The sequence below is a fragment of the Rathayibacter agropyri genome (genome assembly GCF_013249015.1).
GTDB lineage: Bacteria > Actinomycetota > Actinomycetes > Actinomycetales > Microbacteriaceae > Rathayibacter > Rathayibacter agropyri.
The window spans coordinates 341,998-399,287 of record NZ_JABRPL010000001.1; the positions used below are offsets into that span (position 1 = coordinate 341,998).

Sequence of the window (57,290 nt, forward strand, 5' to 3'; positions counted from 1 at the left end):
GCCGGTACCATGGTCGCTCGTGACCTTCGAGACTCCCGCCCGGACGCTGACCACCGACCGGCTTCGAGAGACGCCCTCTGCCGTGCTCCCGGCCGCCGTCCTCTGGGACATGGACGGCACACTCGTCGACACAGAGCCCTACTGGATGGCGTCCGAGCATGCACTCGTCGCCTCGTTCGACGGCGAGTGGACGCACGAGGACGCGATGAGCCTCGTGGGGTCGAGCCTGCCGAACGCGGCACGCATTCTGCAGGGCAAGGGCGTCGACCTGTCCGTCGACGCAATCGTCGACCGGATGACCGACGAAGTGATCGCGCGCCTCGCCGAGAACACCCCGTGGCGCCCCGGAGCCGTCGAGCTTCTGAAGGCTGTGCGCGACGCCGGCGTCCCACAGGCTCTCGTCACCATGTCGATCGGTCGGATGGCCGCGGCGGTCATCGAGCGCCTCCCCTTCCCCGCCTTCGCTGCGGTGGTGAGCGGCGACATGGTCGAGCACGGTAAGCCTGATCCCGAGGCGTACCTTGTGGCCGCGAGCATGCTCGGCGTCGAGATCACCGCCTGCGTCGCGATCGAGGACTCCTATGCCGGTCTGGGCGCGGCCGTCGCCTCCGGCGCAGCGGTGATCGGAGTCCCGCACCAACTCGAACTCGATCCGGCCGCTCCCTACGCCCTCTGGCCCACCCTCGCGGGCCACACCGTCGCGGATCTCGCCTCGGTCTCCGCCGAGCACCGCCGCTCCGGCCGGGTCGCGGTCGGAACACAGGCCCGCTCATGAGCGGCGAGGCGCTGCAGCATTCCGGCCCCTTCCGGGCGGGCGACCGCGTCCAACTCACGGGTCCGAAGGGGCGGATGAACACCATCACGCTCGTCCCCGGCAGGGTCTTCCACACCCATCGAGGAGGCATCGAGCACGACACGGTGATCGGCCTGCCCGATGGTTCCGTGGTCACCAACACCGTGGGCGTCGAGCATCTGGCATTGCGACCTCTCCTCGCCGACTTCGTGATGTCAATGCCGCGCGGCGCGGCCATCGTCTACCCAAAGGACGCCGCGCAAATCCTGGCCCTGGCCGACGTCTTCCCGGGTGCTCGGGTGGTTGAGGCGGGTGTCGGCTCCGGTGCCCTCTCGCTGTGGCTGCTGCGAGCCGTCGGCCCCTCCGGCCGGCTCTCGTCGTTCGAGCGAAGGGAGGAGTTCGCCGAAGTGGCGCACGCCAATGTCGAGACCTTCCTCGGCTACACCCCCGATAACTGGACCGTCACCGTGGGCGATCTCGTGGAGGCGCTTCCCGCTACCGTGCAGGCGGGCGAGGCCGACCGTGTCATCCTCGACATGCTCGCCCCGTGGGAGTGCCTCGACGCAGCCGCCGACGCACTCACGCCCGGGGGAGTGCTGCTCTGCTACGTCGCCACCGTGACGCAGCTCTCTCGGGTGGCCGAGGCTATCCGCGGCTCTGGTCTGTTCACCAACCCGGCCTCCAACGAGACGATGGTGCGCGGCTGGCACGTCGAGGGTCTCGCGGTCCGCCCCGATCACCGGATGATCGGCCACACCGGCTTCCTGATTACCGCCCGCCGTCTGGCTCCGGACACCGTTCTCCCCGAACTCAAGCGCCGTCCCTCCAAGACCGACTTCAGCGACGAGGACGTCGAGGTGTGGACTCCCGGAGCCCTCGGCGAGCGTGCCGTCAGCCCGAAGAGCCTGCGTAAGCGGGTGCGCGAGTCGGCGACCAGCGCCGAGCTGTCACGCGCCAGGGGGTTCGCCGAGGAGGAGGCCGCCGCTCCCGGCAGTGACGAGGGCATCCTCTAAGCTGTTCCCGGCCTCCGGGCCGTCCGCCTTCGGGCGTCACCACTCACTCCCGTCGAATCGAGGACCCGTGCGCAGGACCACCGCGCTCATCGCCAGCATCGGCATCGTTGCCGCCCTCACCGGATGTTCCGCGTCCACCTCGACGGCCGACTGCGACGCTCCCTTCTCCTCCGGGGACTCCTCGTCGGCGATCAGCGCGGCCGGTGACTTCGGTGTCAAGCCGGACGTGTCTGTCCCCACTCCGCTCAAGGCGAAGGGCACTCAGGTGAGCACGCTGATCCCGGGCTCGGGCACCCCGCTCGAGAAGGGCCAGCTCGTCACGATCGACTACACGCTCATCAACGGGGCCGACGGTACCGTGCTCGAGACCTCGCCCTACGACGGATCGCGCCCTGCGCGTTTCGGTGTCGGCGGTGCCGGCCTAGTCGGTCTGAACGAGGGCCTGCTCTGTACACAGGTCGGCTCGCGGGTGGCGATCGCCATTGCACCGGAGGACGGCTTCGGCAACTCCTCGGCACAGCTCGGCATCTCGCCGGACGACACCCTCGTGCTCGTGGCCGACGTGCGCTCGGCCTCGCTTGCCCGCGCGAATGGCGCAGCGCAGCCCACGCCCGACGGAGTCCCCACCGTCACCCTCGGTGATGACGGCCGACCCGGCCTCGCGAAGCCCTCCGGCGATGCTCCGACCGATCTGCGCATCGCCCAGCTTAAGAAGGGCGAGGGCGAGGTGATCGCGGAGGGCGATCAGGTCGTCGTGGCCTACACCGGCTGGAAGTGGAGCGATGGCACGGTGTTCGACTCCAGCTGGGAGAAGGGCGCCCCCGCTGTCTTCACCGCCGCCGACGGATCGACCACCAAGGGCGGCGTCATCCCCGGATTTGCGAAGGCGCTGATCGGCCAGCCTGTCGGCTCCCAGGTGATCGCGGTCATCCCGCCGGACCAGGGCTACGGCGCCCAGGGCTCGCCCCAGGGCGGGATCCCCGGTGGCGCAACCCTGATCTTCGTCGCCGACATCCTCGGAAAGGCCTGACCCGGCCCGGCCCTAGACTGGAGGGCGTGCCTGCCGACGCCCCGTCCTCGAGCCGCGTCCCGGCCGAGGAGCGTCTGTTCAACCTCGTGCTCGCTCTTGTCGCGGCTGAGAACGGGCTCACCAAGACCGACGTCCTCTCGACGGTCCAGGGCTACCGCCAGCGGTCGGGCCGGGGAGACCGGGCCGCGCTCGAGCGCCAGTTCGAGCGCGACAAGGACGATCTGCGCGAGCTCGGCATTCCGATCGAGACCGTGGATGCTCCTGGCGATCCCGGTAATACGCAGACCGTGCGCTACCGCATCGCGAAGCGAAGCTACGATCTCCCGGCCGACCTCACGTTTGACCCGGAGGAGCTCGCGCTACTCCGCCTCGCCGGGGCGGTCTGGCGCGAGGGCACCCTGTCTGCAGAGTCTCGGCGCGCGCTGATCAAGCTCCGTTCGATCGGGGTCGGGTCGATCGACCCGGTCATCGGGATCAGCCCGTCGATCCGCGTCAGGGAGGCGTCCTTCGAGCCGCTGAATGCCGCTCTGGATCGCGGACAGGTCGTGCGCTTCCCCTACCTCAAGCCCGGAGGCGACAAGCCGCGTGTGCGGACCGTCCAGCCTCGCGCGCTCGTGAACCACCAGGGCCGCTGGCATCTGCACGGCTGGGACGAGGCGGCCGAGGGCACTCGAACCTTCCTCCTCTCGCGCATCGTCGGACCGGTCGTGGCGACGGGGCGGGCTGCCCCGGCCATCGAGGGCGACCATGCAGCGACTGCACTCGCTCAGCTCGACGAGATCCTCGAACGCACGAGTGCGCTGCTGTGGGTCGCCGCCGACTCCGACGCCGCGCTGCGCCTCGGCGGACGGGCGGAAGCCGCGGGCGAGGGCCAGGACACCCTCCGGCTGCACTACACCGACGCCGACGTGCTCGCCGACGAGCTCGCCGGCTACGGGCCGGAAGTGCGAGTGGTCGAGCCGTCCGAGCTGCGCCGTCGCGTGACAGACCGGCTCCGCCGCATCCTGGCCGATCACGGAGGTAGCGACGATGCCTAGACCGCGCACCCTCCAGGCTCGCGACCGCCTTGCCGTGCTGCTCTCGCTCGTCCCCTACCTTCTCGACCGCGGGCGCGTCTCCGTCAGCGAAGTCGCCGAGCACTTCGAGATTCCGGAGGAGGAGGTGCGGCGCGCTGTCCGCCTCATTGCCGTCTCCGGCATCCCGGGCGAGACCGCGCAGTACCAGGCGAACGACCTCTTCGACATCGGCTGGGACGACTTCGAGGAGAACGATCACATCGTTCTGACCCAGCAGGTCGCGATTGACGACTCGCCTCGGTTCTCGGCGCGGGAGGCGGCGGCACTGATCGCCGGGATGCAGTACCTCGCAGCCCTGCCCGAGAACCAGGGCAACGACCGCATTGCCTCGCTGATGGGCAAGCTCTCGCGGGGCGCCTCCAGTGCACCGAGCGCGGTCGCCGTCTCGCGCGGCATCGGAGCGGACAGCTCGGTGGCCCTCCTGCGCACTGCGATGGCCTCGGCGACCCAGGTCGCTTTCGACTACCGCAGCGCGCGCGGCGACACAGAATCGCGCCTCGTTGACCCCTTCGTCCTCGAGTCCGTCGACCGAGACTGGTACCTGCGGGGCTGGGACCACCTGCGCGAGGGGGTGCGGACGTTCCGGGTCGACCGGATGCGCTCGCTCCGGGACATCGGAACTCCGATCGTGCGCCGGCGTAACGAGGTCACGCTGTCGGAGCGGTTGTTCGAGGCCTCGGCGACCGACCTGGTCGTGGAGCTGAGAGTGGCGCCGAGCGCCGTCGTGCTGCTGGGCGACTACGTGGCCGACGCCGAGTTCCCCGACCCGGCGGCGGGGGAGGAGGACCGCGGTGTCCTCGTGCGCCTCCGAGTCGCGCATCTACAGGGTGTGACCCGGCTGGTCGCCTCCCTCCCCGGTCTGGTGACGGTCGTTGCGCCCGCGGAAGCGCGGGCCGCGGTAGCCGAGTGGGCACGAGCCGCGCTGGTCGCGAATGAGGAGGAGCAGTCGTGACGTGGTGGTCGTGGATCGTGATCTGGCTGGGTCTGGCACTCGGCGCGATCGCCATGCTTGTTCTCTTCGCGCTCTCCTACTGGCGCAGGGGACGTGCCCTGCTCAGGCAGATGTCAGAGGTGACCGAGATGCTCGAGGCGCTGAGCCCCGGGAGCATCGACCCTCTACCGCCGCGGCCACCGTCGTCCCTGTTCGTCGATCGCAACGCCGTCCGGCGGGCTCATGAAGCCCGGCGCGACTCCCGGCGCGACAGGATTGACCTTCGCCGGTCCGCGACGCTCGAACGGGGTAAGCTCCTGGTACACCGCAACCGACAAATGAAGTGAGTCTGCAATGTTCGCTGGCCTCCAGGGGTGGCACCTCCTCATCATCCTCGCCGTGATCCTCCTGCTGTTCGGTGCTCCCAAGCTCCCGCAGCTCGCCCGCAGTGTTGGGCAGTCGATGCGGATCTTCAAGAGCGAGGTCAAGACCATGAAGGACGAGGACGGCACCGAGCGCCGTGAGTCGGCCGACGGTTCGACCGGCACTGTGCCCGGCGCCTCGGGGACGACCACCGGCTCGACGTCTGGCACGGGTTCGACCACGCCGCCCGAGTCCCCGCTCAAGTAATGACGTCTGTGGCATCGAAGAAGCCACGGACGAAGCGGTCGAAGAATCCCGATGGACGTATGTCGCTCGGGTCTCATCTGATCGAACTTCGCAATCGGCTTTTTAAGTCGGCGATCGCGATCGTTGTCGCATGTATTGCCGGCTGGTTCGTGTCGGAGTGGGTCTTCGAGTCGCTGAAAGCACCTATCTCCGAGGTGGCTGCCAGCCAGGGTAAGGAGGCGATCCTCAACTTCCCGACGATCGCCGGCGCCTTTGACCTGCGTCTGCAGATTGCACTTACCGTCGGCCTCGTGCTGGCCAGCCCTGTCTGGCTCTACCAGATTTGGGCCTTCCTCGTCCCCGGGCTCACGCGCAAAGAGATGAAGTACGGCCTCGGCTTCATTCTGACGGCGATCCCGCTGTTTTTTGCGGGCTGCGCTGCCGGCTGGTTCGTCTTCCCGCACATCGTCGAGCTGCTGACGAGCTTTACGGGGAGCGATGCGGCGAGCTTCCTCGACGCGAAGATCTACTACGAGTTCGTGCTCAAGCTCGTCTTGGTCGTCGGCATTGCGTTCGTGCTGCCGGTGTTCCTCGTTCTGCTCAACTTCCTCGGCGTCCTGTCCGGAATGCTGATTCTCAAGTCGTGGCGACTCGCGATCATGGCCATCGTGTTGTTCACGGCGGTGGCCACTCCGGCCGCTGACCCGATCTCGATGTTCCTGCTGGCGATCCCGATCATCTTCCTGTTCTTCCTCGCCTGCGGGATCGCGATCCTGCACGATCGGCGTGTCGCCAAGCGTCAGCTGGTGTTCGACGGCAGCCCCTCCGACCTGCCGGCGTGACCGATCTGTCTCCCGCAGAGCGCTTCGCAGCGTTCCGAACCCGACAGGGTCACGCGAGGGTCGAGGCGTTTCGCTCGACCCTCGCTTTCGACCTCGATCCGTTCCAGTACGAGGCGTGCTGCGCGCTCGATGACGGTCGCAGTGTTCTCGTTGCGGCCCCGACGGGCGCAGGCAAGACGGCCGTCGCCGAGTATGCGATTCATCTCGCAATGCAGGATCCATCGGCGAAGGTCTTCTACACGACGCCGATGAAGGCGCTCAGCAATCAGAAGTTCCAGGAGTTCGTAGGCGACTACGGAGCATCCGAGGTCGGGCTGCTCACGGGCGACTCGAACGTCAACGCCCGGGCGCGGATCGTCGTCATGACGACCGAGGTGCTGCGCAACATGCTCTACGCCGATTCCGATCTGCTGCGCGATCTCGCGTATGTGGTGATGGATGAAGTGCACTATCTCGCCGACCGCTTCCGCGGCGCTGTGTGGGAGGAGGTCATCATTCACCTCCCGCAGCGAGTTCGGCTGGTCTCGCTGAGCGCGACAGTGTCGAACGCCGAGGAGTTCGGGGACTGGCTCCAGACGGTACGTGGCGAGACCGAAGTGATCGTCTCGGAGGAGCGGCCGGTTCCACTCGATCAGCACGTGCTCGTCGGCGGCAAGCTCGTCGACCTGTTCGATTCGTCGGGGCGCGCAGCGACGAATCGCGTGAATCCCGAACTCGCCAGGATGGCGCAGGGGGGCTCTCGAGTCGAGCGCGGGGCCCGGGGTGGCCGTGGTAGTGGACGCGGCGGCCGTGGACGTTATCCCGAGGCGCGGACCGAGGACCTCGTCCTGCGCTCGGACGTCGTCGAGATCCTTCGAGGAAAGAACCTGCTGCCGGCCATCTTCTTCGTCTTCAGCCGCGCGGGCTGCGATCAGGCGGTCCGCCAGGTGCTCCGCTCGGGTATCCGGTTGACGGAACGGCACGAGCGCGAGGAAATCCGGGCCATCGTCGAGGAACGCTGCCGGACGATCCGCGACGAGGACCTGGCCGTTCTCGGCTACTGGGAGTGGCTCGACGGCCTCCAGCGCGGCGTCGCTGCTCACCACGCCGGCATGCTTCCCGCGTTCAAGGAAGTCGTCGAGGAGCTGTTCCTCCGCCGGCTGGTCCGCGTGGTCTTCGCGACCGAGACCCTCGCGCTCGGCATCAACATGCCGGCTCGCACCGTCGTGCTCGAGAAGCTCGAGAAGTTCAACGGCGAGGCCCGCGTGCCGATCACGCCGGGGGAGTACACCCAGCTCACCGGCCGGGCCGGGCGTCGCGGTATCGACGTCGAGGGCCACTCCGTCATCCAGTGGCGCGGCGGGATGGACCCGCAGGCGGTCGCGTCGCTCGCGTCGCGCCGTACCTACCCGTTGAACTCGAGCTTCCGGCCGAGCTACAACATGGCGGCGAACCTCATCGAGCAGTTCGGCCGCCTCCGCACGCGCGAGATCCTCGAGTCGTCTTTTGCGCAGTTCCAGGCCGACCGCTCCGTCGTCGATCTCGCGCGCCGGGTGCGGCAGCAGGAGGAGTCGCTGGAGGGCTACGTCACCGCGATGCAGTGCCATCTCGGCGACTTCGAGCAGTACGCCGCGATTCGCCGGGAGATTGGCGACCTCGAGCGCAGGGGAGCGGTGCGGGGAGAATCGGCCTCGCACTCCGAGCGCGAGAAGCGCCAGGCGCAGCTGACGAGCCTCCGTCGGCGGATGAAGGCTCACCCGTGCCACGCGTGCTCGGATCGGGAGCAGCACGCCCGCTGGGCCGAGCGCTGGTGGAAGCTGCGACGCGAGACCGACGAGATCGAGCGCCAGATCCGTTCGCGCACCGGAGCGGTCGCCCGCGTCTTCGACCGCATCACCGACGTGCTGCTGGAGTTGGGCTACTTCCGGCGGGATGACGTCGGCGAATTCTCACTCACGCCGAACGGGCGAACGCTGCGTCGGATCTACGGCGAGCGTGATCTGCTGGTCGCCGAGTGCCTCCGCAAGCAGGCCTGGACCGAGCTCGATCCGGCGGGCTTGGCCGCTATGGCCTGCTGCCTCGTCTTCGAGCCGCGCCGTGAGGAGGGAACGCTCGGCGAGCAGTTCCTCCCTCGCGGGACCTTTCCCGACGCGCTCGAGAAGACGCAGCTGCTCTGGGCCCGCCTTGATGACGTGGAGCGCGAGCACCGGCTGCCGGGCAGCACCCCGATCTCGACGAGCCTCGCGCTCGCGATGAACATGTGGGCAAAGGGCATGCCGCTCGATACGGTGCTGCGCGAATCCGACATGGCTGCCGGCGACTTCGTGCGCTGGGCCAAGCAGACCATCGATCTGCTCGACCAGCTCTCGGTGGTTGCCGAGGGCAAGGTCGGTCGGGCCGCCAGGACGGCGCTCGACCTGGTGCGCCGCGGCATCGTTGCATACTCGACGGTCGCATGATGCCGCTCTTTCCTCCGCCCGACGGGCGGATCGTTCCTCTGTGGGTCGCGCTTCCCCTCGCCGCGCTCGGTGGTGCCGTGCTCGACCGCGGATTCCCCGACTCCGATATCTGGCCGCTCGCGATCGTCGGCGCCGCAGCGATCCTGTTCGCCCTCGGAGGGCGCGGCTTCTGGAGCGGGGCTCTCGTGGGCTTGGTCGGTGGCGGTGTCTTCTGGGCCGTACACATCTCGTGGCTCACCCTCTATCTCGGCCCCGTCCCGTGGGCGGCCCTCGCGGGTTTGCAGGCGATTTTCTTCTCGCTCTCGGCGGGTCTGATGGCCGTCGTCTCGACGCGCGGTCATCGGGTCTGGACAGGCCCGCTCGGCCGGATGGTCGGCATCCCCGCCCTCCTTGCTGCGCTATGGATCGGGCGCGAGACGATCACGAACGTCTGGCCCTACGGTGGCTTCGCCTGGGGTCGACTGGCGATCTCACAATCGCTGAGCCCGCTTTCAGGCCTCGCGGCCTGGGTGGGCTTCGCCGGCCTCGGGTTCGTGGTCGCATTCCTGGCTGCCGTGCTGGCGCAGGCCGTGCGCGACGTCTCGGTGCCCGCCTCCGCCAGGGTGACCGCCGTCGCCGGATTCGCCGTTGCCGCGATGGTCTTTCCGGCTTGGCCGGCACCAACGGAGGGGACGACGCGCATCGCAGCCGTGCAGGGCGACTCCGACGCGGGACTGTTCTCGCAGAGCTACCGGGGGCAGATCCTCGAAGACCACACTTCCGCGACGCTGCCGATCCTCGATCAGACCGTCGACATGGTGGTGTGGCCCGAGAATGGCGTCGACATTGATCCGACCCAGAACGCCCGGTCGGCCGCCGTGCTCGATTACCTCAGCCGCAGCATGAACGTGCCGTTCATCGTCGGGACGATCACGAACCCCTCCAACGATGTCTTCTACAACAGCTCGCTGCTCTGGAAGGCGGGGGAGGGGGCGGTCCAGGTCTACGACAAGGCGCATCCGGTGCCCTTCGCCGAGTACATGCCGGACCGGGCCTTCTGGCGCCTGTTCGCGCCCGACCTCGTCGACCTCGTTAGCCGCGACTACTCGATCGGGACCCGGTCGAACGTCTTTGACGTGAACGGCGTGCTCGCGGGCATCGCGATTTGCTTCGATATCTCGGACGACGCACTGACGAACGCCATGATCGACGGGGGAGCGCAGGTCATCCTCGGGCAGACCAATAACGCCGACTTCGGACGGACGGACGAGAGCGTCCAGCAGCTGGCGATCGCGCGTCTCAAGGCCATCGAGACCGGGCGCAGCGTCGTCAATATCTCGACGGTCGGGACCAGCGCCATCATCGGCCCGGACGGCGCGACGATCGACTCCCTGACCTGGTTCGAGCCCGGTGTCATGGTGGACGACGTTCCCCTCGCCTCCACCACGACCCCGGCTGTGGGGTGGGCGCGACAGCTGGGCTGGTATTTCCTGGCCGCCGGTCTTGTCGGTGTGGTGTCGTTCGTCCTACGGACTCGCGAGCCGCGACGCCGTTCCCGCTGACGGGTGAGAAACGGCTCCTCTGGGCACGCATCACACAGGATGGGCGTGAGGGAAATGCGGAAGGCCTCCTGAGTTGGTGCGAGTCCTTCGACTCGCATCGTCCCGGAGGCCTTCTCGTCGTCACCCTGACGGCGACGTCGTAGGCACCGGCTCTAGGCGCCGATCTTGTGCTCGCCGCGGCGGGCGCGAAGGTAGGCGAGTCGCTCTTCGAGCAGCTCCTCCAGTTCGGCGCGCGTCCGGCGCTCCAGCAACATGTCCCAGTGGGTCCGCGGAGCCTTCTGCTCGCCCTTATCCACGTCGACCGGCTTCGAGTCCACCATCAAAGTAGCTTCGTGACCGCAGGAGCGGCACTCCCAGGTCTTTGGCGCCTCCGCATCGGCCGAAAACACCATGTCGGTGTCGTGGCCGCAATTGGGGCAGTGGTATTCGTAGGTCGATCGCGGGGAGAAGACGACGCCTTCTTCGCTCTGCAGGCTCTGTGATCCGAGCCGCATTCCTCGCAAGCTTCGATCTGCCATTGTGTGGTCTCCTCTCGCCGTGTTTCCCCAGTGTCAACGTCGTACCTGAAGGTGATCTTCCCGTCCTGGTGTTTGCCAGAGAATCCTCAGGTCGGAGGCACTTTCCGGCTGTGCGAGGAAGACTTTTCTCAGTTCACGAAGAGGGGCTTTGTGGCGAGCATCGCCGGCCTGGTCATGCGGAGAATCAGATAGACGGCGCCGGGGGAGTGGGCGCTGAATCCTGCGGTCGGGCGTCGGGTGCGGCCTGGCTCCGCTGGCCGAGAGCGCCGCCGATGCCCTTAAGCGCCTCCGTCAGTTCGCTCGGAATGAGCCACAGCTTGTTGGCGCTGCCCTCGGCGATTTTCGGGAGAGTCTGAAGGTACTGGTAGGCGAGGAGCTCACTGTCGGGACGGCCCTCATGGATTGCGTGGAAGACCGTGGTGATGGCCTTCGCCTCACCCTCGGCACGCAGGACCGCCGCCTTCGCCTGTCCCTCCGCGGCGAGGATGGCGGCCTGGCGCTGTCCCTCCGCATTCAGGATTTGCGACTGCTTGGTGCCCTCTGCGGTGAGGATGACAGCGCGGCGATCGCGTTCGGCGCGCATCTGTTTCTCCATCGAGTCCTGAATCGACAGAGGCGGGTCGATCGCCTTGAGCTCGACGCGTCCGACGCGGATGCCCCACTTTCCGGTGGCCTCATCAAGCACGATGCGCAACTGGCCATTGATGTTGTCCCGCGAGGTCAGCGCCTCTTCGAGGTTCAGGCCGCCGACGACGTTTCGGAGAGTCGTGGTGGTGAGCTGCTCGACGGCGCCAAGATAGTTGGCTATTTCATAGGTCGCAGCGCGAGCATCCGTCACCTGGAAGTAGACGACAGTGTCGATCGACACCACCAGATTGTCCTCGGTGATGACGGGCTGAGGCGGGAAAGAGACGACCTGCTCGCGCAGGTCAATCAGTGGGCGGACACGGTCAACGAACGGCACGACGAGGTTGAGGCCGGGCAGGAGTGTCTTGTGATACTTCCCGAGGCGTTCGACGACTCCAGCCGTCGCCTGCGGGATAATCCGGATCGCCCGAAAGAGGACGACGAGAACGAAGACAACGATGACGGCGACGATGATCAGCGTCACGAGTGCAGAGGGTGTCACGTGGTGCTCCTTTCGGCGGGAACGACGACCGCGGTCGCGCCCTCGATTGCGGTGACGACGACTCTCTCGCCGACGCCGAGTATGCGGTCCTCGACGAGTGGGGACAGGCGAATGGTCCAGGTTTCGCCGTTGGCAAGCTTCACCTGGCCGGGACCGGGGCCGGCGAGCACGACGCTTCCGGCGAGACCGAGGAGCGCATCCGCTCCGCTCGGTGTGGGATCACCACCGCGTTTGAGGAGGCGGAGAAGCGGCGGTCGGACCGTGAACAGCAGCAGGCCCGCGAGGACCGCGGCAACGAGCACCTGGATCCAGAACGGCGCACCGAGGACGCCGCTGACCAGGCCGCCGACGCTGCCGACGGCGAGCATCAGGAAGGTGAACTCGAGCGTGATCATCTCGACGATGATGAAGATCAGGATCAGGGCGAGCCAGAGGACCCATGCGTCGTGAGTGACAGCGTCCATGCTGAGTTCTCCTTCCCCTCGACAAGCGCTCCCACGGTAGCAAGGCCCCCCGGATGAGGGCTGGGAGGACCGGGGCGAGCGGCCGGGCGACGCGGGCGGGACGAGGCGGTTGCTAAACTCGCCTGTCGGGCCGTGGCCCGTCACCGTGCCCGATCCGGCTGTACGCCGGCATCCTGGAGGAGATTCCTCGTGTCCAACCCCCTCGCTCCCGGCTCGCTCGATGGCAAGCGCGTTCTCGTTACCGGATCATCCCGCGGCATCGGCGCCGACACGGTGCGCTACTTCGCTGAGGCCGGCGCCCGGGTTGTCGTCAACTACCGCTCGAAGGCTCCGCGTGCCGACAAGCTCGTCGCGCAGATCATCGACGCGGGCGGAACTGCGATCGCAGTGGGCGCTGACCTCACGGACGCGGCGTCTCGGTCCGAGATGTTCTCGCGTATCGAGCAGGAGTATGGCGGACTCGACGTGCTCGTTCTGAACGCCTCGGGTGGCATGGAGAGCGACAAGGGGCAGGACTATGCGATGGCCCTCAACCGCGATTCGCAGGTCGCGACGCTGGAGGCGGCGCTGCCGCTGCTTGGCGAGGGCTCGCGCGTCGTCTTCGTGACGAGCCATCAGGCCCACTTCATCCGTTCGACGCCGACAATGCCCGAGTACGAGCCCGTCGCTCTCTCTAAGCGTGCCGGTGAAGACGCCCTCCGCGAGCGGATCGGCGAACTGGCCGAGCGCGGCATCGAGTTCGTCGTCGTCTCGGGCGACATGATCGAGGGCACCATCACGGCAACGCTGCTTGAGCGCTCGAATCCGGGTGCGATCAGTTCACGTCGCGAATCTGCCGGAAAGCTCTACAACGTGCAAGAGTTCGCAGCCGAGGTTGCTGTGGCGGCGGTTGAACCGATCCCGGCTGACAACACCCGCTTGGTCGGCGACATTTCTGACTTCGTCTGAGTCCGCGTTGCCGCGTGAGCGGTCCATCCGTCGCGTGCGAGCCGTGTCCTCATCGCGGACGGGCTGATGGTGACGGATCGGCGTGATAGCTGGATTGCGCGCTTTCGAGCGAACCCCTGGAGTATCCGATAATGCACATTATGTCAGGTTGCTCGGGGGGTGAGGGCAGAGCCGACCTGGTCGGGAGCACGGCTCACGCGTGCTCCCGACTCAGGACTCCGATCACTCCAGGACGTATGCCGTGAGAGTTTCCTCTCGTGCCGTCACCGCTGTCGCCGGGCGGACGGCGCCGCCGATCACTCCTGCGGACGTGATGGCCTCGAGCACGGGTCCGTCAAGGAGGACTCTGACCGAGCCGACCTCGTGCGGGGCGCTCCACGCCTCCTCCCCTGCACGCTCGAGTACGACCGCGTCTTCGGTCCAGACGAGTGAGGCGACGAGGTCGTCGCCGTCGAGGAAGTCGATCCGCTCGCCGGCCGAGATGGGCGTCCACTCGAGATCGACCACCCGTCCTCCGAAATCGGTCAGGTCGGCCTTGCCGGTGCGTGCAGCCTCGAGCGACGGGTGGGCGGTCGTGACGAGCCGGCCGTCGCGGATCTCGAGGACGTGCGGGACGCTGAGTGCGCTGCTCCAGCCGGCATCGCTGTCCTCGACGCCGCGCATCCAGAACATCAGGCATGGCCGGCCCTCGGCGTCCCGGAAGAAGGACGGGGCATAGTAGGACCCGCCGAAGCTCAGTTGCCCCCAGGTGTCGGCCTCGAAGCGGCCGTCGGAGTAGCTGCCGACGCCGTAGCCGGCGTAGTAGAGCACGTCGTCGTTCCAGACCGAGCTGACCAGGACGTGCTGCCCGTCGACCTCGATGATCTGCGGGCATTCCCAGAGCGCCCCCACCCAGACCGGCTCGCGCTCGGCGGTGTTGCGCCGTGCGGCGACGCCGTCGAAGGCCCAGTCCTCCAGATCCGCCGAGGTATAGGTGACGGCGAGGGCGTCTCCGCCCGCGGTTCCGGCGCCGACGAACATGCGCCAGCCGTCGTCCTCCCGGACGATGAACGGATCGCGGAAGGCGATCAAATCGAGATCGTCGGGGGTCTCGAGCAGGACCGCTCCCTTCTCCCAGTCGTCCCAGGACCTGTCCGTCGCGCGGGCGATCCGGATGCGTCCCCGGCCGAGGTCCGGCTGCACAGTCGAGGTGTAGAGGATCACAGCTCCGTCGGGAGTGTCCACGAGGCTGCCGGTCCAGATGCCGTCGTCGCCGTCGCCGGGCGCGAGCGCGACGGGCCGGCGGTTCCAGTGCAGCAAGTCCGATCCGACCGCGTGCCCCCAGTGGCAGTTCGGGGCCCACACCGTGCTGGTGGGGACGTACTGGTGGAAGAGGTGGTACTCGCCGTTGTGGAAGGTGATGCCGTGTGGGTCGTTGATCCAGCCGGTCTCAGCGGTGAAGTGGATCAGTGGGCGGGTCACGCGCGGCCTCCGTCGTAGCGTCGGCGAATCTCGGCCGCCTGCTCGCGGTTGCCGCGCTCCCACTCGGTGATCTGCGTGCGGCGCTCGTCGCGGAGGGCGTCGCGGGCGGACGTGAACGCCTTCATCCGCTCGGCGGCTGCCTCCCGCGCTGCCCGTTTCTCGTCGTCTAACGGCGGGAGGTCGGTCGTGATGACCCGGTCGACGGGGCGCAGCGGGAGCCGTTCCTCGACCGGGGGGACCTCGAGGATCGGCGAGGGCAGCGTTTGGTACCAGTACGCGGTCGAGGACCAGTCGTCGGAGAGGTGGTTACCGTGTCCGTGCTCGAACGTCACCTTGATCCGCTTCTCGAATCGGATCGGGTCGACCAGGTGGAAGCGATAGCTGTGGTGGAAGCCGGGGACGTCCTCCTCGTGGACGATCGTCCCGTTGAACTGGTACGCGTTGTGCTGCATGCCCCAGGCGTGGCCGAAGTAATCCTCCATGCCGGTACCGTGCAGGCTCGGCGGCCAGGTGTCATCGTCGATGAAGATCATGTCGTCGCCCTCGCCCCACCAGGAGCCCTGGAAGTGCCGGACCGCGAGGGTGCAGCCGACGTAGTGGCCACGGCCCTCGGTCTCCAGTGCGACGTAGTTGTCGTCTCCGGTCAGGTTCGCGACCGTCGTCTCGATGCTGTTCGCCTGAAGGTCGGGGCCCCAGCCGACATTGGGGAGCGCGCGCCGCCAGTGCGCGTGGAAATAGACGGTGTCCTCGGGCAGCGGCTCGGGCGAGAGCTCGTAGTCGATGTAGAAGTACTGGAGGTAGGGGATGTCGTTCTGGTTCTCTACGACGACTCGGGCGCGGGATCCGAACGGCATCCGGAAGTAGCTGTTGAAGGCGGCGCTCCCGCCGAAGGAGTGCAGCTCCGGCTCTTTCGCGGATACGGAGAGCGGCAGGGAATCGTAGCTGCCCGAGAGTGAGTTCATCAGGCCGAAGAAGTCACCGAGGGGCGCGATGACGCTCGGCGTCTCCTGGTCGTCCCAGTAGATCTTGAGCAGGATCTTGCGGTAGTAGTCGGGGTCGACGACCTCCCAGCTCACGCCGAGCGCGTTGTGGATTTCGAGCATCGGCACGCCGACGACTGCCGGGTCGATCTGGCCCGGTCCGGGTTGGATGCGGCAGGACTGCGTCATCCAGATGTGGGTGATCGCGCCGGGACCCTCGATGTCGGCGAGGGTGCGCTCCTCGCCGGGCATCACGATCCAGTTGTCGCGGTTGCGGCCGGTCTGGTCGAAGCTCGACGCGCGGGCGGAGCGTCCGGGACGGGTCCTGGTGAGATCGCCCAGGAGGCCTCCGGGAGTGATCGGGTCGGTCATCGTCGTCCTTCCTGCGAAGCGGCAGTGCTTCGTCTGGTGCGAGAGTCGGCATCGAAACGTTTGCGCGACGTTGGCGATCATAGGCAGGTCGGCAGGCGGCCCGCAATGGCATCGTCTCGACAATCTGAGTACGGTGTGGCAACGCGAAAAGGTTTGATTGGAGCGAGATGGCGACGATGGTGCAAGTAGCGAGACTGGCGGGAGTGTCGATCTCGACCGTCTCCCATGTACTGAACGGCACCCGCCCGGTCGATCCTGCGACCCGACGCCGCGTGATGGACGCCATCGAGAAGACGGCATACCGCCAGGACACCCTCGCCCGCTCCCTCCGGCGCTCCCGGACTGACAGCATCGGTCTGGTGGTCTCGGATGCCGGGGAACCGGCTTTCGCGGCCATGGTGCACGGCGTCGAGGACGCCGCGGCGGCCGAGAACATGACCCTGATCCTCGCGAATTCCTCCGAGGATCAGGTGCGCGAGAGCAGGGCGGTGCAGACGCTCCTCGGTCGGCGAGTCGACGGGCTGATCCTTGCCCGGTCGGCCGACTCCGGCGAGTCGGGACTGAGCGAGTTCGGTGAAGCCGCGCCTCCTGTGGTGCTGCTTGACCGCATCTTCGACTCCGCCCCGTACGACCAGGTCGGCGCGGACAATCGCGAGAGCATGCGCCGCCTGGTCGAGCATCTCCGCGCGGCCGGCCATCGACGGTTCGTCGTCCTCGCCGGTGACCAGCGCGTCCCGACCCTCCGCGAGAGGGCGGCGGGGTTCTGGGACGCTGTTCCCGGGTCGGAGCGGGACGACCAGACTGTCATTGAGGACAGCGACCGCGAGTCGTGTCGGCAGAACCTCGACGCAGCGCTCAGCCTCCCTGCACGCCCGTCGGCGGTGATTGCGGCGAGTACTCCCCTGGCGATCCAGGCCCTCGAGTGCCTCCGCGCGATCGGACTCGGGATCCCCCGGGACATCGCCTTCGCGACGTTCGACGGCTTTGACCACTCCGATCTGTTCGAGCCGGCGCTGACGACGATCCGACAGCCCGGCTTCGACATGGGGGCTGCCGCAGTGAAGCTGCTGCTCGAGCGCATCGCGCGGCCCGCCGGGAGCCCGAGGATCGTGCGCCTGCGGCAGACCCTCGACCTGCGCTCCTCGACCGAAGCCTTCCGATTTCCGTCATGATCGGTACTTGACAGGACGAAGGCGCCGCTCCTACTGTCAAGCAAACGATTCGCGCAAACGTTTCGATGTGCAGTCGTTCCCGACGCCCCACTCATCAAAGGAGATGCCATGCTCGGTCATCGGACTGACCCCACGAAGTCGAGGATCGCTGCGGCGATCGCTCTGACTCTCGCCAGCACTGTCGTCCTCGCCGGCTGCTCCACGGCCAGCGGCGGAGGCTCCGCCGACGGCACGACGACGATCACCCTATCGATGCAGAACCCCGACGTGGAGACCGCCGATCCCGCGACCTGGGCGATCGTCGAGGCGTTCGAGGCCGCCAACCCCGACATCACGGTCGACGTGACCGGCCAGGCCGTCGCCGAGCACCTGCAGAGCCTCTCGATCGCTGCACAGAGCGACACCCTTCCGGACGTCTTCTGGGTCTACAAGGCCACCGCCGAAGACATGCTCGACGCGGGCAGACTCCTCGACCTCTCCCCCGTACTGGAGAAGGTCACGGACCGCTTCCCCGAAAGCACGGTCGAGAACTTCACCAAGGACAACGTGATGTACGGCGTCCCGTATCAGGGGCTGCTGACCGGCCTCTGGTACAACAAGAAAATCCTCTCGGACAACGGACTGTCGGTCCCGACGACGTTTGACGATCTCCTCAAGGTCGCCGACGCTCTCAACGACAAGGGGATCGTGACGATTTCCAACGGTGCGAACCAGTCCTCGTTCAGCGTCTGGTCTTTCCTCGTCTGGCTCGACCGGTTTGGGTACGAGGACAAGATTGACGGGATCCTCGACGGCTCCGAGAGCTACTCGAACCCGGACTTCCTGCGCATGTACGAGCACATCGCCGAGCTGCGCGACGCCGGAGCCTTCGCCTCGAACGTGTCGACACAGACCTACCAGCAGGCCGTTGACCAGTTCTTGCAGGGCAAGGCAGCCATGCTGGACGCCGGCGTCTGGGCGTCCAGTGCCATCCAGGAGTCCACAGTCGCCGCCGATACCGGCTTCTGGGCCGGACCGCAGTTCAGCGACGGCGTCGGCGAGCAGAACATCATCATGAACGTCGCCTCCGCACCTCTCGTCGTCAGCCATAAAGTTGGCGACGATAAGGCCAAGCTCGCCGCCGTCGAGAAGTTCCTCTCGTTTTACTACAGCGACGACGCTCAGCAGCTGATGGTCGACAACGGCCAGCCGCCCGTCACCGACTACCAGCCCCAGCTCGACGCGGTCAAGCAGAGCGCACTCAAGAGCGCCCTCGACGCCACGACCGCCGACGGAGTATCCAGCCCGAAGACTCAGCCCGACCTGCTCGTCTCGACTGCCGTCTCCAGCGCCATGTACGACAGCATCTACGGCGTGATCCAAAAGCAGCTCAGCCCGCAGCAGGCCGTCGATCTCGTGCAGAAAGCCATTGACGCAGGCCAGTGACCTGCCCAGGGCGGAGCCGCCCGCGCGGCTCCGCCCTCCTCCCGATCACCCCTTTCGAATCGAGATCACCAATGACCTGGGTCAGCTCCCGCTGGAAGATCACGCTGATGCTCCTCCCGGCGCTCGTCTTCTTCACCGCATTCGTCGTCTACCCCGTCCTCTACTCCCTCGGCTACAGCTTCACCAGCTTCGCCGGCTTCGGCGCCGCGACGTTCAATGGACTCGGTAATTACATCGCCCTCGGCTCTGACCCGTTCTTTTGGCAGGCCCTGTCGAACACCATCGTCATCCTGGTCGTCAGCCTCGTCATCCTGATCCCGGCCTCGTTCGCCCTGGCGCTACTGCTACAACGGCAGAAGCGTGGTGGCGGACTGCTCCGAGCCCTCGTCTTCGGACCCGCGATCATCGCGCCTATCCTCGTCGGCCTCATCTGGGTGTTCATCCTCGACCCGAAGATTGGGCTGCTCAACCGCCTCCTTGCACCGCTTGGAGTTCCCGAGATCCAGTGGATCGGTGGCGACACCCTCACTCCCTACGCGGTCTCGCTCGTGTTCATCTGGAGCAGCATCGGCTTCGCGATGACGATTTTCTACGCCGGATTGCAGCAGCTCCCGGAGTCGATCATGGAAGCCGGCGACATCGACGGCGCCTCCGGTTGGCAGCGGCTGCGTTTCATTACCGTGCCGATGATGAACGAGACCTTCGGCATCGTCACCCTCCTTCTCATCACGAATGTCTTCAAGATCTTCGAGCTCGTCTACATGCTCACCGGCGGTGGCCCGGTCCACCGCTCCGAAACCCTGGTGAGCTACATGTACTTCGTCACGTTCACGAATCAAAACTACGGATCGGGCATGGCCATCGCCGTGATCGTGTTCGTCCTCGGCGCCCTCGTCTCCGGCGTCTATCTCGCACTCGCACGCCGACGGAGCATCGCATGAGTACTCTCACCCCGCAGCACGACGCTGTTTCGACAACCGTGGACACGGAGCCGAGAGGAGCGGACCGCGGACCCTGGCGCGCCCGAGCCCGCCGCGCCTCGATCATCACCGGGATCGCCGCTTACCTGGTGACCTTCCTCATTGTTCTGCCGATCCTCTGGATCGCCCTGCTCTCACTGCAGCCCAGCGACAAAATCCTCTCCGACCCGTTCTCGCTGCTCTCGCTCACCCTGGACAACTACGTCAACGTCGTGGGCTCGCTGCCACTGTTGCAGATGTACGCAAATACTCTCCTTATCGCGGTCATCTCGGTCCTCGTCGGAGCAGTCGTCTCCTTTATGGCCAGCTACGCCCTGACGCGGATGATCTTTCAGCGGCCGAGGGCGCAGTCGGCGCTGCGCTTCTATCTGCTCGCCGGGCTCGCCGTCCCCGTCTACGTGCTGCTCTTCCCGATCTACCGCCTCGATCTCGCGCTGGGTATCTTCGGCACATTCGCCGCCGTGATCCTGCCCTACATCGCCGTCTCCATCCCCTTCAACACGCTTCTGCTCACCGGGTTCCTGCGCGAGTTCCCGACCGAACTCGAAGAAGCGGCGATCATCGACGGCGCAGGATTGTTCCGCATCTGCCGATCGGTCGTCCTGCCTGTCATGCGGCCGGTCATCGCCACCGTTCTGATCTTCAACATTGTCTACGTGTTCAACGAGTTCCCCTTCGTCTCGATCCTTCTGAACAATCCCGACATGGCCACCGTTTCGCTCGCTGTCTCCCGTTTCCAGGGGCAGTACACGGTCGATTACGGAGCGATGATGGCCGCCGCGACCCTCGTGCTCCTCCCCCAGCTGGTGATCTACGCGCTCTTCCAAAAGCAGGTCATCGCCGGACTCACCGCCGGAGCGGTCAAGGGATGACCGCCTCTGTGCTCGTGCTCGGCGACGTCCTCGTCGACGAACTCCGGACAGCCGCAGGGTCGGTCGACGTGGCGGGCGGCTCAGCCCTCAACGTCGCCGTCGGCCTCGCCGTACTGGGAGTACCCGCCGTCCTCGCCGGAATGGTCGGCGAGGACGAGTCGGGTGACCTCCTCCGTCGGCACGCGGCCGAGCACGGCGTCACCCTCCTCACCACGACCGCTCCGCTCGGGACCGGGCGAGCCGTTTCGGACCGGACAGCCGGGGAACCGCGCTACTCCTTCTCTCCGGCCTCTCGTTCTCGCACGCTCGTGCCGACCGATGCCCTCCGGCACGCAGCCGCGCGCGCGGAGCTCGTGGTCGTCAGCGGATTCCCCTTCGACAACCCCGCGGAAGTCATCACGCTGCGAGCCCTGATCGCCGACGGTGCACGACTGGCAATCGATCCCAACCCACGACCCGGCCTCCTCAGGGACCACGCTGCCTTCGCCACCGGCCTCCTCGAGGTCGCGGCCGGCGCCGCACTCGTGAAGCTGGGCGCGGACGACGCAGAGCTGATCTTTGAGGTGAGCCTCGCGGAGTCGACGGCCCGAGTCCTCGACGCGGGAGCGGACACGGTGCTGGAGACAGCGGGGCGTGACGGGGCAGCGGTCGTCCGGCGCGGCGAGCGCATCGCCGTGCCGATCGCCCGGGCCGACGGTGCGATCATCGACACGATGGGGGCCGGGGACGCCACCTTCGCCACCGTTGTCGCGGCCCTCGCACGGGGTACTCTCGATCCGCTCCCGGTGCTGACGCGAGCGATGGCCGTCGCTGCTGTGACGATCCGCTCGAGCGGCGGACTCCTCCGCCTTCCCGACTGACCAGGAGTCGTGCGCGCTCCTAGAGCGACCGGATCGGCAAGGAGCAGGAAGGGTTCACTTCGCGAACCCCGACCTTGACGTCCCTCGAGTCAACCTGCACGAACGCCAGCACATCGACGTGTGTACAAAAAACCATCGGGTCATCGATGCAGCAGGGGTGCAACTGGTGACGACCCTGATAGTTATCTCGTCTCTAGCCCTCTATTGCCGATAATCGGGCGGTTCGTCCCGCAGGTACTGCGCTGAGATCACGCGGAATGATCGCGTGAAGAGCGCCGCTGTGGCTGTGATCGCCGTGATGATTCCGCCGATGAGGAACACGAGGGCGATTCCCCGCCCGGTTCCGTCGCCGAGCAGCCATCCGTAGGACGACTGCCCGGCGGATGATGTCATGTACGGGATGAGGGCGAATTCGGCGATCGGTGCGATGAGGAATGCGGTGATCGGGGCCGCAGCTGACTCGAGTGCTGCCGCGAAGCCAAAAACCCGTCCCTGTGTCTCGAACGGAACGACCTTCTGGATGACTGTCTGCTCGGCGGCCTCGATTGCGGGGATGAGCGTCATATACAGCCAGATACCGACAGCGTACAGCCACCACCAATCGCGGAGAGTGAATACCGCACCGATGAGACCCATCACTATCACGAGCAGCAGCATCGTCCGGATCGGGTTCGTCCCGAGGCCGTATCTGGCAACCAGCAGCCCGCCGATGATGAAGCCCGTCGCGGTTACGCCGAGCACGATCCCCCACAGTTCCACCGAGAACAGCTCGAGCCCGTACGGATCCATCAGCGCCACGTAGACGCCGCCGATCAAGTTGTTGAACGTCGAGAAGACAATGAGCGCAAGGAGGCCCGTCGCCGCCCGCACCGCAGTGACGCTGCCGCGCAGATCGATGAGTGGGGCACGGTCGCCTGTCGATGCGGGCTTGTCTTCAGGGATGCGCAGGAATAACAAGTGCAGGAGCGCGGCGGTGGATGCGCTGATCGCAATCAGCATCGTCCACCCCATGCCGAGCAGGCCGATCGACAATCCGCTGAACACGCTCGTGACGACGAACGCGAGCCCCTGAACGGTGCCGACCAGGCCGTTCGCACGGGCATGGCGTTCCACCGGAACCAGCAGCGTCACCGTCGTGGACAGTGCGATGTTGCGCATGTTCTCGACGACCGCGCCGAACAGAATGATGCCGGAAAACATCCAAAACCAGGGACCGCCGAAGTTCAGCAGCGCCGACTCCGGAAGCGCGAGATACAGGATGCCTGCGAGGCTGAAGGACGCGAGCGTCACTGCGCCGACGAAGACCATCACTTGGTACTTGCGGTGCCGGTCCACAATGGTGCCGAAGGCCATTGCGAAGATCGCGACAAGCAGCATGTACGCCCCGCCGATGATGCCGGTCGCGAGCACCGACCGGGTTTCGAGGTACACCCAGAACGTCAGCGCGAACCAGAGGAAACTCGTTGTCACATTCGCGACGGCGGTGTTCACGAGGATCTGGTGGAAGGTGCGCAGGCTCGTCGTGCTCACAGACGCGGACTCGGAAGCTGGAGCAGTCGAGGACATGTCTTCCTTCCGCTGGAAGACGGCGCTTTCTGACGTCGAATGTTCCGTCAAGCGTGTGCCGACCTCGCAGCCACTGTAGGCCCCCGTTGTCAACCAGTCGAGGAGAATGTGCGATCACCTCGTCATCGAGAGGGAGCCAGGCGATCTTGCCGTTGCGACTGACCGAGCCCGGCGTTCAGAAGCGGGAGGCGACCTCGTAGAGGACGTCGTCGTCACCGGCATAGATGCCGTCGCGGCGGGGCCAGTGTGAGACGACATCGGTGAAGCCGAGCTGGTCGGCGCGACCTGCCATGTCCTCGAAGCGGGCGACGCTGTCGAGGGAGTAATCGCCTCCGGAGTCCAGCGAGAGGTGGCGCTCGATGTCGCGCGGGTCGCGGCCGGCGGTCTCGAGTGCCTGATCGAGGCGGCTGGCCAGCGTGGCGAGGCCGGTCCACCACTCCTCCCCCGTCGTTCCGGCGGGGCCGGTGGTGACCCAGCCCTGAGCACGCTCGGCGACGAGAGCCAGCCCCTTCGGGCCGTTCGCGGCGAGGACAAACGGGACGCGTGGACGCTGAGCCGGTTCTCCCACCATTCGGGCTCCACGCGCGGTGAACCAATCGCCGTCGATATCGATACCACCGGAGTCAGGCTTCTCGTGGCGCAGCAACACGTCGAGCGCCGCCACGAACTCGGAGAAGCGCTCGTGGCGCTCGCGCGGCGTGTATTCGCGCTGTCCCAGCACGGTGGAGTCAAAGCCAGTGCCACCCGAGCCCAGGCCCAGGATCACTCGCCCGGCCGAGATCTCGTCGAGCGTGGCAACCTCCTTCGCGAAGGGGACGGGATGACGGAAGTTGGGCGACGCGACGAAGGTACCCAGTCGCAGGGTCTCAGTGACGAGGGCCGCCGCAGTGAGGGTGGGCACGGTCGCCTGCCATCGCTCCCCCGCGAGGGAACGCCAGGAAAGGTGGTCGTAGGTCCAGGCGTGGTCGAAGCCGAGCCCCTCGGCCGATTGCCACGTGCGTCGCGCCTCAACCCACGGGTCCTGCGGAAGGATGACAATTCCGTGTCGCATCGTCTGAGTGTAGGTCGGCGCTCCGGAATGCGCCGCTCATCCTTCCGTGCTCTCTCCTGAGCACCTGTCCCCTGAGGTGCCCGAGAACGCTCGTCGCCACGCCGGTCGGGAGCACTCCCGGGCACCTCCATCGCTATCCGGAGAGACTCACGAGAGAGCCGCTTTCTCGAGTGTGTACAGCTCCTTGACCTGTTCCGCTGTGAGAGCCCGATTCCAGACCCGCACCCGCGCGAGAGTCCCCCGGTACTGGTTGATAATCACGCCGTTGCGGCCGTTCGCCCCGACCACGAAGTCGCCGGGAGCGGCATTCATCCCGTCTGGATAGACGTAGGGATTTTTGGCGTAAGTGGCCCCGAGCGCGTCGGTGTATTTCGGATAGGCCGTGGCCGTGCCGTCGAGGTACGACACGGCGACCGCTCCGTCATAGGTGCCGACGTGTAGCTGCCAGACCCCCCGGCTCAGGCGCCGCGGTTCGACCGAGTAGTCCCGCGAGAACGGGTAGCCCGGCGTCGGTCCCCCGAGCTTCGAGACGTGCATGCACACCCGCTCCCAGCCGCCGTACTCCGGGAGATTGTTGAACAGGGCGTAGGAGCGCAGCGCTCCGACTGTCGACTCCTCCCAGACTCCGGCGAGGCAGGCGCTGTTCGGATCGGAGTTCAACACCCAGGCAGCGACCGTGACCGCGCCGGTCGAGGCGCCGAGATTGAGCGGGCCGAGTTCGGTCCTGGGCACGATCAGGTAGTCGGTGCTGCCGTTGAAGTTGACGCCCGAGCCGAAAGGAGTCGTGACTCGCCGGGCGGTAGAGCCGGTCCCCTGCCGTAGCGCCGGCGCTCCTGCGGTGGCGGACGCGAACGGCGCGCTGCCCTCGGCGAAGGACCAGTCGGCGATCGGGGTCGGCACGGTCGTAGCAGGCGGTGGCGGCTCCTCCGCGAGCCAGCGCTGAAAAGTCTCGAGCATCTCCTTATTGGTGAAACTCGGAACGGCGTGGCCGCCTGTCCCCTCGCCCGCGTGGACGCGGATGGTCGCCTCCCGTGCGAACGGGAGCGCGGCGGCGCGCAGGGCCATGCCGTGCTTCGCAAACGGGACGACCGTGTCGTCGGAGGATCCGGTAATGCGCAAGCGCGCGTCACGCCACACCGACGGAGGCAGGCGAGCGGGGTTGGCGGCCGCCACCGCCGCGAGGTCGTCGTAGTACGGGAGAACCTTGTCCGGTTCGCTGGCTGCCCGCTCCTCGAGATCGTACGAGCTGTTGCAGAGGTAGGCGCCGAGGATGTTCGGCAGCATTCGAGTGCCGTAGGCCCAGGTGAGCAGCGGTCCTCCGCCGGAATCCGAGCGCAGCAGACTCGCGTCGATGCGCCAGACCGACGACGCCCAGGCGGCCACGGCGGCTTGAATCTCGAGCGCCCGTGTGCTCGTCCATATGCTGCCGCCGTAGGTCGGGCAGATGCTGACGACTCCACGGTCGACGGCGAGGTCGGCGGAGTAGGCGAAGGCGTTGGAGAGCGCAGTGTGGTTGCCGTTGCGTGAGTGGTAGTACCAGAGCATCGTCGCTCCGGTGCTCCTCGAGGGTGGGGTCGCGTGCGGGACGAAGAGCCGCGCCCGGTCCCCCGCGACGACCACGTCGATGATCTCGTAGCGCCGTTTCCCTGTGCGTGACGTCGCGGTCGCGCTGCGGGAGACCTCTCCGGGGAGCTTCGGCACCGCACTCATGTCGCCCGCCGCCAGCGCAGGAGTCGCGAAGGCGAGAGCTCCCGCGCCGGCGACGGAAGCGGTGAGGATCGCCCGTCGAGAGAGGGCGGAGAAAGCGTTCTTCTGGGTATGCATCATCGCAGAACCTTTCCGATTGTGACCAGAGTGGGGACACATATCGAATAGAGAGGAGAAAGCGTGCAGGTATCCGGCTCTACTGCTCGAACTTCTGTATTCCCACGCCTGTCCGAGGAGTGTAGGCGCGAGGCGGCGCAGGTGTCACTAAAGAGGAGGTAAGTTATTCGGATATTCTCTCGTCTCCTGCTGTGAAAGATGGCGCGGAGGGCAGGTGCAGGGCAGGTGCAGGGCAGAGTTCTTCTCACGAAGACGGGGTGGGCTTGGGAGTCCGTTCGGCCCGGGTGCGTCGGCGAGGCCCGTGCGCGACCCCTGAGACGCCGGCCCCTCCGGTCCCGGAACTCCGCCATCGCAAACGGATCTTGCGCCACCGCGTCATCGTGGAGCCCCAACCCGGTCTCCTCCATATGCACCTTCTTCACTGCGCCCCCGTCACGTCCATTCGCCCCACTGCCGCCCGCGGCCGCGGACGTCGCCTCGACGTACTCGCCATCGCCGCCGCGGCCCTCGTTAACGAGCGCTACACCGACCGCCGATTCACACTGCTGGGTCTTGCGACCGAGCTGCGCGTCAGCGTCCTGGGGCTCCGGATGCGGTTTCGCCGCTTCTACGGTCTGAGCCTCGACGAGCACCTGGCGCTGCGTCGCCTCGAGCTCGCCGCCGTGATGATGGCGAGCACTCCCGTCACGCTCGGCGGCCTCGATCACATCGCCCGTGTCTCCGGCTACCGCGGCATCGCCGAGCTTGATCGCGACCACCGGCGCTACCGCCGCACGTCCGCCCTCGCCGCGTGGTTTCGGGCCTCCCCGCGTCACGCCCCGCACGAGCTCTCAGCCGTCACGCTCCCGCCGCACGGGACCTCCGGGAAGGGCCTCGCGCCCGTATACCCGTTCCCGCACCGCGATTGACCCCCGCGCCGGAACGGTACAGTGCGTCGATGCACTCCTGGAGATACCGCCGATGACGACCGTCCGCTACGTCGCGATCGGCGACTCGTTCACCGAGGGAGTGGGCGACGAGTTTCCGGACGGCGCCCCTCGCGGCTGGGCCGATCTCACCGCGCAGGGCTGGGCGGAGGCAACTGGCGAGCAGATCGAGTACGCCAACCTGGCGATTCGCGGCCGCCTGATCGCCCCCATCCTCGCCGAACAGCTCGAGCCTGCTCTTGCACTCGGTCCGACCCACCTCTCCTTCAACGGCGGAGGCAACGACATGCTCCGCCCGCGCGCCGACATCGAGCGGATCGCCGACGCCTACCTCCGCGTCCTCGAACGCTGCGACGAGGAGGGAGTGACGCTGATCTCGCTCGCTGGCGCCGACCCCTCGTTCCAGCTGCCGCTCGGGCGCCTCATCCGACGTCGCGGGGACGCGTTGGCTGACGCCGTTCTGCGCCGGCTACGGCACCGGAGTGACGTCGTCATCGCGGACAACTGGCACGACCCGGCCTTTGCGGATCCGTCGCTCTGGTCGGAGGACCGGTTGCATCTCGGTCCGACGGGGCATGACCGGGTCGCAGGCCGCGTCCTCCGCTCGCTCGGATTCGCTCGCCCGGCCTACTCGGCGCAGACGCCGCGGCAGCCACTCCGTGCGCGCCGCGGGTCCGTGCAGTACTACCGCCAGCACGTGACGCCCTGGCTGCGCCGCCGGCTCACCGGCACCTCGTCGGGCGACGGTCGCGCGGCGAAGTACCCGGACTTCGTGCCGATCGACCCGGCCTGATCCTCCGGGTACGGGTCAGCGCCAGCCGTAGCGGGCGGTGAGCACTCGCGCCACGGCGTCGTATCGTGCCCGCTCGAGGGCTGCGCCTTCTCGCCGCATTCCCGCCGGGTGCACGCGGAACACGCGCTCCGGGTCGACCCAGCTCGGGCGTCCGTCCGGATCCCATGCGCCGGCGCCGACCGCGAGATACTCCGCGTGTTCCTTCGAACTCAGGCGCACCGCGAGCACCGTGCCGGTCTTCTCGACGGCGAGTACCAGGACCGGCCGGTCCTTGCCGCGGCCGTCGTCCTCCTCGTAGGGGACCCAGGTCCAGACCACCTCGCCAGGGTCAGGATCTCTATCGGGGGTGGGGGCGTAGGCGAGGCGCACGCCGCGCAGTCTGGACGGATCTACCTCGACGGTGCGACCTACTCCGCTGGCGCCGGGCGTCGGCGCGGTCGTTGACAGGTAGGGCCGCTGCGGGCCGGCGTCGGGTCGGGCAGCTCTCGTGCGCCCGAGAAGTCGGAGGAGCAGGGACACGACCGAGCGCGAGGAGGGCACCCACGGAACCCTAGCCGGGATGCGGCCAGCGCGGCACGAACGGCGCGTGAACGATGACGGGGTGCCGACTCCGGAGAGCCGGCACCCCGCTGGGCGCTGTGTCGGAGACGTCCTAGTCCGCCAGGACGTAGCCCGCCTCGCCGTGGATCGCGGTGTCGATGCCTGCGATCTCGTCCTCGTTCTTCACGCGGAAGCCCATCGTCTTCTGGATGATCCAGCCGATCAGGAGGGTCATCACGAAGGAGTAAACCAGGACGGTGACGGCCGCGAGAGCCTGCTTGCCGAGCTGGCTGGCGTCGCCCGTGAGGAACAGGCCCACGTTGGTGCCGAAGAAGCCGATGTACAGCGTTCCGATCAGGCCGCCCACGAGGTGCACGCCGACGACATCGAGCGAGTCGTCATAGCCGAGGCGGTACTTGAGGTCGATCGCCAGGGCACACACCGCACCGGTGATGACTCCGAGCACGATGGCCCAGAACGGCGACAGGCTGGCACAGGCCGGGGTGATGGCGACGAGGCCGGCCACGGCGCCCGACGCGGCTCCGATCGACGTGGGCTTGCCGTCCTTGATCTTTTCGACGACCAGCCAGCCGAGGATCGCAGCGGCCGGCGCGGCGATGGTGTTCAGGAACGCGATCGCCGCGATCCCGTCCGCAGCGAGTTCGGATCCCGCGTTGAAGCCGAACCAGCCGAACCAGAGCAGACCGGCGCCGAGCAGGACGAACGGCGGGTTGTGCGGCTGGTGCGCGCCCTTCGTGAAGTTCACGCGCTTGCCGAGTACCAGGGCGAGGGCCAGAGCGGCCGCACCTGCGTTGATGTGCACGGCGGTGCCGCCGGCGAAGTCGATCGCTCCGACACCGTAGGCAATCCAGCCGCCGTCGACGACGCTGGCGTCGTCACCGAGGGTGAAGTTGAAGACCCAGGAGGCCACGGGGAAGTAGACGACGGTCGCCCAGACGCCGGCGAAGACCATCCAGGCCCCGAACTTGGCGCGGTCGGCGATGGCGCCCGAGATCAGCGCGACGGTGATGATCGCGAAGGTCGCCTGGAAGGCGGCGAAGGCGAGGGTCGGGTAGGCCGACGACTGCTCGCCGAGCGCGTCGTTGTACACGCCCTGCAACCCGATCTGAGCGGTGTCGATGCCGAGCACGCCGTCGATGCCGACGAAGGTGTCGGTGCCCGCGGCTCCTCCTGGACCATTGCCGAACGCGATCGCGTAGCCATAGAGCACCCAGAGGACGCCGATGAGTCCCATTGCTCCAAAGCTGAGCATCATCATGCTGATGACGCTCTTCGCACGAACCAGACCGCCGTAGAAGAAGGCGAGTCCGGGGGTCATGAGCAGGACCAGCGCGGCTGCGATGAGCAGGAACGCGGTATTGCCTTGATCCATAATTGAACCTCTCGTGAATGTGCAGAGAAAAGCCCGGAGCAAGGACGCGGAGTTGGTGTACGTCCTCGAGACACGCGGGTGTCGGGTCACCTCGGGTAGCCGACAGTCTGGCGGGGGGACGTTTCGACCCGTGCGGCAGCACGTTTCGCGGAGGTTACGGACCAGCCCCTCAGGTAAACAGCGCATTACAGGACCCCGGTGATCGGCACGAACCGGGCCTCAGGGGCCCCGGGTGTCAGGGGTGAGAGCGCGGCGCGCTAGGCGCGGAGCGGCATCGACGTCAGCGCGATCAGACGAGACATCGAGCGGAGGTACTTCTTGCGGTAGCCGCCGCTGAGCATGTCGCCGCCGAAGACCTCGTCCAGCGGCGTTCCTGAGGCGAGCACCGGGATCTGCGCGTCATAGACCCGGTCGATGAAGGCAACGAGGCGCAGCGCGTCCGTCTGGTCGGTGAGCGCTTCGACGCCGCGGAGCACGATGGCGTCCACTCCGTCGATCACCTTGATGTAGCGGGAGGGGTGCACGGTGCCCAGATGGCCGACGGCCGCGGCGAAGGAGTCGTCGGTGACGACGGAGCCGGACGGCGCCGCTGCCACGAGCGCGTCGAGCTCGTCGTCGGTGCGCACCAGGGCGTGGCCCTCGATGTCGCGGCGGCGGTAATCGGTGCCGTCGATCCGCATCGTCTCGAAGTGGGCGGCCATCGACTGGATCTCGCGGAGGAAGTCCGCGGCGGCGAATCGGCCCTCGCCCAGGGCGTTGGGCGGTGTGTTCGAGGTGGCTGCAATGCGGGTTCCGGAGGCGACGAGTTCGCCGAGCAAGCGGGTCATCAGCATCGTGTCGCCCGGATCGTCCAGTTCGAACTCGTCGATGCAGAGCAGAGCGGAGCCCTTCAGCAACGAGACGGTCGCCGCATAGCCGAGCGCACCGACGAGCGCGGTGTACTCGATGAAGGTGCCGAAGTACGTGCGTCCCGGAACGGCGTGCCAGATGGCGGCGAGCAGGTGCGTCTTGCCGACGCCGAAACCGCCGTCGAGGTACACGCCGGGCTTGCTGGCCGGCACCTTCCTCCGACCGAAGCCCAGGAAGCCGCCGCCGCCCTTCGAGCCGCCTCCCGCGGCGAAAGCACGCAGGACCTCGACGGCCTCGGCCTGCGAGGGGTACTCCGGATCAGGACGGTAGCTCTCGAAGGTGGCGCCCTCGAACTGGCGTGGCGGCACCAGCGTCGACGCGATCTCGTGCCCGCTGATCTGCGGCGAGCGCGCGGTCAGGCTGCTCGTTGATCGGACGTCCTCGTGGCTCACTCGCGTCTCGCATCCTGCGCCGGCTGGGGCTCCGCGCGCTCAGTGTCGGCGTCCGCTTCGCGCCAGGGCGCGGGGCGCGGATTCGCCGCGGTTCCGTGTCGAGCCGGTTCGCTGCTGAACCGGTTCGGTGTCGAACTCTTACGGCGCCCTCCGTGCGGCGCTGTCCGCGGGCGCGTACTGTCGCTGGAGGGCGGGCTCCAGCGTAGCCCGCCGTGGAATCACGCCCGCGCTCCGCGCATCATCCTGGAGGTTCTCTCTTGCCCGTCGAAACCGATCCGTCGCCCACGTTCGCCTCCTACGCGCACCCAGAACGACTCGTGAGCGCCGACTGGCTCGAGCAGCGTCTCGGCACTCCGGGTCTCGTCGTCGTGGAGTCCGACGAGGACGTCCTGCTCTACGAGACCGGCCATATCCCCGGCTCGGTCAAGATCGACTGGCACACCGACCTCAACGACCCCGTGCAGCGCGACTACATCGACGGCGCGGGGTTCGCGGCGCTGGTCGGGGGCAAGGGGATCGCCCGCGACACCACCGTCGTCATCTACGGCGACAAGAACAACTGGTGGGCCGCCTACGCACTGTGGGTGTTCACTCTCTTCGGTCACGAGGACGTCCGCCTTCTCGACGGCGGGCGCGACAAGTGGATCGCCGACGGGCGTCCCACGACGACCGATGCCTCCTCGCCCTCGGCCGTCGAGTATCCGGTCGTTGATCGCAGCGACGCCGACATCCGCGCCTTCAAGGATGACGTCCTCGCGCACTTCGGCAATCCGCTGATCGACGTCCGCTCTCCAGAGGAGTTCACCGGGCAGCGGACGTCCGCACCGGCCTACCCGGAGGAGGGTGCCCTCCGTGCCGGTCACATCCCGAGCGCCCAGAACGTGCCCTGGGGCAAGGCCGCGGCCGACGACGGAACCTTCCGCCCGCTCGAGGAGCTGAACGGCATTTACCGCGAGGGCGCGGGTCTGAAGGACGGCGACTCGGTGATCGCTTACTGCCGCATTGGCGAGCGTTCGGCGCACACCTGGTTCGTGCTGACCCACCTGCTCGGCTTCGAGGGTGTCCGCAACTACGACGGGTCATGGACCGAGTGGGGCAGCGCCGTGCGCGTCCCGATCGTTCAGGGTGCCGAGCCCGGTGAGGCCCCGGCCGCTCGCTGAGCACTGTATCGAGGGCGAGGGGCCCGGCCGTCCGTCAGCGGGCGAGCCAGCCCCTCGCCCTTTTGCGCGAATCCGACGACCGACTCCCTGATGAGACACTGGATGTGATGACTGACCCAACGCCCGCGCTGCCCGACGCGCTCCGCGACATCCGCGATGAATTCCTCGCTCTCGAGAAGCCGGAGCGCCTCCAGCTCCTCCTCGAGTTCTCGAACGAACTTCCCGAGCTGCCCGAGCGCTATCGCGACCATCCGGACCTCTTCGAGCGGGTCGAGGAGTGCCAGGCGCCGGTCTTCATCGTCGTCGACGTCCAGGACGGAGCCGTTCACCTGCACGCGACGGCTCCACGCGAGGCACCGACGACTCGCGGCTTCGCGTCGATCCTCGCGCAGGGCCTCGACGGGCTGACCCCCGAGCAAGTGCTTGCGGTGCCAGACGACTTCCCGCAGACCATCGGGCTCTCGGAGGCAGTGTCACCGCTCCGCCTGCGCGGCATGACCGCGCTCCTCGGCCGCACCAAACGGCAGGTCCGCGCCCTGCTCGCCGCATGATCCTCCAGCCGCTCGTCCCGCCGGGCCCGCCGATCCGGCTGGGTGAGGACGGTGCCCGTGCGGCGATCGTCGAGGCCTACCGCCCGGGTGACGGGGTTCGGGTGCGCCTGAACATGATCGCGAGCATCACCGGATCCAGCACCGGTTCGGACGGCACAAGCGAGACCCTCACCAACCGGGTCGACCGGATGATCCTCGGCGTGATCCGCGAGCACGCGGATGTCGTGCTCGTAGGGGCGGCGAGCGTGCGCGCCGAAGGCTACCGGGTTCCCCAGCGAGTCCCGCTGGCCGTGCTCTCGGCGTCGGGCGATCTGGCCGGGCACCGGCTCGAGTTGCAGGAGGGCTCTCGTGTCCTCCTCCTCGTTCCGGAGTCGCTCGGCGCGGTCACCGGTCTCCCCGAGGGAGTGGAGGTGGTCGCGGTGCCCTCCGCCGATGGCCGCCTTGCTGTCGACGCCGTCCTGCGCGCTCTCGCCGACCTCGGGCTGCACCGGGTGGTGTGCGAGGGAGGCGCGTCGCTCGCCGGCCAGTTCCTCGCCTCCGGCCGCGTCGATGAGCTCTGCCTGACGACCTCGCCCCGCGTCGTCCTGCCGGGGCTCCCGATCGCGACCGGCGATGCAGTCGTCGACGACTCGTTCGCCCTCGCGCTTCTCGCGGTCGACGACTCCGGCTCCATCTACGCGCGCTGGAGTCGCTGACGCTGATGTCCGCCGCGCGCTCACTCCCCTGACGCCGGCCGCCACGGTGCTCGGCGTGCCTCCTGGCCGCAGGCGCGCCAGAACCCTATTCTGCGGACGTGCCCGAATTCCCAGCGTCGTCCCAGCTACCCGAGGAGTTCCGGATCGCGACACAGTCGATCCGCGCGGCCGTCACGCGCGAGGAACTCACCGTGTCCGAGATCGCCTCGCCCGCCGGACTTGCGCCCTGGGCTCTTGCCCTCGCCGGTGACGTCTCGCCGCGCGCCCACGGCCGCGACTCCGAACTGGGCACCGGGCGCTTCATCCTGCTCTACGATCCCGAAGAGCCCGAGCAGTGGGGCGGCCCTTTCCGAGTGGTCTGCTTCGCTCAGGCACCACTCGAGGTCGAGATCGGCACCGATCCCTTCCTTGCCGAGGTGGCCTGGTCGTGGCTGATCGATGCGCTCGAGGTGCGTGGCGCCCGGTACTCCGCCGCCTCTGGCACGGCGACGAAAGTGCTCTCGACCGGGTTCGGCGAGTTGGCGGCCCAGGGCGACGGCGCGCAGATCGAGATCCGTGCGTCCTGGAGTCCAGAGGATGCGCAGCTCGCCACACACGTGGAAGGGTGGGGGGAGCTGTTGTGCATGCTCGCGGGTCTCCCGCCCGTATCGGGCGACGGTGTGACCTCGCTCGCCCTCCGACGGAACAACCGTGACTGATTATCGAGTCCTTTCCACACCCGACGAGTTCCTCGCCGCGGTCGACGCCATCGCTGCCGGCGAGGGTCCCGTCGCTGTGGACGCCGAGCGCGCTTCTGGATTCACCTACTCGCAGCGCGCGTACCTGATCCAGGTCTACCGACGGGGCGCCGGTGCGTTCCTCCTCGACCCGCCGGCCATCGGTCGGCTGGACGCGCTTCAGGCGGTCATCGGCGAGGAGGAGTGGGTCCTGCACGCCGCGAGTCAGGACCTCGCGTGCCTGCGTGAGGTCGGTCTCGATCCCGTCCGCATTTTCGACACCGAGCTCGCGGCTCGGCTCCTGGGTCTGCCCCGGGTCGGTCTCGGCGCCGTCGTGGAGGATCTGCTCGGCGTCCACCTTGCGAAAGAGCACTCGGCGGCCGACTGGTCCACCCGTCCGCTCCCTCAGAGCTGGCTCGTCTACGCCGCCAAGGACGTCGAACTCCTGGTCGACCTGCGCGATCGGATGGAGGAGTTGCTCATCGAGGCTCGGAAGATCCGGATCGCGCGCGAGGAGTTCGAGGCGACCCTGGCTCGCGCGCCGAAGGTCGTTCCTGCCGATCCCTGGCGGCGCCTCTCTGGAGTGCACTCCCTCCGCGGTCAGCGGCCTCTCGCCGTGGCGCGAGAACTGTGGCTGGCTCGCGACGCCTTTGCCCGCGAGCGCGACATCGCGCCCGGCCGCCTCATCCCGGACGCCTCGATCATCGCCGTCGCCCGCAACGTCCCGACCAGCATCGGGCAGCTCTCGGGTCGCCGCGATTTCACGGGTCGCGCCAGTCGCGGCGAGGTGGAGCGCTGGTGGGCCGCGATCGAGCGGGGTGCCACGACCGAGGATCTGCCAAGCCCCACCCGACCCACCGTCGATACCCTCCCTCCGCCGCGCGCCTGGGGCGACCGCAACCCGGCAGCCGACGCCCGGCTCAAGGCCGGTCGCGCGGTGGTGACCGAGATCGCCGAACTGCTCACCATGCCGGTGGAGAACGTGCTGACGCCCGAGTTGCTGCGCCGGGTGGCCTGGAATCCGCCCGAGCCGCTGGACGCGGCGACCGTCGCTGCCGAGCTCGCCCGCGCCGGAGCCAGACCCTGGCAAATCGAGGCGACGTCCGGCTCGATCGCGACAGCGTTTGTCGAAGCCGCCCAAGCGCCGCCCGAGGGCACCGAACCCCCTTCGTAGGAAGCGGCAAAGGATTCCGGCCAGGCGGTGCTGGTTCCTACGATCGACGGGACCGTGAGTTCCTGGGAGGCATTGTGGCCGAGAAATCCGAAGTCGTCTTCGTCGACGGAGTCCGTACTCCGTTCGGACGTGCCGGCGAGAAGGGCATGTACTGGCAGACCAGAGCCGACGACCTCGTCGTCAAGGCGATGATCGGCCTGCTCGAGCGCAATGGCGCGCTGCCGAAGGAGCGGGTGGATGAGGTGGCCATCGCCGCGACCACCCAGCAGGGCGACCAGGGCCTCACCCTCGGACGGACCGCGGCGATCCTCGCGGGTCTACCCACATCGGTGCCCGGCTTCGCCATCGACCGCATGTGCGCCGGAGCGATGACCTCGGTCACCACCACGGCCGGTGGCATCGCGTTCGGCGCCTACGACGTCGTTCTCGCGGGCGGAGTCGAGCACATGGGCCGCCACCCCATGGGCTTCGGTGCCGACCCCAACCCGCGCTTCCTCTCGGAACGCCTCGTCGGCGAGGACGCTCTCAATATGGGCCGCACCGCAGAGCGGATCCACGACCGCTTCCCGCACCTGACCAAGGAGCGCGCCGACCACTACGCGCTGCGCAGCCAGCAGAAACTTGCCGCCGCCTATGCCGCGGAGAATATTCAGCCGGACCTCGTGCCTGTCGCCACCCGCAGCGCGTCCGGGTGGGGCCTCGCCACCGCCGACGAGGCACCGCGCCCCGAGACCACCCTTGAGGGGCTCGCGGGGCTGCGTACCCCGTTCCGCCCGCACGGCCGCGTCACCGCAGGCAATTCCTCCGGACTCAACGACGGCGCGACCGTGTCGTTGCTAGCCAGTGCCGAGGCGGCGAAGGAACTCGGGCTGAGCACGAAGATGCGGATGGTGAGCTTCGCCTACGCCGGAGTCGAGCCCGAGATAATGGGCATCGGCCCCGTTCCCTCCACCGAGAAAGCGCTGCACAAGGCGGGCCTGGGCATCGATGACATCGGGCTGTTCGAGCTTAACGAGGCGTTCGCCGTGCAGGTGCTCTCCTTCCTCGACCACTTCGGTCTCGACGACGACGAGCCCCGGGTCAACCAGTACGGCGGAGCAATCGCGGTCGGCCACCCGCTCGCCTCCTCCGGGGTACGGCTGATGATCCAGCTCGCCCGTCAGTTTGAGGCGCACCCCGAAGTGCAGTACGGCCTGACCGCGCTCTGCGTCGGCCTTGGCCAGGGCGGCACGGTGATCTGGGAGAACCCGCACTTCGACGGCAAGCAGTCACGACGGAAGGGACGCTGACCTATGCTCGACGGATTCGAGAATCTCGTGGACCTCGCTGAGGGCGAGATCGTCACCCACTCCTACCTCCGCGACGTACCGCTGCCCAGCGGTCGCACGCTCGCCCTGATCACACTCGACAACGACCGCGATCACACCCGGCCCAACACCTTTGGACCGGCATCGCTCTGGGAGTTGGCCGATGTCCTGATCGCACAGAAGGAGCGGGCCTCGCGCGGCGAGATCCACGCGGTCGGCGTCACGGGCAAGCCGTTCATCCTGGCCGCCGGGGCCGACCTCAGCAAAGTCGGGCAGATCCCGAGCCGCGAGCTCGGCCGTCAGCTGGCGCGCCTCGGCCACCGGACGCTCGGGATGCTCGCCGAGCTGGGTGTGCCCTCCTTTGCCTTCATTAACGGACTCGCGCTCGGCGGTGGCACCGAGATCGGTCTGAACGCCAACTACCGCACCGTCGACTCCTCCATCCCCGCGCTGGGGCTGCCCGAGGTGTTCCTGGGGATCATCCCGGGCTGGGGCGGCGCGTGGCTCCTGCCGAATCTGATCGGAATCGAGAACGCCCTCAGGGTCGTCGTCGAAAACCCGCTCAAGAACAACCGCACGCTCAAGGGCCAGGAGGTATTTGACCTTGGCATCGCCGACGCGATCTTCGCGCCCGCTACCTTCCTCGAGGATTCGCTCCGCTGGGCCGATGGCGTACTGGGCGGCACCGTGACGGTACAGCGTCCGAATGCCCCCGGGAAGCTGGAGCGCCTGGTCAAGTGGGACGCCGCGATCTCGATTGCCCGCAAGCAACTCGAGTCGCGGATTGGCACCGTCGCGGCCTCGCCCTACCGCGCACTGGAACTGCTTAAAGCAGCAAAGAACACCACCCGTGAAGAGGGGTTCGCCGCCGAGGACGAGGCGCTGGCCGATCTGATCTCGGGAGATCAGTTCCGCGCGAGCATGTACGCCTTCGACCTGGTGCAGAAGCGGGCCAAGCGCCCGGCAGGCGCGCCGGACAAGGCGCTCGCGAAGCCGGTCACCAAGGTCGGCGTGGTCGGAGCGGGGCTGATGGCCTCGCAGTTCGCCCTGCTCTTCCTGCGTCGCCTCCAGGTCCCGGTGGTCATCACCGACCTCGATCAGGAGCGTGTCGACAAGGGCGTGGCGGGCATCCGCAGCGAAATCGACACCCTGTTGGCGAAGGGTCGCGTCTCCCCCGATGACGCCAATCGCCTCCGCGCGCTGATCACCGGCACGACTGACCGCTCCGACTTCGCCGATGCCGACTGGGTGATCGAGGCGGTCTTCGAGGAGCTGTCGGTGAAGCAGGAGGTGTTCGCCGACATCGAGCGCTACGTCTCACCGACCGCGGTGCTCGCCACCAACACCTCGTCCCTCTCGGTCGAGCGGATCGGTGAGCGGCTACAGCACCCGGAGCGCCTCGTCGGCTTCCACTTCTTCAACCCGGTCGCGGTCATGCCGCTGATCGAGGTGGTCCGCACACCACACACCGACGACAAAACCCTGTCGACCGCGATGGTGACCGCCGCAACGCTCAAAAAGAACGCGGTCATCACGCGCGACACCCCGGGCTTCGTCGTGAACCGTGTGCTTGCGAAGGTCCTCGGCGAGGCGATGCACGCCGTCGATACCGGCACGCCGTTCGAAGTGGTCGAGCGCTCGCTTACCCCCTTCGGCCTGCCGATGACCCCGTTCGAGCTGCTCGAGCTGGTCGGCCTCAAGGTTGGTGCTCACGTGCTCGACACGCACCACGCCGCCTTCCCGGACCGCTTCTTCGCCAGCCCCAACCTGCATCGCCTCGCCGAACTCGGCCACGTGTTCGAGCGGGACGCGAAGGGCCGCGTGAAGGGCGTGGACAAGCGCGCTGTCGCGATCGTCGCGGGCGGTACCGAGCCGATGACGGCGGAGCAGCTTCGGCTGCGCGTCGAGACAGGTCTCGCCGACGAGGTGAAGCGGATGCTGGACGACGACGTCGTGCACGCCGCCGAGGACATCGACCTCTGCCTCATCCTGGGCGCGGGCTACCCGTTCCAGATGGGCGGGCTGACGCCCTACCTCGACCGTGTCGGCGCGAGCGAGCGCGCCTTCGGCGACACCTTCCACCACCCCGCCATTCGCGGCGTGTCCTGACAGACCCTCCGTGCGATCTGCAGGAGATCTGTTCCCTCGGACACGATCATTCCACCGGCGGGAAAACCCTTGGGGCGAGGAAGTCCTGCAGATCGCACCCAGTCCTGCAGATCGCGCCCAGTCCTGCAGATCGGCCGCGACGCAGAGGTCAGTCGCTGCGCGCGTCGTCGCGTTCCGCGACCTCGTCCGGTAGAGGCCGTGCAACCGGGATCTTGCTGCCGAGCACCTGTGCCACCACGTCGCGTGCGATGTGCTGCGGAGTGAGCCCCACGTCCTCAAGGATCTCGTCACGCTTCGCGTGGTCGAGGAACTGGTCGGGGAGCCCGAGCTCGGTCACCGCCGTGTCCACGCCGGCTTCGCGCAGATCCTGACGGATCCGGGTGCCGATCCCGCCGACGCGCACTCCGTCCTCAATCGAGACGACGATGCGGTGCTCGCGGGCAAGTTCGATGATGCTCGCCGGCACCGGAACGACCCAGCGCGGATCGACGACCGTCGCTCCGATGCCCTGCGCGCCCAGACGCCGCGCGACGTCGAGCCCCGTTGCTGCCATCGGTCCCACGGTGACGAGCAGCACGTCCTGCCGCTCGCCGCGAGCGAGAATGTCGACCCCGTCGCTCAGGCGCTCGACGGCCTCGATCTCCTCGCCGACGTCGCCCTTCGAGAAGCGAACCACGGTCGGCGCGTCGGCCACGCCCACGGCCTCGCGCAGCTCTTCGCGCAGTCGAAGGGAGTCGCGGGGGGCGGCCAAGCGGATGTTCGGCACGACCTGGAGGATCGCGAGGTCCCACATGCCGTGGTGGCTCGGACCGTCAGGTCCGGTCACTCCCGCGCGATCGAGTACGAAGGTGACCCCCGCGCGGTGGAGGGCGACATCCATCAGCACCTGGTCGAAGGCACGATTCACGAATGTCGCGTAGAGCGCCACCACGGGGTGGAGCCCGCCGAAGGCAAGACCCGCGGCCGAGGTCACGGCGTGCTGTTCTGCGATACCGACATCGAAGACCCGCTCGGGGTACTTCTCCGCGAGTCGGTCGAGCCCGACCGGGCGGAGCATCGCCGCGGTGATGCCGACGATGCTCGGGTCCTCGTCGGCGAGCGTGACGATCTCCTCCGCGAACACCGATGTCCAGGAGCGGGCACCGGGAGCCGCGAGCGGCTCGCCGGTCTCATGGTCGATCTGCCCGACGGCGTGGAACTGGTCGGCGAGGTCGTCTACGGCCGGACCAAAGCCCTTGCCCTTCTGCGTGATCGCATGCACGATCACCGGCTGGCCGTAGTCCTTGGCCTGCTGGAGCGCCTCCTCCATCGCCGTGAGGTCGTGGCCGTCAATCGGCCCGAGGTACTTGATGTCGAGATTGGAGTACAGCGCCTCGTTATTGATGAAGCGGCTGAGGAAGCCGTGCAGCCCGCCGCGCACACCACGGTAGACGGCGGCGGCCGGTCCGCCGAGTCGCTCCGAGACTGCGCGCGAGCCGCGGTGCATCGTGCGGTAGCCGGGCCGGGTCCGTACTCCGTTGAGGAACCGCGCCATGCCGCCGATGGTCGGGGCATAGGAGCGGCCGTTGTCGTTGACCACGATGACGAGACCGCGGGAATTGTCGTCGCTAATGTTGTTCAACGCCTCCCAGGTCATTCCTCCGGTCAGCGCTCCGTCACCGACGACGGCCACGACGTGGCGGTCCTTCTGACCGGTCATGGTGAACGCGCGCGAGATCCCATCCGCCCACGAGAGCGAACTCGAGGCGTGCGAACTCTCGACGATGTCGTGCGGCGACTCCGACCGCTGCGGGTAGCCCGCGAGGCCACCGCGCTGACGCAAGCGTGAAAAGTCCTGCCGCCCCGTCAGAAGCTTGTGCACGTACGACTGGTGCCCGGTATCGAAGATGATCGCGTCGTGCGGCGAGTCGAAGACCCGGTGGATCGCGATGGTCATCTCGACCACGCCGAGGTTCGGACCGAGGTGACCGCCCGTCTTCGACACTTCGAGCACAAGGAAGTCGCGGATCTCGTGCGCCAAGGTCTCGAGCTCGACACGGGTCAGGCGATCGAGATCGCGAGGACCGCCGATGGTCTCGAGAACAGCCATGCGCGCCGCCTTCCGGAGGGGAGTCGAGGGTGGGGACGTCTCCCGAGTCTACGCACGGGCTCGCCAGGAATACGGGTGCGCCTCCCCTTTAAGGGGAGGCGCACCCGTTCTGCAGCTGATCAGACGAGCGAGCGCAGCACGTACTGCAGGATGCCGCCGTTGCGGTAGTAGTCCGCCTCACCGGGGGTGTCAATGCGGACGACCGCGTCGAATTCGACGGTCTGCTTTCCCTCGGCGGAGTGCTCGGTCGGCTCGGCGACCACGTGCACAGTCTTGGGAGTGACGCCCTCGTTCAACTTCTCGATGCCCGAGATGCTGATCGACTCGGTGCCGTCGAGTCCGAGCGACTCCCAGCTCTCCCCCGCCGGGAATTGCAGAGGCACGACGCCCATGCCGATGAGGTTGGAGCGGTGGATCCGCTCGAAGCTCTCGACGATGACCGCCTTGACGCCCAGGAGGCTCGTGCCCTTGGCGGCCCAGTCGCGCGACGAGCCGGAGCCGTACTCCTTGCCGCCCAGGATGACGAGCGGAGTCCCCGCGGCCTGGTAGTTCTCGGAGGCGTCATAGATGAACGACTGCGGAGCATCGGCCTGGGTGAAGTCGCGGGTGTAGCCGCCCTCGACGCCGTCGAGCAGTTGGTTGCGCAGGCGGATGTTCGCGAAGGTGCCGCGGATCATCACCTCGTGGTTGCCGCGGCGCGAGCCGTAGGAGTTGTAGTCCTTCCGGTCGATGCCGTGGGCATCGAGGTAGCGTCCGGCGGGACTGTCGGCCTTGATCGAGCCGGCGGGGCTGATGTGGTCGGTGGTGACGGAGTCGCCCAGCTGGGCGAGCACGCGCGCGCCAGCAATATCGGTGACCGGGGTCGTCTCCATCGTCATGCCGTCGAAGTACGGGGGTTTGCGCACGTAGGTCGATGTCTCGTCCCACTCGAAGATCGAACCCTCAGGCGTCTGGAGCGCACGCCAGCGCTCGTCGCCGTCGAACACGCCCGCGTACTGCGTGTCGAACATCGACTTGTCGATCGAGGAGTCGATCGTCGCCTGCACCTCGGCCGCGTCGGGCCAGATGTCCTTCAGGAACACATCATTGCCGTCGGAGTCGGTGCCCAGCGCGTCGACCTCGAAGTCGAAGTTCATCGATCCGGCCAGTGCGTAGGCGATCACGAGCGGCGGGCTCGCGAGGTAGTTCATCTTCACGTCGGGGTTGATGCGGCCCTCGAAGTTGCGGTTGCCCGAGAGCACCGCGGTCACGGCGAGGTCGTTGTCCTGCACCGCGGCCGAGATCTCCTCGAGCAGCGGGCCGGAGTTGCCGATGCAGGTGGTGCAGCCGTAGCCGACGGTGTAGAAGCCGAGAGCCTCGAGCGACTTCGTCAGGCCCGCCTTCTCGTAGTAGTCGGTGACAACCTTCGAGCCGGGAGCCAGCGTGGTCTTGACCCACGGCTTCGCCTTCAGCCCCTTCTGTGCTGCATTGCGGGCGAGCAGGCCGGCCGCGAGCATGACCGAGGGGTTCGACGTGTTGGTGCAGGAGGTAATCGCGGCGATGGCGACCGCGCCGTGGTCGATCGTGAAGCGTTCGCCTTTCTTGCCCAGCTCGACGATGGTCGGCTTGGAGGCGCTGGCTGGTGCATGCGAGCGGTGGACGTGCTCGTGGCTGCTGTGTTCGTCCTGCGGCTGAAGCTCTCCGGGATCGGAGGCCGGGAACGATTCCGTCAGAGTGAGGTCGACAATGTCGTGCGAGACATCCGCGTAGTTGGTGAGGTCGGACTCGAACTGAGTCTTGGCCGACGACAACTCAATACGGTCCTGCGGGCGCTTCGGACCGGCGATCGAGGGCACGACCGTGCTGAGGTCGAGCTCGAGGTACTCGCTGAACACAGGCTCGACTGCGGGGTCGTGCCAGAGCTTCTGCAACTTGGAGTACTGCTCGACGAGGGCGATCTGCTCGTCGTGGCGGCCGGTGAGGCGCAGGTAGTCGAGAGTCACGTCGTCGATCGGGAACATCGCGGCGGTCGAGCCGAACTCGGGGCTCATGTTGCCGATGGTCGCGCGGTTCGCCAGCGGCACCTCGGCGACACCGGCTCCGTAAAACTCCACGAACTTGCCGACGACGCCGTGCTTGCGCAGCATCTGGGTGATGGTGAGGACGACGTCGGTCGCGGTCACGCCGGTCGGGATCGCTCCGGTCAGCTTGAAGCCGACGACCTTGGGAATGAGCATCGAGACGGGCTGGCCGAGCATCGCCGCCTCGGCCTCGATGCCGCCGACGCCCCAGCCCAGCACGCCGAGACCGTTGACCATCGTGGTGTGCGAGTCGGTACCGACGCAGGTATCGGGATAGGCGCGCAGCGCTCCGCCGACCTCGCGGGTCATCGTGACGCGGGCCAGGTACTCGATATTGACCTGGTGGACGATGCCCGTTCCCGGCGGAACGACCTTGAAGTCGTCGAAGGCGGTCTGGCCCCAGCGGAGGAACTGGTAGCGCTCGCCGTTGCGCTCGTATTCGAGCTCGACATTGCGCTCGAGGGCGTCTTCTGTACCGAAGAGGTCGGCGATGACGGAGTGATCGATGACCATCTCGGCGGGGGCGAGCGGATTGATCCGGTTCGCGTCGCCGCCCAGGGCCGCCACGGCCTCGCGCATGGTCGCGAGGTCGACGATGCAGGGCACACCGGTGAAGTCCTGCATCACGACGCGGGCCGGGGTGAACTGGATCTCGGTGTCTGGGTCCGACTCCGGAACCCACTCGCCGAGCGCGCGAATGTGGTCGGCCGTGATGTTGGCGCCGTCCTCCGTGCGGAGCAGGTTCTCGAGCAGCACCTTGAGGCTGAACGGGAGCTTCTCGTGACCGGGGACCCGGTCGATGCGGAACACCTCGTAGTCGGTCGAGCCGACCGTCAGGGTGTCTTTCGATCCAAAGCTGTCTACCGCGGACACGTCGCCCTCTCCTTCGCTGACTGCAGCGTCCGCCGACGGGCGGCGCCGCTCTCCGCCCTCATCTTGACGACCGCGCACAGCGACCTGCCACCAAGGAGGACCTAACTCGACAACGTCGCCGCTCCCGGTCATCCCCTCCGCGACGATGCGGGGAGGCGGGTGCTATTTATCTCGACGTCGAGACAATTCTACGCATGTTCCGAAGGGCCGCCCGCATCCTTGTGCTCCGCAACTCCGCGATACTCCGCCCGGACCGCGAGAACGGTGAGCACCAGCAGCGGTGCGTAGAGAGGAAGGCCGAGGACGAGCTTCCAGGTACCGAGCGCCGTCGTGTCCTCGGCAAGGAACAGCGGGTACTGCACTGCCAGGCGCAGGAGAAACAGTCCCGCCCAGGCGAGGGTCAGCACGGCGAAGAGGCGGCGCTTGCGTCGGTCGTTGCGCCAGGCGGTCCCGTCCCCCATCAGGTAGCCAGCAGCCACGCCGATCAGCGGCCAGCGCACGAGCACCGAGATCAGGAACACCAGTCCGTAGGCGAGGTTCGTGATCAGGCCGGGCACGAAATTGTCGACAGCGCGTCCGGTAAACAGCGCGAGGGCCGCCGACACCACCACTCCGAGTAGGCCGCCGACAGCCTGGATGACGGGGGTGCGACCGAGGACGCGTGCGACGGTGAAGGCCAGTGCGAGCCCGACCGACGCGGCGAGCGAGAGCACGAGATCGGCCGTGATCGTATAGAGGAGGACGAAGGCGATGCCCGGAACGACGGCCTCGAGGATTCCGCGCACCCCGCCCATCGTGCGCAGCAACGCGCGGCCGTCGAAAGGCTCGCCCGTCGCAACGACTCCGAGCCCAGAGCGGCGGGCCGCCTCGGCGATCGCCTCACTCACCTCGGGGCGCGCCGGCTCGGCGGGCTCCTCGCGCTCGGATCGGCCCGGCTCCATGGGGATCAGCTCGCGCTCTGCTGAGTCTGGCTGCCGGTGGGCACCTTGAGCGGGATGAGGTCGCGCGGGGGCATCGGGCCATTGCCTCGGACCACCACGATGCTGCGGAAGAGCTCCTCCACAGCGGCGGCGGCCTGCTCATCGACCGCGCCCGCCCCTGCGATCACTCCGCGGAGGAACCAGCGGGGACCGTCGACGCCGACGAAGCGCGCTACTCGCGTCTGACCGCCGGCGACCGGCAGTTCGGCGACCAGCTCGGGGCCGAACACGCCGTCGCGCTCCGTGATCGCGCCGCCCTGGCGGCCGATCTGCTCTCCGATCTGCCCGCGAATCTCGTGCCAGAGCCCAGACGATCGTGGCGCCGAGAAGGGCTGCACCTGCAGCGTCGAGCCCGCGTAATCCAGGCCCACGGCGATGACGCGCTTCGTGCCCTCCTCGACCTCGAGGCGGATGTGCATCCCCTCGCGCGGGAGCACCTTCACCCCGCCGAGGTCGATGTACGGGCGAACCGGGTTCGCCTCGCGCTCGTCGAGGGGGCCCGCCTCCGCGCGGTCCTGCGGAGCGGACTTCTCGAAGTCCTGCTGGACCGGCTCGAGTGCCTCGTCGGCGGTGGGTTGGATGTCGCTCATGCGCTCTCCTCGTGAGTTCTGGGATCTCGGGCGCCGACGGCGTATCCGGTGGATCCGAAACCGCCCGTGCCTCGGACCGATTCGGGAAGCTCGTCGATGGCAGTGAAGCGAGCCCGGACGATGGGGACGATCACGAGCTGCGCGATCCTGTCGCCCACCGAGACGCGGTAGCTCGCGCGGCTGTCGGTATTCAACAGTGCGACCCGGATCTCGCCGCGGTAGCCCGCGTCGATCGTGCCCGGGGCGTTGACGATGGTGACGCCGTGCACGAAGGCCAACCCGCTGCGCGGGACGACGAGGCCGGCGTGCCCTTCTGGCAGAGCGATCGCGACACCGGTGCCGACGCTCGCCCGTTCACCCGGCGCGAGTTCGACGTCTTCACTCGAGTGCAGGTCGGCTCCGGCATCGCCCGGCAGAGCGTACGTGGGCGGCCGATTAGCGCGGATGGGGACGTCGACGGTTGCAAGCACGTGACGAGGGTAGACCAATCGTCTGGTGCAATAGGGTCATGCCGTCCTACCGAGAGAGGCTGTGGCCTGCGCCGTGGCTCTTCGTCGCCACCGCCCTCGTCATTCCCGCCAGCATCCTGGTTTTCGCACCGATCGACCTCGTGGTCGGGGCGATCGTGGCGGTCGTGCTCTACTCCGGCTGCGTGCTCTCGCTGCTCGCCCTCTCGCCCACGATCGAGGTGGCGGAGGGAGAGCTGCGCGCCGGTCGCGCGCACATCCCGCTTGAGCTGGTGGGCGAGCCCAGTGCTCACACCGGTCGGCAGGCGTTCGCCGAACGCGGCCCCCGGCTCGACGCACGGGCCTACCTGGTCATCCGCGGCTGGGTGAAGGACGTGGTGCGGGTGCCGATCGAGGACCCGGAGGACCCGACGCCGTACTGGCTGCTCTCGAGTCGGCGCCCCAACGACATCGTCGCCGCGATCCGGGGATCACGGCGACGGAGCGGTCGTCCTTCAGGTTTGCCAGGCGCCTAGGCGGCGCACTCCAGGCAAATCGGTCCGAGCTTCTCCTCGTGGTCGATCTGCGAGCGGTGCTTCACGAGGAAGCAGCTCACGCACGTGAACTCGTCCGCCTGGGGCGGAAGGACCACGACGTCCAGATCGAGGTCGGACAGATCGGCGCCGGGCAGTTCGAATCCGCCAGGGTTGTCGGCGTCATCGACGTCGACGACTCCGGACATCTTGTCGGGGACTCGCTCCTTCAGGGCCTCGATCGACTCGGAGTCGTCATCGGTCTTGCGGGGGGCGTCGTAGTCCGTAGCCATTCCCATCCACTTCTTATTTAGCTGTTCAACAAATCGGCGGGGTCAGTGTGCATCACGATTGATCAATTCGCAAACTACGTCGTGCGGCTCTTGACACCATCCACTCCGCTTCCTCCCCCACCAACTTTCGACCCGCCCGGGGTATTCCCGGCCGATCGCAGCGGGGCGTGGCATCCTTGGCCCGTCCGCGTCCAGAAGAGAGGTCTCCCACGATGATGGAACTGAAGGTGATCGGCGTCGAGGGCGGATCTCTGGTCCTCGTGTCGGAGGGTGGCGAGCGGTTCTCCGTCCGCATCGACGAGACGCTGCAGAGCCAGCTTCGGCCCCGCGTCCACTCTCTCCCGCCACGGGAGAAGCGTGTGTCGCCGCGCGAGATCCAGGCCCATATTCGTTCGGGGCTCTCGGCTGACGAGGTCGCCGAACTCACGGGCGCCGACCTCGACTACGTTCAGCGTTTCGAGGGGCCGGTGACCGCCGAACGCGAGCACGTCGTCGCCTCCGCCCTCGCGGTCCGCGTGTACACGAGCACCGATCCTGACCCCCTCGAAGAGGGGACCCCGTTCGGGGACGTCATCCGCGAGCGCCTCGTCGCCCTCGGCGCCGAGGGCGAGCAGTGGTCGAGTTGGAAGGAGGAGGAAGGCTGGATCGTGAAGCTCCTCTTCCGTTCGGACGAGATCGACCACGACGCCCGCTGGCGCTTCGACCCGCGCAAGGCACTCCTCTCGCCCCTGACCGCCGAGGCGGTCACCCTCTCGCAGCAGGGCGAGATCCGGCCGACGTTGATCCCGCGCCTGCGCGCCGTGGTCCCCGCCGCGGTCGACGAGTTGGCGACCCGCTTCGACCCCGATTCCAGCGCCCCGCAGTCGGCGACGCGGTCGTCGCGAGCCGATCACCCCACTGCGGGTCGCCCGGCCGCGATGCCGCATGCGCGTCCCGCCGCCGTCCGCCCCTCCGACACGGAGCCGCAGCCGGCCCTGGCCGAGACCCCTCGTCCGATCTCGACGCTCCCCCGCCCCGTCACGAGCACCACGGAGCAACGCGAGCGGAATCTGAACGACACCGCCGATCTGCTCGACGCCCTGCGCCGCCGCCGCGGTGAGCGCGATCACGCCTCCTCCCTGCGTGTCCGCGAGGAGCCCGAGCACGACGCCGAGGTGCCCGTCGTGGAGAAGGCGCCGGAGCTGCCGCGCGCCACTCCGCCGGCGCCCGAGCAGCCGACGGCCGCGCGCGGGAGCGTGCGACGGGGCCGAGCATCGATGCCGAGCTGGGACGATATCGTCTTCGGGGCGCGCAGCGACGACTGACGTGGTCGTTCTTCGCGGGACGGTCCCGGCTCAGCTCGTCGCGAGCGCCCCGAAGCAGAGCAGGGGGACCTGGGTCTCCTCGGGCGTGAGCGAGCCGTGCTGGCCGATCATCGAACGACCGGAGGAGTCGCTGGCCGCGTAGTAGGCAATCGCCTTGCGAGCGGCGACGAACACATCACCCATCCGCTCGGCCGCCGCCGGACCGACCTCGCCGAACCAGCCACTCGCCGCGATGTGTGACCGGGTGCCAATCCAGGCCCGCTCGCCCTCGGCCTCGGCCCAGCGTCCCGCGACCTCGTCGGCGTCGACGCCCGCCTCGAGGTGCAACTGGAGGCAACGCGGCTCCCCGCCGAGGTGGCGGACACCGTCGAGCAGCGGGCGCTCGAGAAGGACGTGCGACGAGGCAGGCACATCGATCACCCCGTGATCGGCCGTGACCGCAAGCCCCTCGCGGCCTCGGAGGAGGCGAGTGGCGGTCTCGAGTTCGCCGTCGAGCTGCTCGAGCGCCGCGGTCCACTCCGGCGATTCCCAGCCGCGTGCGTGTGCGACCTGGTCGAGTTCGGGGACGTAGAGGTAGACGAGGTGCCGGCCGCCCTGGTCGAAGAGCGCTCGCGCCGCGGCGAAGCGCTCGGCGATGGTGCCGGCCGAGTGGTACTCCGCACCGCGGAGGATGGCCCGGGTGAGACCCGAGCGGGCATAGCGCGGGTGGCCGATCACAGCGGTACGAATGCCCTCGGCGACTGCTCGCTCGAACACGGTCGGGCGCGGCTGCCACTGCTCGGGAACCATGCGGTCGTCCCAGCCAGAGAGCTGGTTCACGAGGCGGTCCGAGGCGCGGTCAAGCACGCGATAGCCCACCATCCCGTGTTCCCCCGGCCGCAGCCCGGTGGTGAGGCTGGCGAGGGCGGATGCCGTGGTGGTCGGGAATCCCGAGACCATCGTGCTGGCGCGATTCAGCGCGGGCGCGAGTACCCGCGAGTGCCCGGAGCGCTGTCGGAGGTTCGCCGCACCGAGGCCGTCCACGAGGACCAGCAGGATCCGCTCGACGTGAGGAGACCCCAAGAGCCCGGGGCGGCCGAGGAGCGCGTCGAGCGCTCCCGGCAGGACATCGGCGAGGCACCGCCGCCCGGCAGGGGCGGACGGTATCATGTGGGTCATCGCGCCCAGTTTCGCACAGCGTCGCCGTCCCCGCCGGGCCGACGCTGCGGAATGGACGGGCAGGACTGCGCGCCCGGACCGGCACAGTGCCGCCTCCCCACCGGTACCTCGATCCTCCGTCCCGCTTGTCGCCCGTGGCTCCCTCTCGGGAGTCGTCCGTTCGCCAGGCGCTCCCCGCCGTCCGCGCCCGCCACCGAAGTGAGTCATGAACGCAGCAGCCCCCTCCTCCGGATCCTCGCTGACCGAGCGAATCGAGGACGTCGACGTTTCGGCCGAGATGGAAGGCTCGTTCCTCGAGTACGCGTACTCGGTTATCTACTCCCGAGCGCTGCCCGATGCCCGCGACGGCCTGAAGCCGGTGCAGCGCCGCATCCTCTACATGATGAGCGAGATGGGCCTGCGTCCCGATCACGGCCATGTGAAGTCGGCGAGGGTGGTCGGCGAGGTGATGGGCAAGCTGCACCCGCACGGCGACGCGTCGATCTACGACTCCCTCGTGCGGCTGGCGCAGCCGTTCACGATGCGGGTGGCGCTCGTCGATGGGCACGGCAACTTCGGCTCCCTGGACGACGGTCCCGCCGCGGCCCGATACACGGAGGCGCGGCTCGCCCCGGCAGCCACAGCGATGACCGAGCACCTCGGCGAGGACGTCGTCAACTTCGTGCCCAACTACGACAACTCCCACGACCAGCCCGAGGTGCTGCCGTCGGCCTTCCCCAACCTCCTCGTCAACGGCGCGAGCGGCATCGCCGTGGGCATGGCGACCAACATGGCGCCGCATAATCTGGTCGAGGTCATCGGAGCAGCGCGGCACCTCATCGCGCATCCCGACGCCTCCCTCGATGACCTGATGTCGTTCGTGCCCGGCCCCGACTTCCCCAGCGGCGGCACAATCGTCGGCCTCACAGGGATCCGCGATGCGTACGCGACCGGCCGGGGCAGCTTCAAGACCCGTGCGCGCGTCTCCGTCGAGAGCATCACTGCCCGCAAATCGGGCCTCGTCGTGACCGAGCTGCCCTACCTCGTCGGCGCCGAAAAGGTGATCGACAAAATCAAGGACGGTGTGCAGAACAAAAAGCTCAGCGGGATCTCAGACGTCACCGACCTCACGGATCGCGACAACGGCCTCCGGCTGGTCATCGGCATCAAGACCGGCTTCAGCCCGGAGGCGGTGCTTGAGCAGCTCTACCGCTACACGCCGCTCGAAGACGCCTTCGCGATCAACAACGTCGCGCTGGTCGACGGCGGCCCCCGCACGCTCGGCCTGAAAGAGCTCCTGCAGGTCTACATCGGCCACCGCGTACAGGTCGTCACCCGCCGCTCCCGCTACCGGCTGCGCAAGCGCCAGGAGCGCCTGCACCTCGTGGAGGGCCTGCTCATCGCGATCCTCGACATCGACGAGGTCATCCAACTCATCCGCACCAGCGACGACACGGCCGCCGCACGCGCCCGGCTCATCGAGGTCTTCGAGCTCAGCACGCTGCAGGCCGACTACATCCTCGAGCTGCAGTTGCGCCGCCTGACCAAGTTCTCGCGCATCGAGCTCGAGGCCGAACGCGACACCCTGCTGGCCGAGATCGCCGAGCTGGAGGCGCTACTCGCCAGCCGCGCGCGGATTGATGAACTCGTGTCGGACGAGCTCGACGAAGTCGCCCAGCGCCTGGGCACCCCTCGTCGCACCCTCCTGACAGAGGCGCGCCCCTCGATTGCCACCACGGGGCGCAAGGCGGCAGCCGTGCTCGAGATCGCCGACGTGCCGTGCCGCGTCCTGCTCAGCACCACCGGCCGGATGGTGCGCGTCGACCGTGACCCGGAGGCGGCTCCGCACCCCGAACGCGCCACCCGCCGCTCGAAACACGATGCCATCCTCAGCGTGCTCGACACGACGACACGCACGGAGATCGGCGCGGTGACAACTGCCGGGCGCCTCCTGCGATTCTCCCCCGTCGACGTTCCGGCTGTGCCTTCCTCCTCGGTGCAGCTGGGGGCGGGCGTGCGCATGGCCGAGTACCTCCCGCATCTGGCGAAGAACGAGCGCGTGCTGTCGCTCGTTGCTCTCGATGACCCGCGGCCCATCGCGCTCGGGACACTGCAGGGCGTCGTCAAGCGCGTTGCCCCCGGCGAGCTGCCCAACCGGCCCGATAGTGAGTTGATCGCCCTGAAGCCGAAGGATGCCGTGGTCGGCGCAGCCGGGTCGACCGACGACGACGAACTCGTGTTCATCACCGGCGAGGCGCAACTCCTGCGATTCAGCGCCTCCGCTGTCCGGCCCCAGGGTCGCACCGCGGCGGGCATGGCCGGAGTGAAGCTCGGCGAGACCGACGGCGTCGTGCACTTCGGAGTGGTCACGGCGCAGGACCGCGAGAACGCTGTCGTCGCGACCGTCGCCGTCGACAGCTGGGCACTGACAGGCACCGACACCGGTAGCGCCAAGGTGACGCCCTTCTCCGAGTTCCCGGCCAAGGGGCGGGCGACCGGCGGAGTCCGCGCACAGCGCTTCCTCCGTGGGGAGACGGCTCTCGGGGTCGCGTGGGTCGGTCCCGGCCCGGCTCACGCCCTCGAGGCCGACGGCTCGGTCGCATCGCTCCCCGATTCGGGGATGAAGCGCGACGGATCCGGGGTCGCCCTCGCCGCACCGATCGCGTCTATCGGAGCAGCACCTGAGCTGTTCTGAGCGCTCGCGCCGCTTTGAGCGCTCGCGCCACCGACCTCAGACGTCGATGCGATCCCGCGAGAGCGACTCCGAACCGCGCACGATGAACTCCTTGCGTGGGGCGACGTCATTGCCCATCAGCAGCTCGAAAACGCGTCCCGCATTCTCGGCATCGGCCACGCGGACTCGGCGGAGCGTGCGGCGGGCGCGGTCCATTGTGGTCGTCGCCAACTGGTCCGCATCCATTTCACCCAGGCCCTTGTAGCGCTGGATCGGGTCCTGGTAGCGCCGGCCCGCCTTGCCCAGCGCGGCGAGGACGCTTTGCAGCTCCTTCTCGGAGTACGTGTAGATCGTCTCGTTCGGCTTCTTACCGGCGTTCATGACGACGAGCCTGTGCAGTGGCGGCACGGCCGCGAAGACCCGGCCCGCCTCCACGAGCGGGCGCATGTAGCGGAAGAACAGAGTGAGCAGCAGGGTGCGGATGTGCGCACCATCGACGTCGGCGTCGCTCATCAAAATGATCTTCCCGTAGCGGGCCGCCGGAAGATCGAACGAGCGGCCGGATCCCGCGCCGATCACCTGGATCATCGATGCGCACTCCGCGTTCGAGAGCATGTCGGCGATGCTGGCCTTCTGAGTGTTGAGGATTTTGCCGCGAATAGGCAGCAGCGCCTGATATTCGCTGTTGCGGGCGAGCTTCGCGGTGCCGAGAGCGGAATCGCCCTCGACGATGAAGAGTTCGCTGTTCTCGACGTCGTTGCTGCGGCAGTCCACGAGCTTGGCCGGTAGCGAGGACGATTCCAGTGCGTTCTTGCGGCGCTGCGTCTCCTTGTGCGCGCGGGCCGAGATGCGCGACTTCATCTCGGCGACGACCTTCTCGAGCAGCTGCGACATCTGCGCCTTGTCCTCTCGGCGGGTCGAGGAGAAGACTGCGCCCAGCGTCGAGGCGAGTGTGCTCGCGACGATCGCGCGCACCGCCGGCGTTCCGAGAACCTCCTTGGTCTGGCCCTCGAACTGCGGCTCGGGGAGACGCACGGTCAGCACCGCGGTGAGGCCTGCGAGCACGTCGTCCTTCTCGAGCTTGTCCGAGCCGACCTTGAGGCGCCGGGCGTTCGCCTCCACCTGCGAGCGGAGCAGCTTGAGCAGGCCCTGCTCGAACCCGGTCTGGTGCGTCCCGCCCTTGGGCGTCGAGATGATGTTGACGAAGCTGCGTAGGACGGTCTCGTAGCCGGTCCCCCAGCGCAGGGCGATGTCGACCTCACAGGTGCGTTCGACCTCGGTGGGCACCATCGCACCACCGGGGGTGAGCACGGGGACGGTCTCGGTGAAGGTACCCGAGCCGGTCAAGCGCAGGACGTCGGTCACCGGCGCGTCGGGGGCGAGGAACTCGACGAACTCCGAAATGCCGCCGTCGTAACGGAACATCTCGGCGCGGCGCTCCTGCGCCCGGTCGTCCACGATGTCGATAGTGAGCCCGGGGACGAGGAACGCCGTCTGGCGCGCTCGAGTGACGAGGTCGTCCGACTGGAACGTCGCGCCCTTCGTGAAGATCTGGCGGTCGGCCCAGTAGCGCACGCGGGTGCCAGTGACTCCCTTGGCGACTTTTCCGATGACCGTGAGCTCGGAGCCGTTCTCGAACGGCGTGAACGGCGCGTCCGGAGTCGGCTCGCCGGCATCGGCGAAGCGCCCCGGTTCGCCGCGGTGGAAGGACATCCGGTACGTCCGGCCGTTGCGATCGACTTCGACGTCGAGCCGCTCTGACAGAGCGTTAACCACCGAGGCGCCGACGCCGTGCAGCCCGCCGGACGCGGCGTAGGAGCCGGAGCCGAACTTTCCGCCTGCGTGCAGCTTCGTGAAGACGACCTCGACCCCGGAGAGCCCGGTCTTGGGCTCACTATCGACGGGAATTCCGCGGGCACGGTCGCGGACTTCGACGCTCCCGTCGGCGTGCAGCAGCACGCTGATCTCGTTGCCGTGCCCCGCAAGGGCCTCATCGACGGAGTTGTCGATCACCTCCCACAGGCAGTGCATCAGTCCGCGCGAATCGGTCGAGCCGATGTACATACCCGGCCGCTTCCGGACCGCCTCGAGACCCTCGAGGACGGAGAGGTGCCGGGCGTTGTAGTCGGTGGAGGCCATCCGTCGAGTCTACTTTCGGGCGGCCGCTACGCCCGCTGCGGCGCGTCCGAGGCACTCAGCACGTCGCTGCGCCGATCGACCCGCCTACGCGCAGAGCGAAATGCAGTCTGATCGACTCCGCCAGGAAACATCCGCATGCTTTGATGGACACTCAGCAGAGATCGAAGACCGAGCGCAGGAGGCCAAGTCATGTCGACCACAGCAACCCAGAATGGCGTGGACGAACTCGCCGGTGCCCACCAGCTCTCCGGCGCCGACCGCTGCGACAGCTGCGGTGCGCAGGCATACATCCGAGTGGTGGTAAACAACGGAGAACTGCTGTTCTGCGCGCACCACGGTAAGAAGTACCAGGAAAAGCTCTCCAGCATCGCCCAGAGCTGGCATGACGAGTCCGCCCGGCTCTTCGAGGAGCAGCGCCCCTAGCGCTCCCCTAGACTCAGCCAGGCGAGCGAGCGTGTGCTCTACCGACCCACACCGAGCTACCGACCGACACCGAGCCGCTTCGCGATCACATTGCGGGCGGCTCGTGCCGTGTCATCCACCGCGCGAATCCGCTCGTCGCTGGTCGCGTAGGCGTCGCCAAGGGCGCGCCGAAGGATGATATCGGCCAGCACGGGGTTCTTCGCCAGCAGGGGGCCGTGCACATGCGTACCGAGCAGACCCCCCACGGAGTAGCCCTCGTAGCCTGCTCCGTCGCCGGTCCCGTGGAGGACACGGCCGAGCGCCTGCTCCGCGGAGATGCCGGTCATTCGGCGCTCGTGGTTCTCGAAGCCGATGAGCACGCCATCCGCCGTCTCGACCACGAGGTCGTCTGCGACCCGATCTCCGGCGACTGAACGGCCTGGAAACAGTCCAATGCCCTCGAGTACGCCCGAGGGCGTGACGAGGGACTGCGCCATCAGCTCCCAGCCGGCTCCGACGGCGACGACCTGAGTGCCCTCGGCAACCCAGGCGTGCAGGGTCGAGGCAACCGTGCGCAGAAACTCGAGGACGGCCGGGAGGTCCTCCTCTGCACCGGTGCCCGCGACCAGCACGTCGGGTCGCACCTCGGCGTCCTCCGGTCTGGCGAGCGGGACGACCTCGGCATCCGCTCCGGCCCAGCGAGCGCGAGCGGCGAGGACACGCGCGTTCGCGGCGTCGCCATTGGTATCGAGGACGTCGGGGGCGAGTACCGCGATGCGCAGTGTGGTCATTCCGTCTCCTCACGGTTGCTGGTGAGTTGAAGGTGGGAGCGTGTGCGGCGCATCGAGTCTGCCGAGAAGACGATCGTCTTGCGCCCGATCGTCGGCGTCGGCAGGGCGAGGAAGCCGTCGAGCGCTCGTCCGAGGTCCTCGTCCACCGCGTCGATTGCGACTCCGTCGTAGCGCAGATGCAGCGCGGCTTCGTGGGCTTGTGATCCGGAGACGACGCGGACGCGCCGCAGAACGGAGGTGTCAACGGGCCAGAAGTACGACGGATCGCGGACGTCAGAGCCGATCGCGAGCATGATCTGCTCAGTGCCCTCCGGAATCTCGGCAATGTTGAGACGGTAGCTCGCCGGGTTCTGCACCAGGACGAACTCCACCTGCTGGCCGCGAACGGTCACAACTTCGCCCCGGCCGAAGACGGGGGCGATCGACGAGAGGGCGTTGGCGGTCGCGGCGGGATCGAAGCGCTCGGCGAGCACCGCCCGAGCGGTCGAGATAGCCGCTGCGGCATCGACGGCGTAGTGGACGCCCCGGGCCGGGAGGCGGACGGTGAGCGCGTCCCCGTCACTCCTGATCTCAGCGGCATCCCCCTGGGTCGACTCCACGACAGTGGTGGCCCGGGCGCCGCCCTTGGCGTCGGACGCGGAGCCGAGACCGCCCGGGAAACCGGCGCGGACCGAGTCGGAGACGCCGTACCAACGGACCATGTCGTCGGAGAGACCGCTCGCGATGTCAGCGACGTGCCGATCGTCGGCGTTCAGCACCACCCGTCCGGTCGCCCGGGCAGCGATCACCGCGAGCATTCGCGCGACCATCGCGGGGTCGAAGAAACGGTCGATCTGATCGACCACCACATTCGTGAGCAACACCACGCGAGGACGCAGACGTGGCGCGAGCCGCGCACCGTGCCCCTCGTCCATCTCGAGAACGGCGATGTCCGCATCGATCCGGCCGCGGAGGTCGGCTCGCTCAAGCAGGGCAGAGGTAAGCCCCTGGGCGATATTCGCGGTCGAGGGATTGGTAAACACACGGACGCCGTGCGCGCGGAGCACGGCGACGAGCATCTTCGTCGTCGTCGACTTGCCCGCGGATCCCGTCACGACGACGAGTCCCTCCGGAAAGCCGTTCAGCACAGCGGGAAGGAAGCCTGGTGCGAGGCGGTTCACGACGAGCCCGGGTACGGCGGATCCCCCGCCTGGCTTTCGCACCCGCGCTGCGAACCGGGCGGCCCTTCCCAGGAGGACCGCCGGAGCGTAGCGGATCACCGGCCTACTCGAGGTAGTCGCGGAGTGACTGCGAGCGGGACGGATGGCGCAACTTAGCCATCGTCTTGGACTCGATCTGGCGGATCCGCTCTCGCGTGACGCCGAACGTGTCGCCGATCTGATCGAGCGTCTTGGGCATGCCATCACCGAGGCCGAAGCGCATGCGGATAACGCCCGCTTCGCGCTCTGACAGCGAGTCGAGCAGCGACTCCAGCTGCTTCTGCAGCATGGTGAAGCCGACCGCGTCGGCCGGGACGACAGCCTCGGTGTCCTCGATGAGGTCACCGAACTCGCTGTCGCCGTCTTCGCCCAGGGGTGTGTGCAGCGAGATCGGCTCACGGCCGTACTTCTGCACTTCGATGACCTTCTCCGGAGTCATGTCGAGCTCGCGCGAGAGCTCCTCGGGAGTGGGCTCGCGGCCCAGATCTTGCAGCATCTGGCGTTGCACGCGGGCGAGCTTGTTAATGACCTCGACCATGTGCACCGGGATGCGGATGGTGCGTGCTTGGTCGGCCATCGCGCGGGTGATCGCCTGGCGGATCCACCACGTGGCGTAGGTCGAGAACTTGAAGCCCTTGGTGTAGTCGAACTTCTCGACGGCACGGATGAGGCCGAGGTTGCCCTCCTGGATGAGATCGAGGAACTGCATCCCACGACCGGTGTAGCGCTTGGCGAGGCTGACCACGAGTCGGAGGTTCGCCCCGAGGAGGTGGCTCTTCGCGCGCTGGCCGTCCTTCGCGACCCAGCGCAACTCGCGGACGAGTTCAGGACTGAGCTCGGACGAGTTCGCAAGCTTGTCCTCGGCGAAGAGACCGGCCTCGATGCGCATCGCGAGCTCGACCTCCTCAGCCGCGTTCAGGAGCGCGACCTTGCCGATCTGCTTCAGGTAGTCCTTGACCGGGTCGGCCGTCGCGCCCGTGATCGCGGTCGAGTAGACCGGGACCTCGTCGTCCTCGCCGCCGAAGGAGAGGACGAGCGCGCCGCTCGGAAGCGGCTCCTCCGGCGTCGTCACGGCGGCGACGGGCGCGTCCGGAATCTCCACGTCATCCTTGGTCTCGGTGTCCTCGACGACAACCTCGGTCTCGTCGTCCTCAGCCACCTCGGCCTCGTCGGGCTCGACCGCCTCCGTTGGCTCCTCGTCAGCGTCGGCGGGAGTAGCG

Annotated in this window: 51 protein-coding genes (1 of these 51 running past the window's edge); 29 read left to right on the top strand and 22 right to left on the bottom strand. The window is 67.7% G+C overall.

The genetic code is table 11. From position 1 onward, the window contains the following. Positions 1 to 19 precede the first annotated feature (19 nt). From HRF29_RS01580 to lnt, 10 genes are all read left to right on the top strand, one after another. A complete protein-coding gene (locus HRF29_RS01580; protein ID WP_343043603.1) occupies positions 20 to 775 on the top strand; it encodes an HAD family hydrolase in 756 nt (251 codons plus the stop codon). Next, positions 772 to 1,806 carry a tRNA (adenine-N1)-methyltransferase gene (locus HRF29_RS01585; RefSeq protein ID WP_173243663.1) on the top strand — a complete coding sequence of 345 codons (1,035 nt, stop codon included), beginning with the start codon at positions 772 to 774 and terminating at the stop codon, positions 1,804 to 1,806. Before HRF29_RS01580 ends, HRF29_RS01585 begins: the two co-directional genes overlap by 4 nt. 67 nt (positions 1,807 to 1,873) lie before the next feature. After that, positions 1,874 to 2,836, top strand: coding sequence for an FKBP-type peptidyl-prolyl cis-trans isomerase (locus HRF29_RS01590; protein WP_173243666.1), 963 nt, complete (start codon positions 1,874 to 1,876; stop codon positions 2,834 to 2,836). 26 nt (positions 2,837 to 2,862) lie between these two features. Then, positions 2,863 to 3,873 (top strand): WYL domain-containing protein, encoded by a 1,011-nt coding sequence (locus tag HRF29_RS01595; RefSeq protein WP_173243669.1) that lies wholly within the window; start codon positions 2,863 to 2,865, stop codon positions 3,871 to 3,873. Beyond that, positions 3,866 to 4,864, top strand: coding sequence for a helix-turn-helix transcriptional regulator (locus HRF29_RS01600; protein ID WP_173243672.1), 999 nt, complete (start codon positions 3,866 to 3,868; stop codon positions 4,862 to 4,864). The genes HRF29_RS01595 and HRF29_RS01600 overlap by 8 nt, the downstream gene beginning before the upstream one ends. Then, positions 4,861 to 5,190: a hypothetical protein gene (locus tag HRF29_RS01605; protein ID WP_173243675.1), complete on the top strand. Its 330-nt coding sequence runs from the start codon at positions 4,861 to 4,863 to the stop codon at positions 5,188 to 5,190. Before HRF29_RS01600 ends, HRF29_RS01605 begins: the two co-directional genes overlap by 4 nt. A 7-nt stretch (positions 5,191 to 5,197) precedes the next feature. Continuing rightward, the gene (gene tatA, locus HRF29_RS01610) at positions 5,198 to 5,473 is read left to right on the top strand and encodes a Sec-independent protein translocase subunit TatA (RefSeq protein WP_173243678.1); all 276 of its coding nucleotides are present in this window, start codon (positions 5,198 to 5,200) and stop codon (positions 5,471 to 5,473) included. A 59-nt stretch (positions 5,474 to 5,532) separates the two neighbouring features. Continuing rightward, positions 5,533 to 6,294, top strand: coding sequence for a twin-arginine translocase subunit TatC (gene tatC / locus HRF29_RS01615; RefSeq protein WP_173243681.1), 762 nt, complete (start codon positions 5,533 to 5,535; stop codon positions 6,292 to 6,294). Then, positions 6,291 to 8,732: a DEAD/DEAH box helicase gene (locus HRF29_RS01620; protein ID WP_173243684.1), complete on the top strand. Its 2,442-nt coding sequence runs from the start codon at positions 6,291 to 6,293 to the stop codon at positions 8,730 to 8,732. The genes tatC and HRF29_RS01620 overlap by 4 nt, the downstream gene beginning before the upstream one ends. Continuing rightward, positions 8,732 to 10,273, top strand: coding sequence for an apolipoprotein N-acyltransferase (gene lnt, locus HRF29_RS01625; RefSeq protein WP_173243687.1), 1,542 nt, complete (start codon positions 8,732 to 8,734; stop codon positions 10,271 to 10,273). The genes HRF29_RS01620 and lnt overlap by 1 nt, the downstream gene beginning before the upstream one ends. A 152-nt stretch (positions 10,274 to 10,425) precedes the next feature. Here lnt and HRF29_RS01630 read toward each other — a convergent pair whose 3' ends face one another. The 3 genes from HRF29_RS01630 to HRF29_RS01640 form a co-directional block, all read right to left on the bottom strand. Continuing rightward, the gene (locus HRF29_RS01630; protein ID WP_173243689.1) at positions 10,426 to 10,791 is read right to left on the bottom strand and encodes an RNA polymerase-binding protein RbpA; all 366 of its coding nucleotides are present in this window, start codon (positions 10,789 to 10,791) and stop codon (positions 10,426 to 10,428) included. A 184-nt stretch (positions 10,792 to 10,975) separates the two neighbouring features. Further along, entirely contained in the window at positions 10,976 to 11,920 is a 945-nt protein-coding gene (locus HRF29_RS01635) for an SPFH domain-containing protein (RefSeq protein ID WP_173243692.1), read from the bottom strand. After that, the gene (locus tag HRF29_RS01640; protein ID WP_173243696.1) at positions 11,917 to 12,384 is read right to left on the bottom strand and encodes an NfeD family protein; all 468 of its coding nucleotides are present in this window, start codon (positions 12,382 to 12,384) and stop codon (positions 11,917 to 11,919) included. The genes HRF29_RS01635 and HRF29_RS01640 overlap by 4 nt, the downstream gene beginning before the upstream one ends. Positions 12,385 to 12,573: 189 nt before the next feature. Here HRF29_RS01640 and HRF29_RS01645 point away from each other — a divergent pair, with 189 nt between their 5' ends. After that, entirely contained in the window at positions 12,574 to 13,332 is a 759-nt protein-coding gene (locus HRF29_RS01645; protein ID WP_173243699.1) for an SDR family oxidoreductase, read from the top strand. A 222-nt stretch (positions 13,333 to 13,554) separates the two neighbouring features. On the opposite strand, the gene HRF29_RS01650 is transcribed toward HRF29_RS01645, so the two are convergent. Next, a complete protein-coding gene (locus tag HRF29_RS01650) occupies positions 13,555 to 14,793 on the bottom strand; it encodes a glycoside hydrolase family 32 protein (RefSeq protein WP_173243702.1) in 1,239 nt (412 codons plus the stop codon). After that, a complete protein-coding gene (locus tag HRF29_RS01655) occupies positions 14,790 to 16,145 on the bottom strand; it encodes a glycoside hydrolase family 172 protein (RefSeq protein ID WP_173243705.1) in 1,356 nt (451 codons plus the stop codon). Before HRF29_RS01655 ends, HRF29_RS01650 begins: the two co-directional genes overlap by 4 nt. A gap of 176 nt (positions 16,146 to 16,321) precedes the next feature. Between HRF29_RS01655 and HRF29_RS01660 the strand changes: the two genes are divergently transcribed. The 5 genes from HRF29_RS01660 (at position 16,322) to HRF29_RS01680 (ending at position 21,454) form a co-directional block, all read left to right on the top strand. After that, complete coding sequence (locus HRF29_RS01660; RefSeq protein WP_246226575.1) at positions 16,322 to 17,317, top strand: LacI family DNA-binding transcriptional regulator; 996 nt, start codon at positions 16,322 to 16,324, stop codon at positions 17,315 to 17,317. Between the two features lie 108 nt (positions 17,318 to 17,425). Continuing rightward, entirely contained in the window at positions 17,426 to 18,742 is a 1,317-nt protein-coding gene (locus tag HRF29_RS01665) for an ABC transporter substrate-binding protein (protein ID WP_173243711.1), read from the top strand. A gap of 71 nt (positions 18,743 to 18,813) precedes the next feature. Then, a complete protein-coding gene (locus HRF29_RS01670; RefSeq protein ID WP_173243714.1) occupies positions 18,814 to 19,683 on the top strand; it encodes a carbohydrate ABC transporter permease in 870 nt (289 codons plus the stop codon). After that, on the top strand, positions 19,680 to 20,594 hold the full coding sequence (locus HRF29_RS01675) for a carbohydrate ABC transporter permease (protein WP_173243717.1): 915 nt from the start codon (positions 19,680 to 19,682) through the stop codon (positions 20,592 to 20,594). The genes HRF29_RS01670 and HRF29_RS01675 overlap by 4 nt, the downstream gene beginning before the upstream one ends. After that, positions 20,591 to 21,454 carry a carbohydrate kinase family protein gene (locus HRF29_RS01680; RefSeq protein WP_173243720.1) on the top strand — a complete coding sequence of 288 codons (864 nt, stop codon included), beginning with the start codon at positions 20,591 to 20,593 and terminating at the stop codon, positions 21,452 to 21,454. Before HRF29_RS01675 ends, HRF29_RS01680 begins: the two co-directional genes overlap by 4 nt. A 201-nt stretch (positions 21,455 to 21,655) precedes the next feature. Here HRF29_RS01680 and HRF29_RS01685 read toward each other — a convergent pair whose 3' ends face one another. The 3 genes from HRF29_RS01685 to HRF29_RS01695 form a co-directional block, all read right to left on the bottom strand. Beyond that, positions 21,656 to 23,020, bottom strand: coding sequence for an MFS transporter (locus HRF29_RS01685; RefSeq protein ID WP_281357240.1), 1,365 nt, complete (start codon positions 23,018 to 23,020; stop codon positions 21,656 to 21,658). 175 nt (positions 23,021 to 23,195) lie between these two features. Continuing rightward, positions 23,196 to 24,071 (bottom strand): LLM class flavin-dependent oxidoreductase, encoded by an 876-nt coding sequence (locus HRF29_RS01690; RefSeq protein ID WP_173243723.1) that lies wholly within the window; start codon positions 24,069 to 24,071, stop codon positions 23,196 to 23,198. A gap of 147 nt (positions 24,072 to 24,218) precedes the next feature. Then, on the bottom strand, positions 24,219 to 25,898 hold the full coding sequence (locus HRF29_RS01695; protein WP_173243726.1) for a LamG-like jellyroll fold domain-containing protein: 1,680 nt from the start codon (positions 25,896 to 25,898) through the stop codon (positions 24,219 to 24,221). 404 nt (positions 25,899 to 26,302) lie between these two features. Here HRF29_RS01695 and HRF29_RS01700 point away from each other — a divergent pair, with 404 nt between their 5' ends. Together HRF29_RS01700 and HRF29_RS01705 are read left to right on the top strand one after the other, a co-directional pair. Further along, on the top strand, positions 26,303 to 26,803 hold the full coding sequence (locus tag HRF29_RS01700; protein ID WP_173243729.1) for a helix-turn-helix transcriptional regulator: 501 nt from the start codon (positions 26,303 to 26,305) through the stop codon (positions 26,801 to 26,803). Positions 26,804 to 26,855: 52 nt separating this feature from the next. Next, entirely contained in the window at positions 26,856 to 27,614 is a 759-nt protein-coding gene (locus HRF29_RS01705; RefSeq protein WP_173243732.1) for an SGNH/GDSL hydrolase family protein, read from the top strand. A 15-nt stretch (positions 27,615 to 27,629) separates the two neighbouring features. On the opposite strand, the gene HRF29_RS01710 is transcribed toward HRF29_RS01705, so the two are convergent. The 3 genes from HRF29_RS01710 to zapE form a co-directional block, all read right to left on the bottom strand. Then, positions 27,630 to 28,154, bottom strand: coding sequence for a type II toxin-antitoxin system PemK/MazF family toxin (locus HRF29_RS01710; protein ID WP_343043604.1), 525 nt, complete (start codon positions 28,152 to 28,154; stop codon positions 27,630 to 27,632). Between the two features lie 112 nt (positions 28,155 to 28,266). Next, positions 28,267 to 29,547, bottom strand: a complete 1,281-nt coding sequence (locus HRF29_RS01715; RefSeq protein WP_173243737.1) for an ammonium transporter — start codon at positions 29,545 to 29,547, stop codon at positions 28,267 to 28,269. A gap of 257 nt (positions 29,548 to 29,804) precedes the next feature. After that, on the bottom strand, positions 29,805 to 30,848 hold the full coding sequence (gene zapE, locus HRF29_RS01720) for a cell division protein ZapE (RefSeq protein ID WP_173243740.1): 1,044 nt from the start codon (positions 30,846 to 30,848) through the stop codon (positions 29,805 to 29,807). Between the two features lie 257 nt (positions 30,849 to 31,105). Between zapE and HRF29_RS01725 the strand changes: the two genes are divergently transcribed. From HRF29_RS01725 to HRF29_RS01755, 7 genes are all read left to right on the top strand, one after another. Continuing rightward, positions 31,106 to 32,008 (top strand): sulfurtransferase, encoded by a 903-nt coding sequence (locus HRF29_RS01725; protein ID WP_173243743.1) that lies wholly within the window; start codon positions 31,106 to 31,108, stop codon positions 32,006 to 32,008. 107 nt (positions 32,009 to 32,115) lie between these two features. Then, positions 32,116 to 32,559: a SufE family protein gene (locus HRF29_RS01730; RefSeq protein WP_173243747.1), complete on the top strand. Its 444-nt coding sequence runs from the start codon at positions 32,116 to 32,118 to the stop codon at positions 32,557 to 32,559. Next, on the top strand, positions 32,556 to 33,254 hold the full coding sequence (locus HRF29_RS01735; protein WP_173243750.1) for a dihydrofolate reductase family protein: 699 nt from the start codon (positions 32,556 to 32,558) through the stop codon (positions 33,252 to 33,254). The genes HRF29_RS01730 and HRF29_RS01735 overlap by 4 nt, the downstream gene beginning before the upstream one ends. Positions 33,255 to 33,352: 98 nt before the next feature. Further along, positions 33,353 to 33,952, top strand: a complete 600-nt coding sequence (locus tag HRF29_RS01740; RefSeq protein WP_173243753.1) for a DUF3000 family protein — start codon at positions 33,353 to 33,355, stop codon at positions 33,950 to 33,952. Continuing rightward, positions 33,945 to 35,144, top strand: coding sequence for an HRDC domain-containing protein (locus HRF29_RS01745; protein ID WP_173243757.1), 1,200 nt, complete (start codon positions 33,945 to 33,947; stop codon positions 35,142 to 35,144). Before HRF29_RS01740 ends, HRF29_RS01745 begins: the two co-directional genes overlap by 8 nt. A 74-nt stretch (positions 35,145 to 35,218) precedes the next feature. Continuing rightward, positions 35,219 to 36,433, top strand: coding sequence for an acetyl-CoA C-acyltransferase (locus HRF29_RS01750; protein ID WP_173243760.1), 1,215 nt, complete (start codon positions 35,219 to 35,221; stop codon positions 36,431 to 36,433). A gap of 3 nt (positions 36,434 to 36,436) precedes the next feature. Beyond that, a complete protein-coding gene (locus HRF29_RS01755) occupies positions 36,437 to 38,560 on the top strand; it encodes a 3-hydroxyacyl-CoA dehydrogenase NAD-binding domain-containing protein (RefSeq protein ID WP_173243763.1) in 2,124 nt (707 codons plus the stop codon). A gap of 148 nt (positions 38,561 to 38,708) precedes the next feature. On the opposite strand, the gene dxs is transcribed toward HRF29_RS01755, so the two are convergent. The 5 genes from dxs to dut form a co-directional block, all read right to left on the bottom strand. Then, positions 38,709 to 40,649: a 1-deoxy-D-xylulose-5-phosphate synthase gene (dxs, locus tag HRF29_RS01760; protein ID WP_173243766.1), complete on the bottom strand. Its 1,941-nt coding sequence runs from the start codon at positions 40,647 to 40,649 to the stop codon at positions 38,709 to 38,711. A 119-nt stretch (positions 40,650 to 40,768) separates the two neighbouring features. After that, positions 40,769 to 43,582, bottom strand: coding sequence for an aconitate hydratase AcnA (gene acnA, locus HRF29_RS01765; RefSeq protein WP_343043605.1), 2,814 nt, complete (start codon positions 43,580 to 43,582; stop codon positions 40,769 to 40,771). Between the two features lie 188 nt (positions 43,583 to 43,770). Further along, positions 43,771 to 44,523, bottom strand: a complete 753-nt coding sequence (locus HRF29_RS01770; RefSeq protein ID WP_173243772.1) for a DUF3159 domain-containing protein — start codon at positions 44,521 to 44,523, stop codon at positions 43,771 to 43,773. 5 nt (positions 44,524 to 44,528) lie between these two features. After that, positions 44,529 to 45,152 carry a DUF3710 domain-containing protein gene (locus HRF29_RS01775; RefSeq protein ID WP_173243775.1) on the bottom strand — a complete coding sequence of 208 codons (624 nt, stop codon included), beginning with the start codon at positions 45,150 to 45,152 and terminating at the stop codon, positions 44,529 to 44,531. Next, complete coding sequence (gene dut, locus HRF29_RS01780; RefSeq protein WP_173243778.1) at positions 45,149 to 45,622, bottom strand: dUTP diphosphatase; 474 nt, start codon at positions 45,620 to 45,622, stop codon at positions 45,149 to 45,151. Before dut ends, HRF29_RS01775 begins: the two co-directional genes overlap by 4 nt. Positions 45,623 to 45,660: 38 nt before the next feature. On the opposite strand from dut, the gene HRF29_RS01785 reads away from it, so the two are divergent. Continuing rightward, on the top strand, positions 45,661 to 46,134 hold the full coding sequence (locus HRF29_RS01785) for a DUF3093 domain-containing protein (RefSeq protein WP_173243781.1): 474 nt from the start codon (positions 45,661 to 45,663) through the stop codon (positions 46,132 to 46,134). On the opposite strand, the gene HRF29_RS01790 is transcribed toward HRF29_RS01785, so the two are convergent. Next, positions 46,131 to 46,424: a DUF4193 domain-containing protein gene (locus tag HRF29_RS01790; protein ID WP_055792269.1), complete on the bottom strand. Its 294-nt coding sequence runs from the start codon at positions 46,422 to 46,424 to the stop codon at positions 46,131 to 46,133. The genes HRF29_RS01785 and HRF29_RS01790 overlap by 4 nt on opposite strands. 212 nt (positions 46,425 to 46,636) lie before the next feature. Here HRF29_RS01790 and sepH point away from each other — a divergent pair, with 212 nt between their 5' ends. Then, entirely contained in the window at positions 46,637 to 47,728 is a 1,092-nt protein-coding gene (gene sepH / locus HRF29_RS01795; RefSeq protein ID WP_173243784.1) for a septation protein SepH, read from the top strand. Between the two features lie 30 nt (positions 47,729 to 47,758). On the opposite strand, the gene HRF29_RS01800 is transcribed toward sepH, so the two are convergent. Continuing rightward, positions 47,759 to 48,886, bottom strand: coding sequence for an alkaline phosphatase family protein (locus tag HRF29_RS01800; protein WP_173243787.1), 1,128 nt, complete (start codon positions 48,884 to 48,886; stop codon positions 47,759 to 47,761). A 205-nt stretch (positions 48,887 to 49,091) separates the two neighbouring features. Here HRF29_RS01800 and HRF29_RS01805 point away from each other — a divergent pair, with 205 nt between their 5' ends. Further along, positions 49,092 to 51,560 (top strand): DNA gyrase/topoisomerase IV subunit A, encoded by a 2,469-nt coding sequence (locus HRF29_RS01805; RefSeq protein ID WP_173243790.1) that lies wholly within the window; start codon positions 49,092 to 49,094, stop codon positions 51,558 to 51,560. Between the two features lie 36 nt (positions 51,561 to 51,596). Here HRF29_RS01805 and HRF29_RS01810 read toward each other — a convergent pair whose 3' ends face one another. Continuing rightward, the gene (locus tag HRF29_RS01810) at positions 51,597 to 53,678 is read right to left on the bottom strand and encodes a DNA gyrase/topoisomerase IV subunit B (RefSeq protein WP_173243793.1); all 2,082 of its coding nucleotides are present in this window, start codon (positions 53,676 to 53,678) and stop codon (positions 51,597 to 51,599) included. A gap of 189 nt (positions 53,679 to 53,867) precedes the next feature. Here HRF29_RS01810 and HRF29_RS01815 point away from each other — a divergent pair, with 189 nt between their 5' ends. Beyond that, entirely contained in the window at positions 53,868 to 54,101 is a 234-nt protein-coding gene (locus HRF29_RS01815; RefSeq protein WP_173243796.1) for a DUF7455 domain-containing protein, read from the top strand. 56 nt (positions 54,102 to 54,157) lie between these two features. Here HRF29_RS01815 and HRF29_RS01820 read toward each other — a convergent pair whose 3' ends face one another. The 3 genes in view from HRF29_RS01820 to HRF29_RS01830 are tightly spaced (at most 4 nt apart) and all read right to left on the bottom strand, a layout consistent with a single transcriptional unit that may run on beyond the window. Next, positions 54,158 to 54,871: a type 1 glutamine amidotransferase gene (locus tag HRF29_RS01820; RefSeq protein ID WP_173243800.1), complete on the bottom strand. Its 714-nt coding sequence runs from the start codon at positions 54,869 to 54,871 to the stop codon at positions 54,158 to 54,160. After that, a complete protein-coding gene (locus HRF29_RS01825) occupies positions 54,868 to 56,130 on the bottom strand; it encodes a Mur ligase family protein (RefSeq protein WP_173243803.1) in 1,263 nt (420 codons plus the stop codon). Before HRF29_RS01825 ends, HRF29_RS01820 begins: the two co-directional genes overlap by 4 nt. A 4-nt stretch (positions 56,131 to 56,134) precedes the next feature. After that, positions 56,135 to 57,290, bottom strand: the 3' portion of a protein-coding gene (locus HRF29_RS01830; RefSeq protein ID WP_173243806.1) for an RNA polymerase sigma factor. 158 nt of this gene lie beyond the right edge of the window; only the last 1,156 of its 1,314 coding nucleotides appear in the window; the start codon falls outside the window, past its right edge; its stop codon occupies positions 56,135 to 56,137.

Bases quoted from the DNA above. Each gene is read 5' to 3' on its own strand.
- HRF29_RS01585 (WP_173243663.1), top strand. From the start codon at position 772: ATGAGCGGCGAGGCGCTGCAGCATTCCGGCCCCTTCCGGGCGGGCGAC.
- HRF29_RS01600 (WP_173243672.1), top strand. From the start codon at position 3,866: ATGCCTAGACCGCGCACCCTCCAGGCTCGCGACCGCCTTGCCGTGCTG.
- tatA (WP_173243678.1), top strand. From the start codon at position 5,198: ATGTTCGCTGGCCTCCAGGGGTGGCACCTCCTCATCATCCTCGCCGTG.
- tatC (WP_173243681.1), top strand. From the start codon at position 5,533: ATGTCGCTCGGGTCTCATCTGATCGAACTTCGCAATCGGCTTTTTAAG.
- lnt (WP_173243687.1), top strand. From the start codon at position 8,732: ATGCCGCTCTTTCCTCCGCCCGACGGGCGGATCGTTCCTCTGTGGGTC.
- HRF29_RS01630 (WP_173243689.1), bottom strand. From the start codon at position 10,791: ATGGCAGATCGAAGCTTGCGAGGAATGCGGCTCGGATCACAGAGCCTG.
- HRF29_RS01640 (WP_173243696.1), bottom strand. From the start codon at position 12,384: ATGGACGCTGTCACTCACGACGCATGGGTCCTCTGGCTCGCCCTGATC.
- HRF29_RS01655 (WP_173243705.1), bottom strand. From the start codon at position 16,145: ATGACCGACCCGATCACTCCCGGAGGCCTCCTGGGCGATCTCACCAGG.
- HRF29_RS01660 (WP_246226575.1), top strand. From the start codon at position 16,322: ATGGTGCAAGTAGCGAGACTGGCGGGAGTGTCGATCTCGACCGTCTCC.
- HRF29_RS01665 (WP_173243711.1), top strand. From the start codon at position 17,426: ATGCTCGGTCATCGGACTGACCCCACGAAGTCGAGGATCGCTGCGGCG.
- HRF29_RS01670 (WP_173243714.1), top strand. From the start codon at position 18,814: ATGACCTGGGTCAGCTCCCGCTGGAAGATCACGCTGATGCTCCTCCCG.
- HRF29_RS01675 (WP_173243717.1), top strand. From the start codon at position 19,680: ATGAGTACTCTCACCCCGCAGCACGACGCTGTTTCGACAACCGTGGAC.
- HRF29_RS01680 (WP_173243720.1), top strand. From the start codon at position 20,591: ATGACCGCCTCTGTGCTCGTGCTCGGCGACGTCCTCGTCGACGAACTC.
- HRF29_RS01685 (WP_281357240.1), bottom strand. From the start codon at position 23,020: ATGTCCTCGACTGCTCCAGCTTCCGAGTCCGCGTCTGTGAGCACGACG.
- HRF29_RS01690 (WP_173243723.1), bottom strand. From the start codon at position 24,071: ATGCGACACGGAATTGTCATCCTTCCGCAGGACCCGTGGGTTGAGGCG.
- HRF29_RS01695 (WP_173243726.1), bottom strand. From the start codon at position 25,898: ATGATGCATACCCAGAAGAACGCTTTCTCCGCCCTCTCTCGACGGGCG.
- HRF29_RS01700 (WP_173243729.1), top strand. From the start codon at position 26,303: ATGCACCTTCTTCACTGCGCCCCCGTCACGTCCATTCGCCCCACTGCC.
- HRF29_RS01705 (WP_173243732.1), top strand. From the start codon at position 26,856: ATGACGACCGTCCGCTACGTCGCGATCGGCGACTCGTTCACCGAGGGA.
- HRF29_RS01715 (WP_173243737.1), bottom strand. From the start codon at position 29,547: ATGGATCAAGGCAATACCGCGTTCCTGCTCATCGCAGCCGCGCTGGTC.
- HRF29_RS01730 (WP_173243747.1), top strand. From the start codon at position 32,116: ATGACTGACCCAACGCCCGCGCTGCCCGACGCGCTCCGCGACATCCGC.
- HRF29_RS01735 (WP_173243750.1), top strand. From the start codon at position 32,556: ATGATCCTCCAGCCGCTCGTCCCGCCGGGCCCGCCGATCCGGCTGGGT.
- HRF29_RS01755 (WP_173243763.1), top strand. From the start codon at position 36,437: ATGCTCGACGGATTCGAGAATCTCGTGGACCTCGCTGAGGGCGAGATC.
- dxs (WP_173243766.1), bottom strand. From the start codon at position 40,649: ATGGCTGTTCTCGAGACCATCGGCGGTCCTCGCGATCTCGATCGCCTG.
- HRF29_RS01770 (WP_173243772.1), bottom strand. From the start codon at position 44,523: ATGGAGCCGGGCCGATCCGAGCGCGAGGAGCCCGCCGAGCCGGCGCGC.
- HRF29_RS01775 (WP_173243775.1), bottom strand. From the start codon at position 45,152: ATGAGCGACATCCAACCCACCGCCGACGAGGCACTCGAGCCGGTCCAG.
- HRF29_RS01785 (WP_173243781.1), top strand. From the start codon at position 45,661: ATGCCGTCCTACCGAGAGAGGCTGTGGCCTGCGCCGTGGCTCTTCGTC.
- HRF29_RS01790 (WP_055792269.1), bottom strand. From the start codon at position 46,424: ATGGCTACGGACTACGACGCCCCCCGCAAGACCGATGACGACTCCGAG.
- sepH (WP_173243784.1), top strand. From the start codon at position 46,637: ATGATGGAACTGAAGGTGATCGGCGTCGAGGGCGGATCTCTGGTCCTC.
- HRF29_RS01800 (WP_173243787.1), bottom strand. From the start codon at position 48,886: ATGACCCACATGATACCGTCCGCCCCTGCCGGGCGGCGGTGCCTCGCC.
- HRF29_RS01805 (WP_173243790.1), top strand. From the start codon at position 49,092: ATGAACGCAGCAGCCCCCTCCTCCGGATCCTCGCTGACCGAGCGAATC.
- HRF29_RS01810 (WP_173243793.1), bottom strand. From the start codon at position 53,678: ATGGCCTCCACCGACTACAACGCCCGGCACCTCTCCGTCCTCGAGGGT.
- HRF29_RS01815 (WP_173243796.1), top strand. From the start codon at position 53,868: ATGTCGACCACAGCAACCCAGAATGGCGTGGACGAACTCGCCGGTGCC.
- HRF29_RS01820 (WP_173243800.1), bottom strand. From the start codon at position 54,871: ATGACCACACTGCGCATCGCGGTACTCGCCCCCGACGTCCTCGATACC.